The sequence below is a fragment of the Cellulomonas sp. P5_C5 genome (assembly GCF_054049655.1).
Window position 1 is genome coordinate 1 of record NZ_JBFULY010000026.1, and the last position, 57,671, is coordinate 57,671.

Here is a 57,671-nt window from a genome sequence, read left to right on the forward strand (position 1 = left end):
CCTCGAACGCCTCCGGCATCATCGTGTTCGCGAGCATCGTCAGGATCGCGCCGGCCGCGAACGTGAGGACGAACGCGAGCACAGCGGGGGGCGCGTCCTGGAAGAGGCCGTAGCCGGYCGCGGAGGCAGCGCCCGAGACGACCGCGATCGCCACCCACATCCACAAGATCCGGGCACGGGTCCAGCCGGCGGTCGCCAGGCCGGTGGTCGAGCCGATCGCCTCCGGCAGGTTCGAGATGAAGACCGCGACGAGGTAGGCGACGCCGACCTCACCGCCCTGGAAGATCGTCAGCCCGATCACCATCGACTCGGGGATGCCGTCGAGCACCGTCCCGAGGACGATCGCCAGCGCCGACCCGCTCTGCTGCCCGCCGCTCACGTCCTTGCGATCGCCACCGCCCCACCGACCGATGAGCAGGTCCCCGCCGAAGAACACCAGGCACCCGGCGAACAGACCACCGATCAGCGCGCCGCTCCCGGTGGACAGGTCCGACGCGACCTCGACCAGGTCGAACGCGACGGCGCTGATCAGGACCCCGGCGCCGAACGCCATGATCAGCCCGATGGTCCGCGTCCGGATGCGCAGGAACAGCGCCACGAGCGCGCCCACCACCAGAGAGCTGGCCGCGAGCAGCCCCCAGCCGAACGCATCGACCATTACTGCGCTCCTCCCGATGCGTCAGCCCGGCAGCCGTGTCCGGACGGCCGACGTTACGGGGTGCAGCTCAGGGTGTCTCGCCTTCCTCGGTCGTCGCGTCGACACTCTCAACCGCCGAACACACCCTCGACGTCGGGCAGGCGCTCGAACCGCGAGAACGTCMCCCGCTCCGCGATCTCCGTCGCGGCCGACAGGACCCCGTCCCACGCGGTACGCGCGAGCGTGCCCCCCACGCTGATGCGGCGGACCCCGAGCTGCGCGGCCTCGGCAACTGTGGTGAACGGGGAGTTGATCAGGAGGTTCACCGGTTTGGGTGCCACCGCGGCCACGATGGCGGACACGTGCTCCAGGTTCTCGATCCGCGGGGCGTAGAGACAGTCGGCGCCGGCGTCCGCGTACGCACGGAGCCGTCTGATCGTCTCGTCGATGTCCGGACGGCCGCAGACGAACCCCTCCGAGCGACCCGTCAGGACGATGCCTGTGCCGCTCTCGTCGATCGCCTGGCGTGCCGCAGCCACCCGCGCCACGGCCAGCTCGAGGTCGAACAACGGGTGGGCCTCGTCTCCTGACGAGTCCTCGATCGAGAGTCCGGCGATCCCCGTCTCCGCGGCCAGCCTCACGTTCGCCGCGACGCCGGCGGGATCCACGGCGTAGCCGTCCTTGAAGTCGGCGTTGACCGGCACCGATACCGCGCCGACGATCCGACGGAGATGCTCGAGCGTCTGGTCGCGGGTGACCTGTGCGTCCGGGAGTCCGAGCGACCAGGCCAAGCCGGCGCTCGTCGTGGCCAGCGCCGGGAATCCCAGACCTTCCAGGAGCCGTGCGCTCCCGACGTCCCACGGGTTCGGCATCACGAAGCACCCCGCTCGATGCAACCGATGGAACTCGGCGACCCGATCMTCGACCATGTCCGCACCCCACACCTCGTCAACGAGCCAGGGCTTCGCACTCTATTCCGGTCCGGTCGAAGCCCTTCCCTGGCTCACCTCGGTGAGCAGCCCCGTCGCGACGTCGAACACGAACCCCCGGATCGCGTCCTTGTGCGGCACGAACGCGCTGGCCTTGATGCGCGCGATCGACTGCCGGACGTCCACGTCGAGATCGGTGAACGACTCGGCGGCCCACTCCGGCTTGATCCCCGTCTCGTCCTGGATCGACTGCTTGAACGCGTCGTCGGTGAACGTGAGCATGCCGCAGTCGGTGTGGTGGATGAGCACGATCTCCCGGGTACCCAGCAGCCGCTGGCTGATGGCCAGCGACCGGATCTCGTCGTCGGTCACCACACCGCCGGCGTTGCGGATGACGTGGGCCTCCCCCGCGCCGAGGCCGAGGATCCCGTACACGTCCAGCCGCGCATCCATGCACGCGACGACCGCGAGGTGTCGCGACGGCGGCATCGGGAGCGGGCCGGTGAACGTCTTCGCGTAGGTGCGGTTGTTCTCGAGGTACTCGTCCGTGACCGTCATCGGAACCTCCGTCAGGATGTGTCGTGGTCGGAGCGTAATCCCGCCCGAACCAGTCCGCATTCAACCGCAGCGGCGCGCGTTCGACAGGCCCGATGCACTGGATCCCGCTCCCAGTCCACGGAGACGCGCTGCCCGGACTACGGCGCCGATCGGAAGTACCGACCGGGCTCCAAGTCGACGGGCCTCTGGAGCATCTCGGCTGGTTTGGCAAGAAGCTCGACGACGAGGAGCGCGTGCACCCCCGAGCGCGGCGTTCAGGCGAGGGCGTCGACGCGGTCGAGGTCGGCCGGGCGGCGGCCCTCGAGCGCACACACCGCTGCGAGGCGGTTGGTGACCCCGAGCTTCCGGTACGCGTTCTCGAGGTGCTTGCGGACGGTGGCCAGTGCCACGAAGAGCCGCTCAGCGATCTCGGCGTTGGAGAGACCTGCCGCCACCATCCGTAGGACGCGCCTCTCCTGCGCGGTGAGGGAGAGCGGCGCTGCCGGCGTCGGACGCTCGCGCAGCAGTCGCTCCAGCGCCGGGGCGACGAGGCYGAGCAGGGCTCGGTCCCGAGCCGAGAACCGACTCCTCCGGCGAACCAGCCACAGCCGGACGACGTGGCCCGTGCCGTCTCGAACTCCGACCGTCAGCAGGTGGGGGGTCCAGCCTACGGACGAGCTGTCGCGCGGAGGTTCCCCCAAGAGCTCGTCTTCGCCGAGCGGGACCGGACCGGCGCCGGCACGCAGGGCATATCCCTTCGTCCAGTCGTGGATCATGCCCACCCCGCCGACGATCGGACCCGTCCCGTCGAGCAGCGTGATGCCGAGCGCGTCGCAGTCCACCAGCCGGGCGAGGTGGGGCAGGACGCACTCTCCCGGGAGGGCCGCGCCGGGCGCCGGCTCGGAGGCGAGCAGCGCGCGCACGACGGTCTGCTCCCTCTCGCGCAGCAGCAGGTCGGCCATGACTCGCTCTCCGTGCCCGCCGGCCCCGACGGGCACGTCCCGAGTCTCGTCCCCATGCCCCCCGGCGTCCAGCGCCGGTGGAGCACCGCGAAGATTCGCGGAAATGCGCATGGCGGTCACGCCGCCGCCGGTTCGAGACTGGGACGAAACTTCGAGGAAAGGTGCGCCTCATGCACCCCCGTCGTCGCATCGTTGCGGTTGCCGCTGCGGTCCTGCTCGCCCCCCTGATCACGGTGCCGGTCGTCGGATCGGCGGCGAGCGCCAAGCYGCTCGGATCATCGATCGCCGTCGACTGGMAGCGGACGGCGGACCATCTACACCGAGGCTGGCAGTGCGCCGCCGCTCGGCGCGCTCTACCTCGCCTTCACGTCGCTCGCCGTCCACGACGCTGCGAAGAAGGCGCAGCGGCACGGCATGCATGCAGCGGCGGCCGCGGTAGCGACGGCCGCGCACGACGTGCTCGTCGAGTACTTCCCGGCATCCGCGGCCGCGCTCGACACCGACCTCGTCAATAGCCTGGCGAGGGTCCGCGACGGCGCGAAGCAGGACGCCGGTGTGGCCATCGGTGCCGCCGCCGCGGACAGGATGATTGCCTCCCGCGTCGACGACGGCCGCTTCGACCCCACGTACGTCTACAGCAAGCCACCCGCTCCTGGGGTCTGGCAGCCTGCACCGGGGGGCGCGATGGCCCTGCCCTGGCTGGGCTACGTCGACCCGGTCGTGCGCATCCGCCCCGTCGTCCTCGACGGGCCGGACCCCATCACCAGTGCCGCCTACGCGCGGGACTACGACGAGGTCCGCGTGGTCGGCAACGTCGGCTCGACGACCCGCACCGGCGACCAGACGACGATCGCGCAGTTCTTCGCGAACAACCCGATGTTCATGTACCGCACGGCAGTGTGCGACCTGCTCGCCGCCGAGCCGCCGGGTCTGCTGCCGACGACCCGCCTCTTCGCCCGGATCGACGCAGCCGTCGTGACCTCGTTCATCGCGACCTGGCGGCTCAAGTACGAGATCGGGTACTGGCGGCCCGTCCAGGCCATTGCTGGCGCGGACACGGACGACAACCCTGCGACCACGCCTCAGGACAACTGGGTGCCCTTGGTGGCCAACCCGGCGTACGCCGACTACACGAGCGGGCACGCCGGCGCGACGTCGCCGTTCGCGCAGGTACTGCGCCGGACGCTCGGTGACGACACCGCGCTGGTCCTCACGGCCGGGCCCATCACGCGCAGCTATGCCACGTTGACCGCGCTGGAGCACGACGCCCTCAACGCCCGGGTCTGGGGCGGCCTCCACTTCCGAGACGCAATGGACGACGGCTACTACCTCGGCCACACGACGGCCGACCGCGTGATGGCGGCCGTCCACTGACGGCCGGGGTCGCGGCTGACTGCGGTCGGCGCGCACCGACTCGATGCCGCCGTCCCTCCCGCTCATCGGCGAGCGCGTGCCGACGCCCGGAAAGCGAGTCGATCGATCTCGACGACGTCAACGCATCGGCCAGGGACGCCCTCGCCGGCGTCGGTTGGTCGGCGTACGGGGCAATCCATTGAGACTTAGGGTCCCGAAGGCTCCTAGATAGAGGTCAGCGGCTCTTCGGATCGTTCCCGAAAAGCCGCTGACCTGGACATTCACTGTCGGGCTGACAGGATTTGAACCTGCGACCCCTTGACCCCCAGTCAAGTGCGCTACCAAGCTGCGCCACAGCCCGATGGCTCCCGCAGAAGCCTCGGAAACTCTACCCCACGGGCGAGGTGGTCCGGTCATCGGCGATCACGTCGAGCTCGGCGGCGACGACGCCGAGGATCACCAGGTCGACCAGCAGCCCGAGGGTCGCGTCCCAGGGTGAGAGCCGGAACAGGAAGATCTGGGTGATCAGGAGGGCGACGAGGACGGCTCGACGGAACCAGCGGTAGCCGGCCTCGCGGTCGCGGCGGACCCGGACGAGCCCGACGACGGCGAACGCGGTGGACGCGAGTCCGCTGAGCAGGAGACCGGCGACCAACCAGACGGGCTGGTCGGCGGAAGCGGTCCATCCGTAGATGCCGCGGGCGAGCGTCACGACGGACGTGGCGACGAGGACGGCGACGGTCACCCACGGGACCCATCGGGCGCGCACGAGCCAGCGGGAGGCGGCGACRACCCACCGCGAGGTGGCGCCGACGGGGTCGGGGACCTCAGCGGCGTCGTGCTCCACGGCGTCGAGCAGGGCGCGTACCTCGGCAGCACCCGGGACGTCCMCGGCGCGGGACAGGTACCAGCGGGCGCGGGTGCGTTCGCGGGTGCTGAAGCCTCCGGCGAGGCCGGAGACGGCCTGGTCCGCCGCGGCGGCGAGGTACTCCGCGGGGTCGCGCGGGTGGCGTCGCTGCAGGACGTCGGCGAACAGTCCGAGCCCGATGACCACGAGGTAGATGAGCGCGGCCGTCGGCTCCCAGAAGTAGTCGTAGTCGGAGGTGACGAACTTCCCGACCTCGTCGATGAACAAGCCGAAGCCCACCCCGGCGAGCAGCACGGCGGCGCGACGCGCCACGGGACCGATGAACGTCATGAGGCCGACGAACGCGAGGGCCATGAGCAGGCCGCCCCAGAGCACGTGGGAGATGTGCACTCCCCCGCCGCCGAGCTGCGGGAACCCGGTGAGGTCCAGCAGCAGGCGCGTCACGATCACGGTCGCCAGGGTCGTCACCAGGAACCCGGTGATGTGGCTGCTCGACGCGGGGTCGCGGGGCAGGCCGAGCCTCAGGAGAGGGCGTCGGTGCTGCACGGACCCCTCCGGCGTCACCGCTTGCGCTTCTCCCGCACCCGTACCGAAATCGAGATGGGGGTGCCCTCGAACCCGAACGTCTCGCGCAGGCGACGCTCGATGTAGCGGCGGTAGCCGGGGTCGAGGAAGCCGGTCGCGAAGATGACGAAGCGGGGCGGGCGCGTGGACGCCTGCGTCGCGAAGAGGATGCGGGGCTGCTTGCCGCCGCGCAGCGGGTGCGGGTGGGCCGCGACGAGCTCCCCGAGGAACGCGTTGAGGCGCCCGGTCGAGATGCGGGTGTCCCACGAGTCCAGCGCCCGCTCGAGCGCGGGGACCATGCGGTCGGTGTGCCAGCCGGTCTTGGCGGAGATGTTCACGCGGGGCGCCCACTGCACCTGCACGAGGTCCTGCTCGATCTCGCGCTCGAGGAACGGGCGGCGGTCCTCGTCCATGAGGTCCCACTTGTTGTACGCGATCACGAGGGCACGACCGGCCTCGATGACCTGCGTGATCACGCGGGTGTCCTGCTCGGTCAGCTTGACGGAGGCGTCCACGAGGACGACGGCCACCTCGGCCTTCTCGATCGCGGCCTGGGTGCGCAGCGAGGCGTAGAAGTCGGCGCCGGACGTCTGGTGCACGCGGCGCCGGATGCCGGCGGTGTCGACGAACACCCACGGCTTGCCCTTGAGCGCGACGAGCTCGTCGACCGGGTCCCGCGTGGTGCCGGCGACGGAGTCGACGACGACGCGCTCGGCGCCCAGCACCTTGTTCAGCAGCGAGGACTTGCCGACGTTCGGGCGACCGACCAGCGCGACGCGACGGGGACCGTCGGGGATCGGGGTGCCGTGCGCGGAGACCTCGGGCAGCGCGTCGATGGCGGCGTCGAGCAGGTCGCCGGTGCCGCGGCCGTGCAGGGCCGAGACGGGGAACGGCTCGCCGAGCCCGAGCGACCAGAGGTTGGCCGCGTCGGCCTCCCCGGCAGGGCCGTMGACCTTGTTGGCGCACAGCACGACCGGCTTGCCGGCCTTGCGGAGCAGCCGGACCACCTGGGTGTCGGTCTCGGTGACGCCGACGGTGGCGTCGACGACGAAGATGACGGCGTCGGCCAGGGCGATGGCGACCTCCGCCTGCTGGGCGACGCGCGCCTCGATGCCGGCGACGTCGACCTCCCACCCGCCGGTGTCGACGAGCGTGAACCGCGTGCCCGACCAGTCGGCGGGGTAGCTCACGCGGTCGCGCGTGACCCCGGGCTTGTCCTCGACGACGGCCTCGCGGCGACCGAGGATCCGGTTGACGAGGGTCGACTTGCCGACGTTCGGTCGGCCGACGACCGCGAGCACCGGGAAGACGACGACCGGCTCCTCGCCGATCTCACCGACGTCGCCCGCGTGCAGGAGGGCAAGGTCCTCATCCTCGAGCTCGTACTCGGTGAGCCCTGCGCGCAGCGCCCGCTCACGGTCGGCGTCGCCGGTCTCGTCGGGCAGCGCAAAGGTCGGCTCGGGCTCAGTCATGCACCCATTGTCCCCTGTGCACGGACCCGGGGACGACTCCCGGCGCGAGAGTCCCGTCACGGACGCCAGATGACGACCTCGACGTCACGCGCACGCTCCGCGAAGGTGCCGCTCGGGGACGCCTGTCGCAGGACCCGGCGCAGGTCGTCGTCGAACTCCGACAGGCGTGGCCCGAACAGGTGCGGGGCGGCGCTGGACAGCGAGAACACCGCGGACACGACCTCGTCCGTCGAGCGCTCCACGACATCGCCGCGCACCACCGCGAGCCGCTCCGGTCCCTGGAAGCCGGCGTCGCGCATGACGTCCTCCTCGCCGCTGCGCGTCCCGAAGGGCAGCGCACCCTGGCCCGCCCGGCGGACCGGCCCGAGGTAGGCGGCGACGAGCTCGTCGACCTGGTCCCACGGCGGTCGGGGGTGCGGGAGCGCGTCGTCGCCCTCCACCCCACGGTGCGTCGTCGCGAAGACGTGCACCCACGCCCCGCCGGGCTCGAGCATCGGACGGACCGCGCGGGCGACCTGCGGCTGGTCCATCCAGTGGAACGACTGCGCGAACGTCACCAGCCGGAACGTCCCCAGGTCCGCGGGCAGCGCCTCGGCACGCAGCTGTCGCCACTCGGTCCCTGCTGCGCCCGAACGCCGAGCCTCGGCGATCATCCCGGGGTCTGCGTCGACACCCACGGCCGACGCGACCAGTGGGGCGAGCAGCAGCGTCAGGGACCCGGGTCCGCAGCCGACGTCGAGCAGACGCCCGGTGCCGTCGAGACCGAGCGCGTCGCGCAACGCGTCGGCGAGCTCCGCCGGGTAGGCCATCCGACCCACGGCGTAGTGCCGGGCGCTGCCCTCGTAGAGGCTCGGGTCCCAGGCCCAGTCCATCAGAGCGCGCGTTCCCTGTTCGGGTCGTCGGTCGGCAGGACCAGGCCGGTCCGTGCGCAGGCCCGGTCGACCAGCTCGGCGAGCGCCACCCGGATCGACTCGTTCGCGCCCTCGAGGGCGGCCCGGCCCGACATGCCCGGTGAGCGTTCGAGGACCAGCGGCTCCCCGAACTCGATCGCCAGCCGACGCCGCAGGCCGGGCACGTGCCCGACGGACTCCCCCGTCCGGCGCGTGCCGAGCACGGCGACCGGGACCACCGGGGCGTGGCCGTTCAGCGCGAGCCACGCGATCCCGGCGCGCGCGCTCGCCGCATCACCCTTGCCGCGGTTCCCCTCGGGGAAGACCCCCACGACGCCACCGCGCCGGAGCACGACCAGCGCACTGTTCAGCGCGGACCGCCCGCCGTCGTGCTCGACGGGGATCTGACCGGCCGCGCGCAGCACCGAGCCGACCGGGCCCCAGAACATCTCCGACTTCACCAGCATGTGCGAGGGCCGCGGCGAGACACCGAGCAGGATCGGTCCGTCGACGATGCCCGTGTGGTTCGCGGCGAACAGGACCGGCCCGTCGGTGGGCACCAGGTGCGCGGCGGTCACGTCCGTGTCCCACACCCCGCGCGCGAGGAACCGGCCGATCCAGCGCGCCCAGCGCGGACCGCGCTCCGTCGGTCCGGCGGGCGTGCTCACGGGCGAGGGCCGACGACCGACTCGACGACGTCGAGCACGGCCTGCACGGTCTGCTCGAGGTCCAGGTACGACGAGTCCACCGTCACGACCCCCTCGGCGGCGACGTGGAACTGCACGACGGTCGAGTCGTCGGCGTCGCGACGCAGCACCTGGTCGCGGGTCGCCTCGACCGCGGCGGCGTCGGCGGTGCCGTGCACGTCGCGGGCCCGTCGGGCGAGGCGCGCCTCCTCGCTCKCGGTCAGCAGCACCCGGACGTCCGCGTCGGGCGCGACGACCGTGGTGATGTCACGCCCCTCGGCGACGATGCCGCGCCCGCGCACGCGCGCCGACTCGATCTCCGCACGCTGGAGCCTCCCGAGCTCGGCGCGTACCTCGAGGTTGGTCGCGACCGCGCTGACGGCCGCCGAGATCTCCGTGGTCCGGATCGCCTCGCCGACGTCGATCCCGTCGACGTGGACGGTCGGATTCAGCGGATCGACACCCATGACCAGCGGCAGGGTGCGCACCTGACCGGCGACCGCATCGACATCGGTGAGCGGCACCCCTTGGTGGAGGCACCACCATGTCGCTGCCCGGTACATCGCGCCCGTGTCGAGGAAGGCGAGTCCCAGGGCGCTCGCCACCCCGCGCGAGACGCTCGACTTGCCGGACCCCGAAGGTCCGTCGATCGCGACGACCACTGCCTTGCTCAACTCACCAGTCTCCATCCGCGGGCAGTCAGCTCCGCCTCGAGGTGCTCCACCCGACCGGGCAGCACCGAGATCTCCGCCATGCCGACCGGTCGACCGGCCGCGTGCTCCAGGTGCAGGTCCTCGAGGTTGACCCCCGCCTCCCCCACCTCGGTCAGCAGCCGCGCGAGCTCGCCCGGCGCGTCGGGCACGAGGACCGTGACGACGCCGTAGACCCGCTGCGCGCCGCCGTGCTTGCCGGGGATGCGGGAGACGCCGGCGTTCCCGTCGGCGATCGCCTGCGCCAGGGTGGCCAGCGCGCCCAGCTCGATCGTCTCGGGTCCGTCGGCGGCGGCCGCCTGCCCGAGCGCGTCGATGACGGTGTCGAGGTCGGAGCGCAGGTCCCGCAGGACGTCACGCACGGCGCTCGCGTTCGCCGCCAGGATCGAGGTCCACAGCGCGGGGTCGGACGCGGCCAGCCGGGTCACGTCGCGCAGCCCTTGACCCGCCAGTCCGAGTGCGGCGTCGTCGGCCCCCCGCAGCCTCGCGGCGACGAGGCTCGCGGCGACCTGCGGGACGTGCGAGACGGCGGCGACGGCCGCGTCGTGCGCGTCGGCGTCCATGGCCACGGGCACCGCACCGAGGTCGACGGCCAGCGAGCGGACCGCCAGGACCGCGTCCGGGTGCGACGAGCCCGAGTCGGCGATCACCCAGGGCCGGCCGAGGAACAGGTCGGGGACGGCGGCCGACGGGCCGGACCGCTCACGGCCCGCCATCGGGTGCGACCCGACGTAGCGCGTGAGGTCCGCACCCGCGGCCCTCAGCTCGGCCAGCACGTACCCCTTCACGCTCGCCACGTCGGTCACCACGGCGTCCGGGTACGCCTCCAGCTCCGCGCGGACCACGTCGGCGGTCACGTCGGGCGGGGCGGCGACGACGATCAGGGTCGGTGCTGCGTCGTCGGGACGGGCGGGCCGACCGGCGCCGACGTCCCGCGCCAGCGCCAGGGCGGTGCGGGACGGGTCGTGCAGGACCACGTCGACACCGTGGGTGCTCAACGCGAGACCCACGGACGTGCCGAGCAGGCCGGTGCCGACGATGCGCACCGGCCCTCGCGTCGCCAGCGTCACATGCCCACCCGTGTCATCAGGGAGCCCACCTCGGTCTTCGACAGCACGCGCGTACGGCCCGGCTTCAGGTCGCCCAGGCGGATGGGGCCGATCTGGGTTCGGACCAGCTGGGTGACCGGGTAGCCGACCTCGTCGAAGATCCGCCGCACGATCCGGTTGCGACCCTCGTGCAGCTCGATCTCCACCAGGCTCGCCTGCGGGGTCGTCTGCACGATCTGGAACTTGTCGACCTTGGCCAGCCCGTCCTCCAGCTCCACGCCCTTGATCAGCCGGGTGCCCAGCGAGGGCGTCACGCGGCCCTCGAGCTGCACCAGGTACACCTTGGTGACGCCGTGCGACGGGTGCGACAGCCGGTTGGCCAGGTCGCCGTCGTTGGTCAGCAGGATGAGGCCCTCGGTCTCGGCATCGAGCCGGCCGACGTGGAACAGCCGCTCCTCGCGGTCAGACACGAACTGCCCGATCGAGGGGCGGCCCTCGGGGTCGTGCATGGTCGAGACCACGCCCTTGGGCTTGTTCAGCGCGATCGTGATGATCGACGAGTCCAGCTGCACCCGCATGCCGTCCACGTGGATGACCGCCGTGAGCGGGTCCACGCGGACGCCCAGCTCGAGCACCTTGTTGCCGTCGACCGTGACACGCCCGGCCGAGATGAGGTCCTCGCACGCGCGCCGCGAGCCGAGCCCTGCCGCCGCGAGCACCTTCTGCAGGCGCACGCCGTCGGGGTCGTGCACGTCGATCGTCACCTCGGGCGTGCGGCTCGGTTTCTTCGGCCGGCTCGACGCCCCGTCGGTGCGAGGGCGTCCGGTGCCACCGCTGCGCGGGTAGCCGCTCCCGCTCTTCGGACGAGGCGCGCCGCTGCGCGCCCCGGCACCCGGTCCGCCACGCGACGCTCCGCCGGTCGCACCTCGCGTGCCGCCACCGGTGCTCGAGCCGCCGCGGTACCCGCCGCTGTCGCGCGAGTCGCCACCGCTGCTCGAACCGCCGCGGTACCCGCCGCTGTCACGAGAGCCACCGCCGCTGCTCGAACCACCTCGGTACCCGCCGCTGTCACGAGAGCCACCGCCGCTGCCCGAACCACCTCGGTACCCGCCGCCGTCTCGAGAACCGCCGCTGCCGCCTCCGCGCGTGTCGCCGCCGGTGCTGCTCCCGCGGTAGCCGCCGCCACCGCTGCTGCGGTACCCGTCTCCGCCACCGGTGCTGCCGCGGTAGCCCTCGCCGCCGCCGGCCCCGCGGTACCCGCCGCCGCTGCCGCCGCGGGACTCACCMGAGCCGCCGCTGCCGCCGCGGTACCCGCCCGCGCTGCCGCCCCGGCTGGCGCCGGATCCGCTGCTGCCCCGAGGCGCGCCGCCCCTKCCGCCGGACTGACMACCGGACTGGCCGGCGCCCCCTGACCGTCGTTCCTGCGGGCTCATCTGTTGTCTCCGATCGCCTGGTCGACGCCATCGAAGGCGTCGATGTCCGGCAGGTAGGGCGCGAGCGGGGGCATCTCGTCCAGGCTGGACAGCCCCATCCGCTCCAGGAAGTATCCCGTGGTCTGGTAGAGCACCGCACCGCTGGAGGGATCCGTCCCCACCTCGGCGACAAGTCCACGGGTGGTGAGCGTGCGGACGACGCCGTCGACGTTGACGCCACGGACCGCCGAGACCTGACCGCGCGTCACGGGCTGCCGGTAGGCGATGACGGCGAGCGTCTCGAGCGCCGCCTGCGTGAGCCGGGCGGTCTGCCCGTCGAGCACGAACCGTCCGACGACGTCCGCGTAGACGGGTGCGGAGTAGATCCGCCAGCCCTCCCCCACACGTCGCACCTCGAAGCCGCGCGGCCGGCCACCGTTCTCTCCGCGGTACTCGGTGGCGAGCTCCTCGAGCAGCGCCTCCACCCGGGCGGTCGGCAGCGCGAGCACCGTGGCCAGCCGGACGGCCGCGATGGGCTCGTCGGCCACCATGAGCACCGCCTCGAGCGCGGCCAGGGCGCCGCCGGGCAGGTCGTCGACGTCGAAGGCGAGCTCGTCGGCTGTCGCCGTCTCCTCGACCACCGTGTCGTCAGCCGTCGGCTCGGTCATGCGTCCTCCTCGGCGGACCCGTCACGGGCCAGCTCAGCGTCCAGTGTGGTGTCGAGGGTGTCGAAGTCGTCGGACACCTCGATCTCGCCCTCCTCGGATCCCGTCCAGCGCACGGTCAGCTCGCCCAGCGGCGTGACCTGGTCGAACGCGACCGCCCCCTCCCGGAACAGCTCCAGCAGGGCGAGGAACCGGGCCACGACGACCACCGTCGCGCCGGCGTCGGCCGTGAGCGCCCGGAACGACATCGCCCCGCCGTGCCGCAGACGGTCCACCAGCACGGCGGCCTGCTCGCGGACGCTGACGGCCGGGGCGTGCAGGTGGCTGATGTCGACACCGGGCGGAGCCGCCTTCGGCTGCTCGGCCTTCGCCGCCAGGGCGGCCAGCTGCTCGGGGCCGATCTGCCAGACCAGCTCGGGCAGCAGCGCCGCCAGGTGCGGCTCGAGCGTGACCAGCCGCGGGAAACGCCGGCCCTCGGTCGCGAACCGTTCCGCCAGGTCCGCGGCGACCAGCTTGTACGCGCGGTACTGCAGCAGCCGCGCGAAGAGCAGGTCACGCGCCTCGAGCAGCTCCAGGTCCTCGGCGTCCTCGACGTCCGCCGACGGCAGCAGCCGGGCCGCCTTGAGGTCGAGCAGGGTGGCGGCGATGACCAGGAACTCGCTGGCCTGCCCGAGGTCCCACTGCTTCTCGGCACCGCGGATGTGCGCGATGAACTCGTCGGTGACCTGCGCGAGCGCGACCTCGGTGATGTCGAGCTTGTGCTTGGCGATCAGCCCGAGCAGGAGGTCGAACGGGCCGCTGAAGTTGGTCAGATGGACCTCGAACGCCTGGGTGCCCACGGGCGCGGCCGACATCGACCCACCGGTGGTGGGCTGCTCGGGCGGGACCGCGCGCTCGTCAGGCGGCGTCGCCACGGGCGACGAGCTCACGTGCCAGCTGACGGTAGGCCGCAGCACCCGAGTGCGTCGGGGCGTAGGTGGTGATCGGCTCTGCGGCGACGGTGGCGTCGGGGAACTTCACGGTGCGGCTGATCACGGTGTGCAGCAGGGTGTCGCCGAACGCCTCGCTGACGCGCGCGACGACCTCTCGCGCGTGCAGCGTGCGCGGGTCGTACATGGTGGCCAGGATGCCGTCGACCTCGAGGCGCGGGTTCAAGCGGTCGCGCACCTTCTCGATGGTCTCCACGAGCAGCGCGACCCCGCGCAGCGCGAAGAACTCGCACTCCAGCGGGATGAGCACGCCGTGCGCGGCGGTCAGCGCGTTGACCGTGAGCAGGCCGAGCGACGGCTGGCAGTCGATCATCACGACGTCGTAGTCGTCGAGGACCGGGCGCAGCGTCCGCGCCAGCACGGACTCCCGTGCCACCTCGCCCACCAGCTGCACCTCGGCCGCGGACAGGTCGATGTTGGCGGGCAGCAGGTCGAGACCCGGTGTCGCCGTGTGCTGGATGAGCGAGTGGATGTCGGCGTCCCGCTCCATGAGCAGGTTGTAGACCGTGCGGTCCAGCTCGTGCGGGCTGATGCCCAGGCCCACGGACGCAGCGCCCTGCGGGTCGAAGTCGACGATGAGCACCTTGCGGCCGTACTCCGCCAGGGCGGCGGCCAGGTTGATGGTCGTCGTCGTCTTGCCGACGCCACCCTTCTGGTTGCACAGCGCGATCACGCGGGCCGGGCCGTGCGACGCCAGGGGCGGGGGCTCGGGGAACGCGGGCATGGGCCGCCCGACGGCATCGAGCTGCGGGTCGGTCGTCTGCTGGCTCACCACGCGGGACAACCTACCGGAGCACGGCACCGGATGGCCGCGCGACAGTCCGACGGGCGGCCGATGCTCACCGCGCCCGGGGGTGCGAGGCCGCGACGACATCGCGCAGGGTGTCCGAGGTCACCCTCGTGTAGATCTGCGTCGTGCTCACCGAGGCGTGCCCGAGCAGCTCCTGGACCACCCGGACGTCGGCTCCCCCGGCGAGCAGGTGCGTGGCGAACGAGTGCCGCAGCGTGTGCGGCGAGATGTGCTCGGCACCCGCGAGTCCGGCGCGCTCCGCGGCGACCCGCAGGACCGCCCACGCACTCTGCCGGCTGAGCCGTGCGCCACGCGTGTTGAGGAACACCCCGGCGGAACCCTCCGTGCTCCCGGCCACCAGCGTGGGACGCGCCCGCACGAGGTAGGTGTTCACGGCCTCGAGCGCGAACGAGCCCAGCGGGACGACGCGCTCCTTGCTCCCCTGGCCCACCCGGATCGTCGCGCGCCCCGGGGTGCGGTCCACGTCGTCGATGTCGAGACCGACAGCCTCGGAGATGCGCGCACCCGTGCCGTAGACGAGCTCGAGCAGGGCCCGGTCGCGCAGCGGTACCGGGCCGTCACCCACACCGGCCGCGTCCAGCAGCCGCTCGACGTCGGCGACCGAGATCGCCATCGGCAGCCGCTTCGGCTGAGCGGGAGGCTTCACGGCGCGGGCGGGGTCGAGACCGGTGACCCCGTCCAGGAGCAGGAACTTGTGCCACCCCCGGACTGCGACGACGATGCGGGCCGCCGACGACGCCGACAGCGGCGTGCGACCGTCGGAGCCCGTGCGGACGGCGAGGAGGAAGGCCTCGACGTCCGGCGCGACCACGTCCGCCGGCTCGTGGCGACCGCGGGCCTGGAGGAACGCCGTGTACCGGGTCAGGTCGCGGCGGTACGCGAGGAGGGTGTTCGCCGACAGGCCGCGCTCGACCGTCAGATGGACGAGGTAGAGCTCGACCGCGGTGTCGAGCGCCGACGTGGCCACGCTCAGAAGGGCAGGAACACGTCCACCGCGATCGCGACGGACAGCAGCGTGAGGTACGTGATCGACGCGTGGAACACGCTCATCGCGCGCAGCTTGCCCGCTTCCGGGTGCTCGGCGCGGCGCAGCAGACCGATGCACGCCCAGAGGAACCACAGCCCGAGGCCGAGGGCGACGACGCCGTACACCCAGGTCATGCCCTGCACCGGGACCAGCAGCAGTGAGCAGGCGATCATCGCCACCGTGTACGCGATCATCTCGCGGGCGACCTTGGTGTCCTTGGCCACGACCGGCAGCATCGGGACGCCCGCGGCGGCGTAGTCCCGGCGGAACTTCATCGAGAGCGGCCAGTAGTGCGGCGGCGTCCAGAAGAAGATGACCCCGAACAGCAGCACCGCGGTCCAGGAGAGGCCACCGGTGACCGCGGACCAGCCGATGAGCACCGGCATGCACCCGGCAGCGCCGCCCCAGACGATGTTCTGCGGGGTGCGGCGCTTGAGGATCATCGTGTAGCCGACGACGTAGATGAGGATCGCCGCGGCCGTCAGCCACGCCGACGCGGGGTTCACCATGACGGCGAGCCACGCGAGCGACAGGATGCCCAGGACCAGGCCGAAGACCAGAGCGGCGCGCGGGCTGACCTCGCCGGTGACGATCGGTCGCCGCTTGGTGCGGTTCATGATCTTGTCGATGTCGCGGTCGAGGTAGCAGTTCAGGACGTTCGCCGACCCGGCCGCCGCAGCGCCACCGACGAGCGTGGCGAGCACCAGGCCGAAGCTGGGGAAGCCGCCCTGCGCCAGGATCATCGTCGGCAGCGTGGTGACGAGCAGGAGCTCGATCACGCGCGGCTTGGTCAGCGCGACGTACGGGCCGACCGTCCGGCGCAGCCGGGACAGGGGGCCGGACGGCGCGACGGTGACCGTCTTCTCAGGAGCACCCGGGGTCGACGCGGAGGACGCTCCGGCGTCATCGACTGACAGGGGGCTGCTGAGGCGCACTCTCTGCGGTTCCGTTCGTGTTCCGGCGGGGGTGGTTCGCGCAGCCATGCTACGGCCTGCACCTGCGCCGGGGCGCGACGCGGGTGCCGGAATCGCCCGGCATGCCGTGTGAGATCGGTCGCTCGGCCGGGTGATGGTCACGCCCGGCGTCCCTGCCCGGGTGCGCTATAAGGTCGGTTGGCACGGTCCGACGACCGCCGTGACGGCGTGACGTCCCACCTGCCCGGCATCCGACGCGGATGTCGATTCATGTCGAAAATCATGTCGAAAATCACGTCGAAGATTCTCGTCCGACACGACACCCGGACCCCTGCCCGGGTGGAAATGAGGTTCGGTGAACGCGAAGGCTCCCCTGGCTGAGACGGTCGGTTGGACTGACCTCGACCTGCGGGCGGTGGACACCGTGCGTGTCCTGGCCGCCGACGCGGTCGAGAAGGTGGGCAACGGCCACCCGGGGACGGCGATCAGCCTCGCCCCCGCGGCGTACCTGCTCTACCAGAACGTGCTCCGGCACGACCCGGCGGACCCGCACTGGCTGGGCCGCGACCGGTTCATCCTGTCCGCGGGCCACTCCAGCCTGACGCAGTACATCCAGCTCTACCTCGCCGGCTTCGGCCTGGAGATCGAGGACCTGGAGGCGCTGCGCACCTGGGGCTCGAAGACCCCGGGCCACCCGGAGTTCCGGCACACGACCGGCGTGGAGATCACCACCGGACCGCTCGGCCAGGGCCTCGCCTCGGCGGTCGGCTTCGCGATGGCGGCGCGGCGCGAGCGGGGCCTGTTCGACCCCGAGGCCGCTCCCGGCACCAGCCCGTTCGACCACCACGTGTACGTCATCGCCTCCGACGGTGACCTGCAGGAGGGCGTGACCAGCGAGGCGTCGTCCATCGCCGGCACCCAGGAGCTCGGCAACCTCATCGTGCTGTGGGACGACAACCACATCTCGATCGAGGGCGACACCGAGATCGCGTTCACCGAGGACGTCGTCGCGCGCTACGAGGCGTACGGCTGGCACGTGCAGTTCGTCGACTGGACCGGCGGCCCGGACGGGTACCGCGAGGACGTCGACGCGCTGCACGCCGCGATCGAGGCGGCCAAGGCCGTCACCGACCGCCCGTCGTTCATCGGCCTGCGCACGCTCATCGCGTGGCCCACGCCGAGCAAGACCAACGACCACTCCTCGCACGGCTCGAAGCTGGGCGGCGACGCCATCCGTGGCCTGAAGGAGCTGCTCGGGTTCGACCCCGAGAAGACGTTCGAGGTGGCCCCCGAGGTCCTGGCGCACACGCGCGGCCTCTCGGCGCGCACCGCCGCCGCGAAGGCGGAGTGGCAGGGCGCGTTCGACGCGTGGCACGCCGCGAACCCGGAGAACGCCGCGCTCCTCGACCGGCTCGTCGCCGGCGAGCTGCCCGACGGCTGGACCGGGTCGCTGCCCGTGTTCCCCGCCGGCAAGTCGGTCGCGACGCGTGCGGCCTCGGGCGAGGTGCTCAGCGCGCTGGCCCCGGTGCTGCCCGAGCTGTGGGGCGGCTCGGCCGACCTCGCCGGCTCGAACAACACGACGATGAAGGGCGAGCCGTCCTTCATCCCCGCCAAGCGCTCGACGCACGAGTTCGCGGGCGACCAGTACGGGCGCACGCTGCACTTCGGCATCCGCGAGCACGCCATGGGCGCGATCCTGTCGGGCATCCGTCTGCACGGCCTGACCCGGCCCTACGGCGGGACGTTCTTCACGTTCAGCGACTACATGCGCGGCTCGGTCCGCCTCGCGTCGCTCATGGGCGTGCCGGCCGTCTACGTGTGGACGCACGACTCCATCGGCCTGGGTGAGGACGGCCCGACGCACCAGCCGATCGAGCACCTCGCCGCGGTCCGCGCGATCCCGGGCCTGACCATCGTGCGCCCGGCAGACGCCAACGAGACCGCCGCGGCGTGGGGCGCGATCCTCGAGCACACGGACGGTCCGGTCGGTCTCATCCTCACGCGGCAGAACGTCCCGACGTTCCCGCGCGGCGAGGACGGGTTCGCGACCACCGACGGCGTGGCGAAGGGCGCGTACGTCCTGCTCGAGGCGAGCAGCGGCACGCCCGACGTGATCCTCGTCGGCACCGGCTCGGAGGTCCAGATCGCCGTCGCGGCCCGCGAGACGCTCGAGGCCGCCGGCGTCGCCACCCGCGTGGTCTCGGCTCCCTCGCTCGAGTGGTTCGCGGAGCAGGACGAGGAGTACCGCGAGTCGGTGCTGCCGTCGTCCGTGCGTGCCCGCGTGTCCGTCGAGGCGGGCATCGCCCTGTCGTGGCACAAGCTCGTCGGCGACGCGGGCCGGTCGGTCTCGATCGAGCACTACGGGGCGTCGGCCGACGCCGAGACGCTGTTCCGCGAGTTCGGTTTCACGCCCGAGGCCGTGGTCGCAGCAGCGCACGAGTCGATCGCTGCGGCCCGCGGCGGCGCGGCTCCCGCCAACACGCCCGCCGTGCCCACCGAGAGCGGGACGGGCGACCAGCAGGTCTGAGTCTGAACGGGCGCGTCGGCCCCGGTCACCCCGGGGCCGACGCGCAGGAGAAGGGGATCGATCGACATGGCACCGAGCAGCACCCCTCTGGCACGGCTGGCTGACGCCGGCGTCGCGATCTGGCTCGACGACCTCTCGCGCGAACGGCTGCGCACGGGGAACCTCGCCGAGCTCGTCGGGACGTCCGGCGTCGTCGGCGTGACCACGAACCCGTCCATCTTCGCCAGCGCGCTGGCGAAGGGCGACGCCTACGACGAGCAGCTGCGCGAGCTCGCCGCGGACGGGGCCGACGTGGACGCCGCGGTCTTCCGCATCACCACGGACGACGTCCGGCAGGCGGCCGACGTCCTGCGGCCCGTCTACGACGCCACGGACGGCGTGGACGGCCGGGTCTCGATCGAGGTCGATCCCCGCCTGGCCAAGGACACCGACGGCACGATCGCCTCGGCGAAGTCGCTGTGGTCCACCGTCGACAGGCCGAACGTCTTCATCAAGATCCCGGCCACCCGCGAGGGTCTGCCGGCGATCACCGCCGTCCTCGCCGAGGGGATCAGCGTCAACGTCACGCTGATCTTCTCGCTCGAGCGGTACGGCGAGGTCCTCGACGCGTTCCAGAGCGGTCTGGAGCAGGCGAAGGCCAACGGGCACGACCTGGCGCCCATCGCGTCGGTCGCCTCGTTCTTCGTCTCCCGGGTGGACACGGCGATCGACCCCCGCCTCGACGCGCTCGGCACGCCCGAGGCGGCGGCCCTGCGCGGCAAGGCCGCGATCGCCAACGCCCGCCTCGCGTACGGGCTCTACCAGGACGTCGTCGGCGACGAGCGCTGGAAGGCGCTCTCCGCGGCCGGTGCGCACCCGCAGCGCCCGCTGTGGGCGTCCACGGGCGTGAAGGACAAGGCGTACCCGGACACGCTGTACGTCGACGAGCTCGTCGTGGCCGGCGTCGTCAACACGATGCCCGAAGCCACGCTCAAGGCGGTCGCCGACCACGGCGGCGACGGCAGCGACACGGTCACCGGGACGCGGCAGGAGGCGGAGGCCGTCATCGCCGGCCTGCGGGACGTGGGCATCGACATCGATCAGGTCACCGAGCAGCTGGAGGTCGAGGGCGTGGACAAGTTCACGGCGAGCTGGGGAGACCTCCTCGGCACCGTCTCGGACGGGCTGACGGGCGCCGCCGAGCAGAACAGCTCGGCCGGGGGCGCCAGGTGAGCCCGAGCAAGGTGTCCGCCGGGAACAACCCGCTGCGCGACCCCCGCGACCGTCGCCTCCCGCGGATCGCGGGCCCCTGCGGGCTGGTCATCTTCGGCGTCACGGGCGACCTCGCACGCAAGAAGCTCATGCCCGCGGTCTACGACCTCACCAACCGCGGCCTGCTCCCGCCCGGGTTCGCACTCACCGGGTTCGCCCGGCGCGACTGGGCGACGCAGGACTTCGCGCAGATCGTGCACGACTCGGTCAAGGAGCACGCGCGGACCCCCTTCCGCGAGGCCACGTGGCGCCAGCTCTCCGAGGGCATCCGGTTCGTGCAGGGGACCTTCGACGACGACTCCGCCTTCGACCGGCTCCGGGACACCGTCGAGGAGCTCGACGCGTCCCGCGGGACGGGTGGCAACCACGCGTTCTACCTCTCGGTCCCGCCGAGCGCGTTCCCCGTGGTCTGCAAGCAGCTGGCCCGGTCGGGTCTGTCCCAGCCCGAGGACGGCACGTGGCGCCGGGTCGTCATCGAGAAGCCGTTCGGCCACGACCTGGCCAGCGCGCGGGAGCTGAACGACATCGTCTCGAGCGTCTTCCGGCCGGACGACATCTTCCGGATCGACCACTACCTGGGCAAGGAGACGGTCCAGAACCTGCTCGCGCTGCGCTTCGCCAACCAGCTCTACGAGCCCATCTGGAACGCCCACTACGTCGACCACGTGCAGATCACGATGGCCGAGGACATCGGGATCGGCGGTCGTGCCGGGTACTACGACGGCATCGGCGCGGCCCGGGACGTCATCCAGAACCACCTGCTCCAGCTCCTCGCCCTCACGGCCATGGAGGAGCCGGCGTCGTTCGAGGCGGCCAGCCTGACCGCCGAGAAGATCAAGGTGCTGTCGGCCGTGCGCCTGCCGCGCGAGATCGGCAAGCACACCGCCCGCGGCCAGTACGCGGCGGGGTGGCAGGGCGGCGAGAAGGTCGTCGGCTACCTCGAGGAGGAGGGCTTCAACCCGGAGTCCACCACCGAGACCTTCGCCGCGATCCGCGTCGACATCGACAACCGCCGCTGGGCGGGCGTGCCGTTCTACCTGCGCACGGGCAAGCGCCTGGGTCGTCGCGTCACCGAGATCGCCGTGGTGTTCAAGCGCGCGCCGCATCTCCCGTTCGAGTCGACCGCCACGGAGGAGCTGGGCAAGAACGCCCTGGTCATCCGCGTGCAGCCCGACGAGGGCGTGACGCTGCGGTTCGGCGCGAAGGTGCCGGGCACGGCCATGGAGGTCCGGGACGTCACGATGGACTTCGGCTACGGCCACGCGTTCACCGAGTCGTCGCCCGAGGCGTACGAGCGCCTCATCCTCGACGTGCTGCTGGGCGACCCGCCACTGTTCCCCCGGCACGAGGAGGTCGAGCTGTCCTGGCAGGTGCTCGACCCGATCACCGAGTACTGGGCGGGCAAGGGCAAGCCCGAGGAGTACCGCTCCGGCACGTGGGGTCCGGAGTCGGCGGAGAAGATGATGGCCCGCGACGGGCGAGTCTGGAGACGGCCATGATCATCGAGATGCCCGACACGACGACGCGGGACATCAACAAGCGGCTGCTCAAGGAGCGTGACGAGGGCGGCGCGATCGCCCTCGGGCGCGTCCTCACCCTCATCATCTCGGTGGGCGACCGCGACCCCGACGAGGCGATCGACGCCGCGAACGACGCCAGCCGCGAGCACCCGTGCCGCGTCATCGTCATCGCGAACGACACCAAGGACCGGGCGTCGAACCTCGACGCGCAGATCCGGCTCGGCGGCGACGCCGGCGCCAGCGAGGTGCTGGTGCTGCGGCCGTCGGGACAGCTCGAACGGCACCTCGACACCCTGGTCATCCCCCTGCTCCTGCCCGACGCGCCCATCGTCACGTGGTGGCCGTACGAGATCCCGGAGAACCCCGCGGAGCACCCCCTGGGACGGATGGCCACGCGCCGGATCACCGACACCACGCAGTGCGCGAACCCGAACACCGCGCTCCGCGCCCTCGCGGCGGCGCACACCGACGGCGACACCGACCTGGCGTGGACGCGCGCGACCCTGTGGCGCGGGCTGATCGCGGCGACGCTCGACCAGCCGCCGTACGAGCAGGTGCACAAGGCCGTCGTCGTCGGCGAGAGCACGCACCCGTCCGTCGACCTCATGGCCGCGTGGCTCGCGTACGCCCTGCGCTGCCCGGTCGAGATCGAGCGCATCAAGGACGCACCCGCGATCACGCAGGTGCGGCTCGAGCGGGCGTCGGGTGACATCGTGCTCGACCGACCCGACGGCAAGACGGCGGCCCTGAGGCAGCCTGACCAGCCCGAGCACCGGATCGCCCTGCCGATCCGCCAGCTGCGCGAGTGCCTGGCGGAGGAGCTCCGGCGCCTGGACGCCGACGAGGTCTACGGCGAGGTGCTKGCGAAGGGTCTGCCGAGGATCGACGCATGAGCCGCGACGTCGTCGTCCACCCGGACGCCCGGGTGCTGGCCGAGTCGGTGGCGGCGCGGCTGCTGACGCACCTGGTCGACGTCCAGTCGCACCGCTCCCCCGTCCACGTCGTCCTCACCGGCGGCACGGTCGGCATCGCCGCGCTCGAGGCTGTCGCGGCGAGCCCGGTGCGGGACGCGGTGGACTGGTCCGGGGTGCACCTGTGGTGGGGCGACGAACGCTTCCTGCCCGACGGGGACGCGGACCGCAACGAGACGCAGGCGCGCCACGCCCTCATCGACGCGCTCGGTGACGCGCTGCCGGCCGAGAACGTGCACCCGATGCCCGCGCGGTCGGACGACATGGACACGCCCGAGGCGTCCGCCGAGGCCTACGCGAGCGCGCTGGCCGAGGCCGGCTCCCCCGCGTTCGACGTCCTCCTGCTCGGCATGGGCCCCGACGGTCACGTCGCGTCCCTGTTCCCGGACCACGACGCGCTCGGTGTCGAGGGACAGCCGACGGTCGGTGTGCACGGCTCGCCCAAGCCGCCGCCGGAGCGGGTCTCGCTGACCTACGACGCGATCCGCGGCGCACGGGAGGTCTGGGTCGTCGCAGCCGGCTCGGAGAAGGCGCAGGCGGTCGCCTCCGCGCTGCGGGGCGCCCCGGTGACCACGACCCCCGCGGCCGGTGCGATCGGCACGGAGCGGACGCTGTGGCTCGTCGACGTCGCCGCGACGGAGGGGCTGGGGACGCCTGCTGCCCTGTCCACGACGGCCGCGGCGTTCCCCACCCCTGTGGACACCGCTGCGGAGCGCTGGACGGAGGTCGACGAGTACTTCTCGGTCCTGGTGCCCGAGGACGTCGCGCTCGTCGAGACCCGGCACGCGGCCACGGCCGGCGGCCTGCCGGACATCGCCGTCGCCGCCAACCAGGGCAAGCTCCTGCACCTGCTCGCGCAGTCCGTCGGCGCGCGGCGGATCCTCGAGGTCGGCACGCTCGGCGGGTACAGCACCCTGTGGCTCGCCCGTGCCCTGCCGTCCGACGGCCGCCTGACCACCCTCGAGATCGACCCGGTGCACGCCCGCGTCGCGACGGACTCCCTCACCCAGGCCGGGGTCGACGGGCTCGTGGACGTCCTCGTGGGTCCGGCAGCGGACACCCTCGACCGACTCGTCGAGGACGGCACGGCGCCCTACGACCTCGTGTTCATCGACGCCGACAAGCAGTCGATCCCCCGCTACCTCGAGCAGACCCTCGAGCTGACGCGTCCGGGATCGGTCGTCATCGTCGACAACGTCGTCCGCGGCGGGGCCGTCGTCGAGGCGGACCACCCGGACGACCGGGTGCAGGGCGTGCGGTCGATGGTCGAGCTGCTCACGGACCACCCGCGGTACGACGCCACGGTCGTCCAGACGGTGGGCACCAAGGGGTACGACGGCTTCGCACTCCTGCGCGTCCGCGACTGACCCGGAAGACGCCGAAGGCCCCCGCACCGGTGCGGGGGCCTTCGTTGTCTGTCTGTGGGGTCAGCCGCCGCGCTTGGCGCGCAGTGCGGCGAGCGCCTCGTCGAGGATCGCGGCGCCGTCCTCGTCGGACCGCCGCTCCTTCACGTAGGCGAGGTGCGTCTTGTACGGCTCGTTCTTGGACGGCGACGGAGGGTTCTCCTGGTCCTGCCCGGCGGGGAACCCGCAGCGCGGGCAGTCCCAGGTCACCGGGGCCTCGAGCGCGGCCTCCTCGGCGAAGCTGGGGCGCGTCTCGTGGCCGTTGGCGCACCAGTACGACACCCAGATCCGCGGGGCCGTGTCGCCGCGCTCGGCCTCGCCCATCGGGCCTGCGCCGACTCGCGACCCCCTGATCGCGCTCCCGCTCGCCATCGCCTACCGCCTCAGACCGTGCGCTCGATGAGACCGAGCAGGACGATGATCGTCGTCCAGACCAGTGCGGTGCCGATCGTGATGCGGTTCAGGTTCCGCTCCGCGACTCCGGAGCTCCCCGCGCTGCTCGTGATGCCGCCGCCGAACATGTCCGACAGACCACCGCCCTTGCCCTTGTGCAGCAGGACGAGCGGGACGAGCAGGAGGCTGGTCAGCACCAGCAGCACCTGGAGGGTGATACGAAGGCCAGTCACGTCGGTGTAGTTCCTCACTGGGCGGGCACGTCGACGGCGGTAGAGCCAGCGACGTTGCGGTGGACCGCGGTACAGGGTAGGCGACGAGTGGGGCGATAAGCCACCACCGCGCCCGGGCAGGTTCCGGAGCGACCGCCGGAACCCGCCCGGCACAGCGGTGTCAGGTCAGAGACCGACAGCGTGCGACTTGTACCGCGCGATCGCGGCGAACTCCTCGGGGTCCAGGCTGGCACCGCCGACGAGCGCGCCGTCGACGTCGGGCTTGGCCATGATCGAGGCGACGTTCGACGACTTGACGGAGCCGCCGTAGAGCACGCGCACCGCGTCCGCGGTCTCGGCGTCGTACAGCTCGGCGATCCGGGCACGGATGGCCGCAGCCAGCTCCTGCGCGTCTTCCGGGGTGGCCGTCTCGCCGGTGCCGATGGCCCAGACGGGCTCGTAGGCGACGACGATCGTGGCGACCTGCGCGGCCGTCAGACCGGCCAGGGCCCCGTCCAGCTGCGCCAGCGTGTGCGGGACGTGCTCACCGGCCTTGCGGACGTCGAGCACCTCCCCCACGCACAGGATCGGGGTGATCCCCGCGCCGAGCGCCGACTTCACCTTGGCGTTGACCAGCTCGTCGGACTCGTCGTGGTACTCGCGACGCTCCGAGTGACCGATCGCGACGTACGTGACGCCGAGCTTGGCCAGGAACAGCGGCGAGATCTCGCCCGTGTACGCGCCCGACGCGTGCGCCGAGACGTCCTGCGCGCCGTAGACCAGCTCGAGCTTGTCGGCGTCGACCAGCGTCTGCACGCTGCGCAGGTCCGTGAACGGGGGCAGCACGCAGACCTCGACGGCCGCGAAGTCGTGCCGCGCGTCCTTGAGCGTCCACGCGAGCTTCTGCACCGTGTGGGTGGCCTGGTGGTGGTCCAGGTTCATCTTCCAGTTGCCCGCCATCAGCGGGGTGCGAGTGGTCAACGCTCAGTCCTCCAGAACCGCGATGCCGGGGAGCGTCTTGCCCTCGAGGAACTCGAGGCTCGCGCCACCACCGGTCGAGATGTGTCCGAACCCGGCCTCGTCGAAGCCGAGCGTGCGCACGGCCGCGGCGGAGTCGCCACCGCCGACGATCGTGAAGCCACCGTTGGTGCCCGCGTCGACGAGCGCCTGCGCGACGGCACGGGTGCCGCCGGAGAACGCCTCGAACTCGAACACACCGGCCGGGCCGTTCCAGACGACCGTCTTGGCGTCGACGATCTTGGACGCGAACAGAGCGCTCGAGTCGGGGCCGATGTCGAGCCCGATCTTGCCGTCCGGGATCGCGTCCGCGGCGACGACCTGCGCCGGGGAGTCGGCCTTGAACTCGTCGGCGACGACGATGTCCGTCGGCAGCACGATCTCGACGCCGGCCTCCTCGGCCTGCGCCAGGTAGCCCTTGACGGTCTCGATCTGGTCCTCCTCGAGGAGCGAGTTGCCCACCGAGTAGCCCTTCGCCGCGAGGAACGTGAACAGCATGCCGCMACCGATGAGCAGGCGGTCGGCCTTGGTCAGCAGGTTGGCGATGACGCCGAGCTTGTCCGACACCTTGGAGCCGCCGAGGACGACCACGTACGGGCGCGCCGGGTCGTCGGTCGCCTTGCGCAGCGACGCGACCTCCTTGAGGACGAGCTGGCCGACCGCGTGCGGGAGCACCAGCGCGACGTCGTACACGGACGCCTGCTTGCGGTGCACGACGCCGAAGCCGTCGGAGACGAAGACGTCGGCGAGGCCGGCCAGCTCCCCCGCCAGCTCGGCGCGCTCGGCGTCGACCTTGGACGTCTCGCGCGCGTCGAACCGGATGTTCTCCAGCAGCGCGATCTCGCCGTCCTGCAGCGCCGCGACGGTCGCCTTGGCGGAGTCGCCGACGACGTCCGTCGCCAGCGCGACGGGCTGACCGAGGAGCTCGGAGAGCCGGTCCGCCACGGGCTTGAGCGAGTACTTGTCCTCCGGGGCGCCCTTGGGGCGTCCGAGGTGGGCCGTCACGACCACGCGCGCACCGGCAGCGAGCAGCGCCTGGAGCGTCGGGAGGGCCGCGCGCACGCGGCCGTCGTCCGTGATGGTGGTGCCGTCGAGCGGCACGTTGAAGTCGGAGCGGACGAGCACGCGCTTGCCGCGCAGGTCGCCGAGGTCCTCGATGGTCTTCATGCGTCTTCTTCCCGTGACTCGAGCAGGGGCTGACACGGCAGCGTCCGCGTGCGCCCGGGCCACAGGGGCCGGGGCGCACGCGGACGCATGACCGTCACTACAGGTGCAACGAGACCGTCAGAGACGCTCGCCGACGTACGAGGTGAGGGCGACGAGGCTGTTCGAGTAGCCCCACTCGTTGTCGTACCAGGCGATGATCTTGACCAGGTCGCCGCTCACCTTGGTGAGCTTCGAGTCGAAGATGCTCTGGTGCGGGTTCGTGACGATGTCGCTCGACACGATCTCGTCCTCGACGTACTCGAGGATGCCCTTGAGCGGGCCCTCCGCGGCGGCCTTGACCGCAGCGTTGACCTCCTCGACGGTGACCTCGCGCGAGGCCGTGAACGTCAGGTCCGTGGCCGAGCCGGTGATCGTCGGCACGCGGAGCGCGAAGCCGTCGAGCTTGCCCTTGAGCTCCGGGAGCACGAGCGCCACGGCCTTGGCCGCACCGGTCGAGGTGGGGACGATGTTCTGCGCGGCGGCACGGGCACGACGGAGGTCCTTGTGGGGGCCGTCCTGCAGGTTCTGGTCACCCGTGTAGGCGTGGATCGTGGTCATCAGACCACGCTCGATGCCGATCGAGTCGTTGAGCGCCTTGGCCACGGGGGCCAGGCAGTTCGTGGTGCACGACGCGTTCGAGATGATGTGGTGCACCGCGGCGTCGTAGTCCGTGTGGTTCACGCCGACGACGAACGTCGCGTCCTCGTTGGACGCGGGCGCGGAGATGATGACCTTCTTGGCGCCGGCGGTGATGTGCGCCTTCGCCTTCTCGGCGTTGGTGAAGAAGCCGGTCGACTCGATGACGATGTCGGCGCCGAGCTCGGCCCACGGCAGGTTCGCCGGGTCGCGCTCCTCGAGCGCACGGATCTTCTTGCCGTCGACGATGATGTTCTCGTCGTCGAAGCTGACGCTCAGCGGGAACCGGCCCAGCACGGTGTCGTACTTGAGCAGGTGCGCGAGCGTCTTGTTGTCCGTGAGGTCGTTCACACCGACGATCTCGATGTCGGCGCCGGACGCGATGATCGCCCGGTAGAAATTACGCCCGATACGGCCGAAGCCGTTGATACCGACGCGGATGGTCACTTGCCCTCCTCGGCAGCGCCGACGGGGGGCCGGCGCACACATTTTGGTGATGGGGTCACGCACGCCGCTGTGCGTTCCGACCGTCCCACCGGGCTCCCGTGCACAGCACGGACGCACGTCGGGCGGTCGGATGACCCGAGCCTATACCCGTGACGGGGGTCACGCGGACAGCGTCCACAGAGTCAGGACGAAGGTCCCGGCGCGGCTCAGAGGTCGAGCAGGTCAGGGCTCAGGCCGGCCTCGGTGTCGGGGATCCCCAGCTCGACGGCCCGCTTGTCCGCGGTGGCCAGCAGCCGACGGATGCGTCCCGCCACGGCGTCCTTGGTCAGCGTGGGCACCGCGAGCTTGCCCAGCTCCTCCAGCGACGCCTCCTTGTGCGCCAGGCGCAGCTCCCCCGCCTCCCGCAGGTGCTCGGGCAGCTCGTCGCCGAGGATCTCGAACGCACGCTCGACCCGGGCGCCGGCCGCGACCGCCGCGCGGGCGGACCGGCGCAGGTTGGCGTCGTCGAAGTTCGCGAGCCGGTTGGCCGTGCCGCGGACCTCGCGCCGCACGCGGCGCTCCTCCCAGACGAGCATCGTCTCGTGGGCGCCGAGGCGGGCGAGCATCGCGCTGATCGCGTCACCGTCGCGGATGACGACGCGGTCGATGCCACGCACCTCCCGCGCCTTCGCAGCGATCCCCAGCCGCCGCGCGGCGCCGACCAGCGCGAGGGCCGCCTCAGGACCGGGGCACGTGACCTCGAGGGCCGAGGAGCGGCCGGGCTCGGTGAGCGAGCCGTGCGCGAGGAAGGCACCACGCCACGCGGACTCCGCCTCCGCCACGCCCGCGGACACGACCTGCGGCGGCAGACCGCGCACCGGGCGTCCGCGGTTGTCCAGCAGACCCGTCTGGCGCGCGAGCGACTCGCCGTCCTTCACGACCCGGACGACGTACCGGCTGCCGCGGCGCAGACCGCCCCCGGACACGACGATGATCTCGCTCTCGTGCCCGTAGACCTCGGCGATCGCCTGCCGGAGCCGGCGGGCTGCGATGCCCGTGTCCAGCTCTGCCTCGATGACGATCCGACCCGAGATGATGTGCAGCCCCCCGGCGAACCTCAGGGTGGCCGAGACCTCGGCCTTCCGTGAGGACGTCTTGTCCACCTTCAGACGGGCGAGCTCGTCCTTCACCTGTGCCGTCAACGCCATGGGGTGCATCCTGCCATTGCGGGACACGTGTCCGGGACCGGACCGGTCACCTACTCGGGTGGCTTCTCACGCGTGCCGACGTCCCCGAGAAACCCGTCGAGCACGTCCGAGTAGGCCCCGGCGAGCCGCAACGGGTCGTGCCGCGGCGTGCCGTCGCCGCGGCTGACCTGGCGCAGCAGGAGACGGGCCCCCAGGTCCGCGCACCGCGCGGCGAGCGCGGCGACGTCCTCGACGGCCGACGGGTCCGCGACGACCGCGTCGACCCGGAGCTCCGGTGCGTGCGTGTGCAGGACCTCGAGGTACTGGTCCGCGCGCATGCCCGCCGTCTCACCCGATTCACCCGACGCGAGGTTCAGCGTCAGGATCGTCCGCGCGCTCGTGCGGCGCAGCGCGTCCCGCAGCCCGGGGACGAGCAGGTGCGGCAGCACGGACGTGTACCAGGAGCCCGGTCCGAGCACGATCCAGTCGGCGGCCTCGATCGCCGCCACGGCCTCCGGGCAGGCCGGCGGGTCCGACGGCTCCAGCCGGACCTGGGAGATCGTCCCGGTGGTCACGGCGACGGCGCTCTGCCCGACGACCCGGGAGGTCGTCCCCGCCTGGTCGACGACGTCCGCCTCGATGAGCAGCGGGACCGCCGCCATCGGCAGCACCCGTCCCCGCGCRCCCAGGAGCCTGCCCACCCAGTCGAGACCCTCGACCGTGTCGCCGAGCAGCTCCCAGAGGGCGACGATCAGCAGGTTCCCGACGGCGTGCTGGTCCAGGTCCCCCGAGGAGCTGAACCTGTGCTGGAGCACGTCCCGCCACGTCCGGCCCCAGTCGGAGTCGTCGCAGAGGGCCGAGAGCGCCATGCGCAGGTCCCCGGGCGGCAGCACGCCGAGCTCGTCACGGAGCCGGCCCGAGGACCCGCCGTCGTCGGCGACCGTGACCACCGCGGTGATCCGGTCGGTCATCAGGCGTAGTGCCGACAGCGACGCCGACAGGCCGTGGCCGCCACCGAGCGCGACGACCGCCGGCGAGGCGGCCCTCATTCCTTGCCGAGGTCGCGGGCGGACACAGCGACGAGGTGTCCCCGCTCCCGCAGCCTCGCCGCGATCGCCTCGCTGACGGCGACCGAGCGGTGCTTGCCGCCGGTGCAGCCGACGGCGATCGTCACGTACCGCTTCTCCTCGTTGAGGTAACCCGCCAGCACCGGCTCGAGCGTGTCGACGTAGCGGTCGATGAACGTGACCGCGCCCGGCAGGCCCAGCACGTAGTCCCGCACCGGGGCGTCCCGGCCGGTCAGGTGCCGCAGCTCGGTGATCCAGTAGGGGTTGGACAGGAACCGCATGTCGACCACGTGGTCGGCGTCGAGCGGGATCCCGTACTTGAACCCGAACGAGACGATCGAGATCCGCAGCGCGTCCTCGGCGCCGCTGGCGACCACGGCCCGGACCTCGCGTGCGAGGTCGTGCACGTTGAGCTCGGAGGTGTCGATGAGCGTGTCGGCCCGCTCCCGCAGGTCGGCCAGGATCGCGCGCTCCTCCGCGATGCCGTCGAGGATCCGGCCCGGGCCCTGCAGCGGGTGCGGCCGACGGACCTGCTCGAACCGGCGGACCAGCACCTCGTCAGACGCGTCGAGGAACAGGATGCGGTACTCCACCCCCGACTCCCGCAGCCCCGCCAGCACCGGCGCGAGGTCCCGGAAGAACTCCCGTCCGCGGACGTCGATCACGGCGGCGAGCCGCTGTGCGCGGGCGCCCGCGGGTCCGCTGGTCAGCATGCCGACCAGGTGCGTGAGCATCTGCGCCGGCAGGTTGTCGATCACGTACCAGTCGAGGTCCTCGAGGACCGCGGCTGCCCGTGTCCGCCCCGCCCCGGACATGCCCGTGATGATCAGGACCTGCGGCTGGCTCAGGTGGGGCGCCTCGGTGGCCGCTTCGAGGGCGGGGATCCCGGCGGGCACCGTGATCGGCGAAGGCTCGTCGCTCATGCGTCCAGCATGCCAGCCGACTCCGGCACCGGGTCCGACGCCACTCCCGGCGAGGCGAGTGCCGCGACGACGGCGGCGGCGGTCCGGTCCCCCATGCCCTGCACCGAGGCGATCTCTTCCACCGACGCGGCGCGCAGCCGCTTGACCGACCCGAAGTGCCGCAGCAACGCTGCCTGACGCGCCGGCCCGAGCCCGGGGACGCCGTCCAGCACGGACGTCGTCATGCCCTTGCTCCGGCGCTTGCGGTGCGCGGTGATCGCGAAGCGGTGCGCCTCGTCCCGCAGGCGCTGGAGCAGGTAGAGCCCTTCGGAGCTGCGCTGCAGGATCACCGGGTACTCCTCCCCCGGCAGCCACACCTCCTCCAGCCGCTTGGCCAGCCCGACCAGCGCGACGTCGTCGATGCCGAGCTCCGACATCGCCGCCTTCGCCGCGGCGACCTGCGGCGGGCCGCCGTCGACGACCACGAGGTTCGGCGGGTACGCGAACCGCACGGGCTTGCCCGTCACCTCGTCGATGGGCCCCGACCGCAGCGGCTGCCCGTCGTCGTCCTCCCCGATGCCCAGCTCGACGTCGCGGGCGTCGGACCGCTCCGCGAGGTAGCGCCGGAACCGGCGGGTGATGACCTCGTGCATCGCCGCGGTGTCGTCGCGGGCACCCTGTCCCTCGGGTCCGCGGATGGTGAACAGCCGGTACTCGCTCTTGCGGGACAGCCCGTCCTCGAACACCACCATCGACGCCGACTGGTACGTCCCCTGGTTGTGCGAGACGTCGTAGCACTCGATCCGCAGCGGAGCCGACGGCAGGTCCAGCGCCTCCTGGATCTCCTGGAGCGCCTGGCTCCGGGTGGTCAGGTCCCCCGCGCGGCGCGTCCGGTGCAGCACCAGCGCGTGCTCGGCATTGCGGTGCACGGTCGCCGCCAGCTCGCGCTTGTCCCCCCGCTGCGGGATCCGCACCGAGACCCTGCTGCCCCGCAGCCCGGTCAGCCACGCCTGCACCTGCTCGACGTCGGGCGGCAGCACCGGGACCAGGACTTCCCGAGGCACCGCCGACGAGCCAGCGCCACCGTCACCCGCAGCGGCCTCCGACCCGTAGATCTGCTGGAGCAGGTGCTCGACCAGCTCCGCGTCGGTCACGTCCTCGACCTTCTCCACGACCCACCCGCGCTGCCCGCGGATGCGTCCGTCGCGCACGTGGAACACCTGCACCGCAGCCTCGAGCTCGTCGCCGGAGAGAGCGAAGATGTCCGCGTCCGTCCCGTCGGCGAGCACGACGGCGTTCTTCTCGGTGGCCCGCTCGAGCGTCGCGATGTCGTCCCGCAGCCGTGCCGCACGCTCGTAGTCCAGCTCCGCGGCCGCTTCCTTCATGCGCGCGGTGAGGCGGCGCGTGAACTTCGCCGTGTCGCCCGCCATGAAGTCGCAGAAGTCCTGGGCGAGCTGCTGGTGGTCGTCCGGCGAGATCCGTCCGACGCACGGGGCCGAGCACTTGTCGATGTACCCGAGCAGGCATGGCCGGCCCTGCTGGTGCGCGCGCTTGAACACCCCCGCCGAGCAGGTGCGGACCGGGAACACGCGCAGCAGCAGGTCGACGGTCTCCCGGATCGCCCACGCGTGCGCGTACGGGCCGAAGTAGCGCGTGCCCTTGCGCTTGGCCCCGCGCATCACCTGGATGCGCGGGAACTCGTCGGCGAGCGTCACCGCGAGGTACGGGTACGACTTGTCGTCGCGGTACTTCACGTTGAACCGCGGGTCGAACTCCTTGATCCAGGAGTACTCGAGCGCCAGCGCCTCGACCTCGGTGCCGACGACCGTCCACTGCACGGACGCCGCGGTGGTGACCATCTGCTGGGTCCGCTGGTGCAGACCCGACAGGTCCTGGAAGTAGCTGGACAGGCGCGAGCGCAGGCTCTTCGCCTTGCCGACGTAGATGACGCGGCCGTGCTCGTCGCGGAAGCGGTACACCCCGGGCGAGTCAGGGATCTCCCCCGGTGCGGGCCGGTACGTGGCGGGATCAGCCATGTGATCGAGCGTAGTTCGCACCGCCGACGCCACCGACCGCACCGCGCCCGCCGGACGCCGCTACCGTGGGCAGATGGGCCCCCTCCACACGTACTCCGTCGACGTCACCTGGACCGGCGCTGGCCGGACCGGAACCTCCAGCTACACCGCGTACAGCCGCGACCACGAGGTCAGGATCGGCTCGAAGCCACCCTTGCTGGGCTCGTCGGACCCGGCGTTCCGCGGCGACCCGACGCGGTACAACCCCGAGGAGCTGCTGGTCAGCGCGCTGGCGCAGTGCCACATGCTCTGGTTCCTGCACCTCGCCTCCGCGGCCGGCATCGTCGTGGTGGCCTACGAGGACCAGGCGGTGGGCACCATGCGGATCGAGGCCGCCGGGCAGGGGCAGTTCCGCGAGGTCGTGCTGCGCCCCCGCGTGACCGTGGCGGCGGGCGCCCACCTCCCGACCGGCGCCGCGATCACCGACGGCGTGCTCGCCGGCATCCACCACCAGGCGCACGAGCACTGCTTCATCTCGCGGTCGGTCAACTTCCCCGTCCGCCACGAGCCTGTCCCGGTGCGCACGGCGCAGTCCGTCTCGCACTGACCTGCTCACGGCCGGCGCAGGGTCAGCCAGCGGGGTTCGAGCACGTACCCGAGCCCGAGGTTCGCTCGGACCGAGGCGGTGTTCCGGGAGGCGCCCCCGGTCCCGAACAGGTGGTGCCCGCGCTCGACGTGGTCGAGGATCCCGTACGCCTTCACGGCGGAGGCCAGTCCCTGCCGGCGTCGGGACGCGCGGGTCACGGTGAACTCGGTCTCGATGCGGTCGGCGTCCGGCCGCATGACGGTCACGGCGTCCAGCGCGCCTGCGCCGGAGAGCGCTCCGTAGGCGGACCAGGCACCCGCCAGGTCGCGCGCCAGGGAGCGCTCGTCCGGAACCTCGTGCAGGGTCGCCCGGCCGTCGTCGGGGTAGTCGTCCAGGCACTCCCGGTCGAGGGCGACGATCCGTGACGCGTCCTGCGGCAGCAGGTGCACCACCGACCAGCCCGTCGCCTCGACCGCGTGGACCGCGGCCGTCAGCACGTCGACGGCAGCCGGGTCGGCGACGGTGAGCCGGGCGCCCCACGACTCGACCTCGACCCGCCACCCGTCCGCCAGGAGCGCGACCGCCGACGGGTCGTCCTCACGGAGGACGGCGACCCCGTCGGACTCGGCCAGGTCCTCGACCGTCACGCGGGGATGGGCTGCTTGACGGTGCGCTTGCGCTTCACGGGCTGCGGCTCGGGCTCGAGCACCTCGGCGAGGAACCGGCCGGTGTGGCTGGCCTCGACCGAGGCGATGTGCTCCGGCGTCCCCTCCGCGATGACGAGCCCGCCGCCGCTGCCGCCCTCAGGTCCCATGTCGATGACCCAGTCGGCGTTCTTGATGACGTCGAGGTTGTGCTCGATCACGATGACGGAGTTGCCCTTGTCGACCAGCGACTGGAGCACCCCGAGCAGCTTGCGGATGTCCTCGAAGTGCAGGCCGGTCGTCGGCTCGTCGAGGACGTAGATGGTCCGGCCGGTCGAGCGGCGCTGCAGCTCCGCGGCCAGCTTCACGCGCTGCGCCTCGCCGCCCGAGAGCGTCGGGGCAGGCTGACCCAGGCGGACGTAGCCGAGACCGACGTCGACCAGCGTGCGCAGGTGCCGCGAGATCGCGGGGACGGCCGCGAAGAACTCCGCGGCCTCCTCGATCGGCATGTTCAGCACGTCGGCGACGGTCTTGCCCTTGAAATGCACCTCGAGCGTCTCGCGGTTGTACCGCGCCCCGTGGCAGACCTCGCACGGGACGTAGACGTCCGGGAGGAAGTTCATCTCGATCTTCAGCGTGCCGTCACCGGAGCACGCCTCGCAGCGGCCGCCCTTGACGTTGAAGGAGAACCGTCCGGGCGTGTAGCCGCGGACCTTCGCCTCGGTGGTCTCCGCGAACAGCCGGCGGACGTGGTCCCACACCCCGGTGTACGTGGCCGGGTTCGAGCGCGGGGTGCGGCCGATGGGTCCCTGGTCGACGTGCACGACCTTGTCCAGGTGCTCCAGGCCGGTCACCCGCTTGTGCCGCCCGGCCACCTGACGCGCACCGTTGAGCTCGTTGGCGAGCACGGTGTAGAGGATCGCGTTGACCAGGGTCGACTTCCCGGACCCGGACACGCCGGTGACGGCCGTGAGCACGCCCAGCGGGAACGTGACGTCGATGCCCTGGAGGTTGTGCTCGCGCGCGCCCACGACCGTGAGCTGGCGGCTCGTGTCGATCGGCCGACGGAGCTGCGGCATCGGGATCGAGCGGCGGCCGGACAGGTACGCGCCCGTCACCGACTCGGCGGACGACAGCAGTCCCGCCAGGTCTCCCGAGTGGACGACGCGCCCGCCGTGCTCGCCGGCGCCGGGGCCGATGTCGACGATCCAGTCCGCCGTGYGGATGGTGTCCTCGTCGTGCTCGACGACGATGAGCGTGTTGCCCAGGTCCCGCAGGCGCGTGAGCGTGTCGATCAGGCGTCGGTTGTCCCGCTGGTGCAGGCCGATGCTCGGCTCGTCGAGGACGTACAGCACGCCCACCAGCCCGGAACCGATCTGCGTCGCGAGCCGGATGCGCTGCGCCTCGCCGCCGGACAGCGTCGCCGCCGGTCGCGTCAGGGACAGGTAGTCGAGGCCGACGTCGAGCAGGAAGCCCAGCCGCGCCTGGATCTCCTTGAGCACCTGCGCGGCGATCGCGCGCTCGCGCTCGCCCAGCTCCAGGCCGTCGAGGAACGCCCGCGCCTCGCGGATGGGCAGCGAGCAGACCTCGGCGATCGACTTGCCACCGACCCGCACCGCGAGCACCTCGGGCTTGAGCCGGGCGCCCTCGCACACCGGGCACGGGACCTCACGCATGAAGGCCTCGTACTTCTCCTTGCTCCAGTCCGAGTCCGTCTCCGTGTGCCGGCGCTCGAGGAACGTGATGACACCCTCGAAGCCCGTCGAGTACTGCCGCTCGCGACCCCAGCGGTTCTTGTACCGGACCTTCACCTCGTGGTTCTGGCCGTGCAGCACCGCGTCCCGGGCCCGCTGCGGCAGCGCCCGCCACGGCACCGACGTCGAGAAGCCCATGTCCGAGGCCAGCGCGCTGAGCACGCGGGCGAAGTACTCGCTGGAGATCTGCGACCACGGGGCGATCGCGCCCTCGTCGAGCGAGAGGTCCTCGTCGGGGACCACCAGGTCCGGGTCCACCTCGAGGCGCGACCCGATTCCGGTGCACTCCGGGCACGCGCCGTACGGCGCGTTGAACGAGAACGTGCGGGGCTCGATCTCGTCGAGCGTGAGCACGTGGTCGTTCGGGCACGCGCGGTGCTCGGAGAACCGTCGCTCGCGGTTGAGGTCGTCGATGTCGGCGTCCACGAGCTCGACGACGAGCAGGCCRCCGGCAAGCCCGAGGGCGGTCTCCACGGAGTCGGTCAGACGGCGCTTCACGCCCTCCCGGGAGACCAGACGGTCGATGACGACCTCGATGTCGTGCTTGAGCTTCTTCTCGAGCGTGGGCGGCTCGGTGAGCTGCACGACCTCGCCGTCGACCCGGGCGCGCGCGAAGCCCTTGCTCTGCAGCTCCTTGAACAGGTCGGCATACTCGCCCTTGCGGCCGCGGACGACCGGCGCGAGCACCTGGTACCGGGTGCCCTCCGGCAGCTCGAGCAGCCGGTCCACGATCTGCTGGGGCGTCTGCGCGGTGACGCGCTCGCCGCAGATCGGGCAGTACTGCGTGCCCGCCCGCGCGTACAGGAGGCGGAGGTAGTCGTAGACCTCGGTGATGGTGCCGACCGTCGACCGCGGGTTGCGGTTGGTGGACTTCTGGTCGATCGACACCGCGGGCGACAGTCCCTCGATGAAGTCGACGTCGGGCTTGTCCATCTGCCCGAGGAACTGCCGCGCGTACGCGGACAGCGACTCGACGTAGCGCCGCTGACCCTCCGCGAAGATGGTGTCGAACGCGAGCGAGGACTTCCCGGACCCGGACAGACCGGTGAACACGATGAGCTTGTCACGCGGGAGATCGAGGTCGACGTTGCGGAGGTTGTGCTCGCGGGCGCCCTGCACCACCAGTCGTTCGTTCACGGCGGGGAGTCTACGTGCCCCCACTGACAATCGCACATCTGTTCGACGTGAGTGAGCGCACATCGCGTCGACGTGCCGCTCCCCCGCTGCCGGGTCATGCTCACCTCGTGGAGAGACCTGACGCCGTCGTCGACCCCCCGCTGGTGCCCGTCGAGGACTACGCCGTCCTCGGCGACGGGAAGACGGCCGCGCTGGTCTCCCTGCGCGGCTCGATCGACTGGCTGTGCCTTCCCACGTTCGACTCGTCGGCCAGCTTCGCCCGCCTGCTCGGCACCGCGGACAACGGGCGCTGGCTCCTCACGGTCCGGGACGCGACGAGCGTCACCCGCCGGTACGTCGACGCCTCGTTCGTGCTGGAGACGACGTACGAGACGCCCACCGGCACCGCCGTCGCGCAGGAGACCATGCCGCTCAACGACGGGCGCGCCGACCTGGTGCGCCGGCTCGTCTGCACCCGTGGCAGCGTCGAGGTCGAGCACGAGTGGGTGGTCCGGTTCGGGTACGGAGCCGTCCTGCCGTGGGTGCGGCACATCACCGACGACGACGGGAACGACGCGATCCAGGCGATCGCCGGTCCCGACTCGCTGCTGCTGCGTGGCGACCGGCTGCCCAAGCCGGACGACCACCGGCACGCCGACCGGTTCACGCTGCACGAGGGCGAGTCGGTCGAGCTGGCGCTGACGTGGACGCGGTCCTGGGACGCCGCGCCACCCCGGCTGACCATCGCGGACCGGATCGACTCCACCCGGATCTCCTGGGGCCTGTGGGCCGCCAGCTGCGAGTACCACGGCTCGTACCGGGAGGCCGTCGTGCGCTCGCTGCTGGTCCTGCGCCTGCTCACCGACTCGGAGACCGGCGGGATCGTCGCGGCCGCCACGACGTCCCTGCCCGAGGACTTCGGCGGCGAGCGCAACTGGGACTACCGGTACTGCTGGCTGCGCGACGCCGCGATGACGCTGGAGGCCCTGCTCGAGCACGGGTACCGCGAGGAGGCGACCGAGTGGCGGGACTGGCTGCTGCGCGCCGTGGCCGGCCGCTCGTCGGACCTGCAGATCATGTACCGGGTCGACGGCGGTCGGGACCTCCCGGAGCGACAGCTCGACCACCTGGCGGGCTATGCCGGCTCGCGCCCTGTCCGCGTCGGGAACGCCGCGGTCGGCCAGGTGCAGAACGACGTGCTCGGCGAGGTGATGTGCGCCCTCGAGCTCGCGCGTGAGGCCGGCCTGCGGGAGACGGACGACACCTGGTCGCTCCAGCGGCACCTGGTCGACGACCTCCTCGAGCGGTGGCGCCACCCGGACCGCGGCATCTGGGAGGTCCGGGGCGAGCCGCGGCACTTCACGCACTCGAAGGTGATGTCGTGGGCCGCCGTCGACCGCGCCGTCCGGGCGGCMGAGAAGCACGGGCTCGCCGCGCCGGTGGATCGCTGGCGCGCGGAGCGGGACGCGATCCACGCCGACGTGCTGGCGCACGGCTGGAACGCGGAGCGGCAGACGTTCGTGCAGTCGTACGGAGCCGAGCACACGGACGCGTCCCTGCTCCAGCTGGCCCAGGTCGGCTTCCTGCCGGCGCACGACCCGCGCCTCCTGTCCACCCTCGCGGCGATCCGCGCCGAGCTCGAGATCGCACCGGGGCTGCTGCGTCGCTACCCCACCGAGCGCACCGACGACGGGGTCGCCGGGGACGAGCACGCGTTCCTCGCCTGCTCCTTCTGGCTCGCCGACGCCCTCGCCCGCACCGACGACGTCGAGGGCTCGACCAAGGTCCTCGACATCCTCGTCGGCCTGGCCAACGACGTCGGCCTGCTGGCGGAGCAGTACGACCCGGCCGGTGGCCGGATGGCGGGCAACGTGCCGCAGGCGCTGTCCCACCTGGCGCTGGTCCGCGCGGTGCACAGCCACGACCTGGCGCTCGCGCGGCGGTCCCGATGACGTACACCGGCGACGTGCAGGCGGGCGGTCCCACGCAGGTCCGGGTGCTCGACGAGCTCGAGATCCGCAAGGCCGCGGTCGGGCCGATGCAGAACAACGCCTACCTGCTCACGTGCCGGGCCGTCGGCGCCCAGCTCCTGGTCGACGCCGCCGACGACCCCGACCGCCTCCTCGCGCTCCTGCAGGAGGGGACGACCCAGCTCGACCTCGTGGTGACCACGCACCGGCACCCGGACCACCTCCGTGCCCTGGCGTCCGTCGTCGCCGTGACCGGAGCGGCCGTCGCGGCCGGCGCCGACGACGCCGACGCCATCACCGAGGCCACGGACATCGCGGTGACCCAGCGGCTCGACGACGGCGACACCGTGCGGGTCGGGGACGTGGCCCTCACGGTCGTGGCACTGCGGGGGCACACGCCGGGTTCGGTCGCTCTGGCGTACCGCGAGCCGGACGGTCGCGTGCACCTGTTCACCGGCGACTCGCTCTTCCCCGGCGGGGTCGGTGCCACGCAGGGACCCGAGGCGTTCCAGCAGCTCTACACCGACGTCGTGGAACGGGTCTTCGACCGGTTCGGCGACGACACCTGGGTCTACCCCGGCCACGGCCGTGACACGACTCTCGGGGCGGAGCGCGCGCACCTGCCGGAGTGGCGCGCCCGCGGCTGGTGAGYCGTCAGCCCGCGAGCACCGACTCCCGGACCACGCGGCGCAGGACCTTGCCCACCTGCGACCGCGGCAGCTCGTCGAGCACCACGAGCCTGCGCGGCAGCGCGTAGCGCGCGAGGTGCCGCTCGCCCCACGCACGGACGGCGTCGAGGTCGACCCGGTCGGCGCCCGGCTCGAGCACCACCGCGGCGACGACCGTCTCCCCCAGGTCGCCGCCGGGGATCCCGACCACCGCGACGTCCGCCACCCCGGGCATGGTCCGCAGGTGCTCCTCGACCTGCGACGGGTAGACCTTGAACCCGCCGGTGACGATGACCTCCTTGATGCGGTCGACGAGGACCACCCACCCGGTCTCGTCGACGGTGACGATGTCCCCGGTCCGCAGCCAGCCGTCGTCGAGCAGCTGCTCCGCGGTCTCGTCGGGCCGCTCCCAGTAGCCGGCGAACACCTGCGGGCCTCGGATCAGCAGCTCACCGCGCTCACCGGGCTCGACCTCGCGCGTGACGTCCGCCGGGTCGACGATCCGGATGCTGGTGCTCGGGAACGGCAKACCGAGCGTGCCCGGTCGGCGCGCGTCGGTCAGCGGGTTGCCCAGCGCGACGGGCGAGGTCTCGGTCATGCCGTACCCCTCGATCACGAGGCCACCGGTCACCCGCTCCCACTTCTGCGCGGTGGACTCCGGCAGCGCCATCGCGCCGGAGATGGCGTACCGGAAGGACGTGAGGTCCGCACCCGACGACTCGGCAGCGGCCGCGAGGCGGTCGAGCATGGGCGGCACGGCCGGCAGGAAGGTTCCCGGCCGGCGCTTCTGGGTCGCCAGGACGCGCTCGGGGTCGAACGACGGGAACGCCACGAGCGTCGCGCCGACGCGGATCGCGTAGCTGAGGCACAACGTCAGGCCGAAGGCGTGGAAGAAGGGCAGGACGCCGTAGACGACCTCGGTCCCGGGCTGGGCGCCGGTCCACGCGTGACCCTGCACCGCGTTCGCGACGAGGTTGCGGTGCGTGAGCATCGCACCCTTCGGTGTGCCGGTGGTGCCGCCGGTGTACTGCAGGAGCGCGACGTCGGATGCCGACGGCACCGGGTGCGCCGGGTCGAGGGGTGCCGCCTTGGCGACGAGCCTGTGCCACATCGGGAAGGCGGGCGGCACCTTGCCGCACATCGCGTCCCGGACGCGACGGGCGCTCGGCAGCGGGAGGCGCAGCGCGAGCCGCTTGCCGCGCGACAGGTCCGCGGCGAGGTCGACGGCGACGACGGCCTTGAGGGACGTCCGGGGCAGCGACTCGAGCACCCTCGGGACGGCCTTCTCCCAGACCAGCGCCACGACCGCACCGGAGTCGGCGAGCTGGTGCGCGAGCTCGCCGGTCGTGTAGGTCGGGTTGTGCTCCACGACGACCGCGCCGATGCGCAGGGCGGCGTAGAAGGCGATGACGTGCCCCGTGCAGTTCGGCATCACGAGCGCGACCCGGTCACCCGGCTTGACGCCGAGGTCGAGCAGCACCTGCGCCCCGCGCGCCACGGCGTCGGCGAGGTCGCGGTAGGTGGTCGTCGCGCCGAGGAAGTCCACGGCCGCCCGCTCGGGCCACCGCTGGGCGGCCCGGTCCAGCGCCGCAGTCAGCGCCTCGTCGGGGATCGCCACCTCCAGCGGGGTGCCGGACGAGGGGGCGGACTGTCGGCCTGGTCCCACGGTGGTCATCTCCCGATCGTAACCTACGGTCGCGTAAGTTACTGATCAGTAGGTTGCGAGCCCGGCGCGCACGACCACCGGATCACCGACACGCCGTCGGGCTCCACCTCGAGGGGACCGCGGCGGAACGACGCCCGCTCGAGGACGCGTTCGCTCGCCGTGTTCCCGACCATCGTCCGGGCGATCACCACGTCCGCGCCGTGCTCCAGAGCCCAGCGCGTCAGGGCACGGACCGCCTCGGTGGCCAGCCCGAGACCGCGGCCCGCCGGGAGGAACGCGTAGTAGAGGTGCGGGCCCTCGGCGCGCAGTCCCAGCCCGATGGTGCCGAGCGCCTCGCCCGACCGCTCGACGACGAACCGCCCACCCCGGCCCTCGGCGCGCTGGGTCAGGTTCCGCCCCACCCGCTCGCGCGCCTCCTGCTCGTCGACGTCCGCGGGGTCGTACGTCCACCGCGGCACGTCCCCGACGCGGGACAGCGCGTGGTCGAGCAGCCAGTCATCCTCCCGCAGCGCGCGCAGCCGTGCCCCGGGCAGGACCAGCTCGTCGGGCAGCTCCACGTCAGGCCTCGGGGGGACCCAGCACCGACGTCGCGAGCGTCGCGTGCGCCGACTCGTCGTCGGACGGGTGGAAGATCCCCGCGAGCACGTCCCGGTACAGCCGACCGAGCTCGCTCCCGGAGAAGTACGACCCCCCGCCGGAGACGCGGATCGCGTTGTCGACGACCACCCGGGCCGACTCCGTCGCACGTACCTTGAGCCCGACCAGCTGGGCGAACCAGCGCGCGCCGTGGTCCACCTCCTCGTCGACGTCGCGCGCGAGCGCGAACACCTGCAGCTCCGCACCGTCCTGCGCCAGCACCGCGTCGGCGATCCGCCAGCGGATGTCGGGGTCCTGTGCGTACGCACGACCGTCGAACTTCATCGACGTCCGGCGCCGGGCAGCCTCGACCCCGAGCTCGATCGCCCGTCGGCCGATGCCGGTGTACACCGCGCCGAGCAGGACCTCGAAGACCGCGAAGAGCGCGAACACGAACGGGTCGGCGCTGGGGCCCGGCGGCAGCGACCGGTAGACCCGGTCCGCCGGCGCGCGGGCGCCGTCGAGCACCGTTGTCGCCGACTGCGTGGCACGCATCCCGAGCGTGTCCCAGTCGTCGCGCGCCTCGACACCCCCGTCAGCGCGGGAGACCACCCCGTGCACCAGGCGCGGGTCGTCGGGGTCGGCGTCGTCGAGCCCGAAGGTGGCCAGGCGGCTCCACACCGGCGACAACGACGTGAAGATCTTCGTGCCCGTGTACCGGTACGCGCCGTCGGGCTGCCGCTCCGCGCGGGTGCGCGAGCCGAACATGACCAGGTCGTTGCCGGGCTCGGAGTTGCCGAACGCGAAGATCTCTCCGGCAGCGGCATCCCGCAGCACGAACTCGACGGAGTCGTCGCCGCGACCCACCAGGAGCGCGGCGAGCCCGGTGACCACCAGGTGCATGTTCACCGCCAGCGCGGTCGCCGGCGCCGCCGCGGCGAGCCGCACCTGCTCCCGCGCGACCTCCTCGAGCGTGAGCCCCGCACCGCCCAGGCGCTCCGGCACGAACGCGGTCAGGAACCCGACAGCGACCAGGTCCGCGAGGTCGTCGTGCGGGAACGTGTTGTCCCGGTCGTGCACCGGCGCGCGCTCGTGGATGCGGGCCAGGACGTCGTCGGTGAGCAGCGTGCGCAGGATCCGAGCCATGTCAGCACTCTGCCACCGGCTCGGGCAGGATGACGTCATGCCTACCTACGCCGTCCGCTACACCTACGACGAGCGCACCGACGTGCGTGACCACTTCCGCGCCGAGCACCGGTCGTACCTGGCCGCGCTGGCCGAGCACGGCACGCTGCTCGGGTCCGGCCCGTTCACCGACGGCGACCCGGGCGCGCTCCTGGTCTTCCGCGCCGCCTCGCCCGAGGTCGTCGGCGCGATCCTCGCGGACGACCCGTTCGTCCGCGAGGGCCTGGTCGCGCAGAGCGACGTCCGCGCGTGGGACGTCGTCCTCGGGCCCTGGAGCGCCTGAGGCTCAGTCGGTCGGTTCGCCCGCCGCGACGGCCGCACGCTCGTCGCGCCGCACCTTGAGCACGCTCGCGAGGGCGGTCACGCCGAGGATCACGACGATCGCACCGAGCGACACCCCGATCGGGATCTCGGGCGCCCACGGGACCGGCTCGCCGCCGTTGATGAACGGCACCTCGTTCTCGTGCAGCGCGTGCAGCACCAGCTTGACGCCGATGAACCCGAGCAGCACCGCGAGCCCGACGTTCAGGTACACCAGGCGCTTGAGCAGGTCGCCCAGCAGGAAGTAGAGCTGGCGCAGCCCCATGAGCGCGAACAGGTTCGCCATGAGGACCAGGTACGGCTCGCTGGTGAGCCCGAAGATCGCCGGGATCGAGTCGAACGCGAAGAGCAGGTCGGTGGCGCCCAGGGCGACCAGGACCACGAACATCGGGGTGATCAGCCTGCGCCCGCCCTCCACKACCGTGAGCTTGACGCCGTGGTACTCCTGCGTGGCGGGCAACCAGCGCTGCACCAGGCGCAGGATCAGCGGCGGGTGGAACTCGTCGTCCTCGCCCGCCTCGCCCTCGCGCCCGACCTTCCACGCCGTGTACACGAGGAACGCGCCGAACAGGTAGAACACMCAGCTGAACGCGTCGATGACCGCCGCACCCGCCCAGATGAACAACCCGCGGAACACGAGCGCCAGGATGATCCCGATGAGCAGGGCCGTCTGCTGGTACGCCTTGGGCACCGCGAACTTGCTCATGATCAGCAGGAACACGAAGAGGTTGTCGACCGACAGCGAGTACTCCGTCAGCCAGCCGGCGTAGAACTGGCCGGCGTACTCGGCGCCGTTCGTGAGCCAGATGCCGATCCCGAAGAGCACGGCCAGGCCGATGTAGAACGCCAGGTAGCGCACGCACTCGGCGGTCGACGGCACGTGCGGCCGGCGGGCGACGACGGCGACGTCGACGAGCAGCAGCGCACCGGCCAGACCGAGCGAGACGGCCCAGACAAGGGGGTCGATGTCCAACGGGGGGTCCTCAGCTCTCGGTCGACGACGCGATGTTCGCGTCGCTTCGGGTCTTCAGCAGGCTCAGCACCGTGGCCACGACGAGCGTGCCGAGGATGACGGTGAGKGACAGCCAGATGGGGATCTCGGGAGCCCACTCGACGGGCTCGCCGTTGTTGATGAACGGCAGCTCGTTCACGTGCAGGGCGTGGAGCACCAGCTTGACGCCGATGAACCCGAGGATGATCGCGAGGCCCTGCGACAGGTAGATGAGCCGCTCGAGCAGGCCGCCAATGAGGAAGTAGAGCTGGCGCAGACCCAGCAGCGCGAAGGCGTTGGCCGTGAAGACGATGTACGGCTCCTCGGTCAGGCCGTAGATCGCGGGGATCGAGTCCAGCGCGAAGAGCACGTCGGTCGACCCGATGGCCACCATCACCACGAGCATCGGCGTCAGGAACCGCTTGCCGTCGATCTTCACCGACAGGCGGTCGCCGTGGTACTCGTCCGTCGTCGGCACCACGCGCTTGAGCATCCGCACCGCTATCCCGTCGCGCTGCTCGCGGGGGTCCGGGTGGTCGGGGTCGTGGTGCTCGCGCGCCAGCTTGATGGCGGTGTAGACCAGGAAGCCACCGAAGATGTAGAAGACCCAGGAGAACTGCGCGATCGCCGCGGCGCCCGCCAGGATGAACACGGTCCGCAGGATCAGCGCGATCACCACGCCGACCAGCAGGACCTTCTGCTGGTACTCCCGCGGTACGGCGAACTTGGTCATGATGATGAGGAAGACGAACAGGTTGTCGACCGAGAGGCTCTTCTCGGTGATGTACCCCGCGAAGTACTCGGTGCCCGGTCCCCAACCCCAGACGAACCCCATCACCACGCCGAACACCAGCGCGAGGACGATGTAGAAGATCGACCAGCGCGCGGACTCCTGGAAGGTCGGAGCGTGCGGCGTGCGCACGTGCGCGAAGAAGTCGAAGAAGATCAGTCCGACGACGAAGACCGCCGTCGCTGCCCAGACCCAGCCGGACACGTCCATGCAGAAACCTCCGGTACGAGATGTGCTTCGGTACCGAAGGTCTCCCCCGCCCGCACGGTGAACCGCTGCGGACCGATCCCACCGGGCCCCGCGCTAGCAGGTCCGTGATGACGACAGGATCGTGACTGGGGTACTCCCCTTCAACGCGCGCAAGCATAAGCCACGCACGTGTCGGGCACGTGTCGTGTCCGCCCCGGCAGGCTCAGGCCGTGGCGGCCTGCATCTGCCGGAGCTCCTTCTTCATGCCCGAGATCTCGTCGCGCAGGCGTGCGGCCAGCTCGAACTGCAGCTCGCCGGCAGCCGCGTGCATCTGGTCCGAGAGCTGCTGGATGAGGTCCGCGAGCTCGCCCGCTGCCGCACCCGTGAGCCGCGTCCGCTCGTCGCGCGGCGCCCCCTTCGACCCGAACCCGGGCACCGGCGCCTTCCCGCGGCTGGCCTGCCGTCCCGCACCGCCGAGCAGCTCCGCGGTGTCGGCGTCCTCGCGGGCCAGCAGGTCGGTGATGTCGCCGATCTTCTTGCGCAGCGGGGTGGGGTCGATGCCGTTCTCGAGGTTGTAGGCCACCTGCTTCGCGCGGCGACGCGACGTCTCGTCGATGGCCTGCGCCATCCCGTCGGTGATCCGGTCCGCGTACATGTGCACCTGGCCGGAGACGTTGCGGGCAGCACGGCCGATCGTCTGGATCAGCGACCGGCCCGAGCGCAGGAAGCCTTCCTTGTCCGCGTCGAGGATGGCGACCAGCGACACCTCGGGCAGGTCGAGACCCTCGCGCAGCAGGTTGATGCCGACCAGGACGTCGTACTCGCCCATCCGCAGCTCGCGCAGGAGCTCCACGCGCCGCAGCGTGTCCACCTCGGAGTGCAGGTAGCGGACGCGGACGCCCTTCTCCAGGAAGTAGTCCGTCAGGTCCTCGGCCATCTTCTTGGTGAGCGTGGTGACGAGGACGCGCTCGTCCTTCTCCACCCGGTCGTGGATCTCCCCGAGCAGGTCGTCGATCTGCCCCGTGGTCGGCTTCACGACGACCTCGGGGTCCACCAGACCGGTCGGCCGGATGATCTGCTCGACCACCCCGTCCGAGATGGACAGCTCGTAGTTGCCGGGCGTCGCCGACAGGTAGACGGTCTGGCCGATCCGCTCGACGAACTCCTCCCACCGCAGCGGGCGGTTGTCGGTCGCGCTGGGCAGGCGGAACCCGTGGTCCACCAGCGCCCGCTTGCGCGACATGTCCCCCTCGAACATCGCCCCGATCTGCGGGACGGTCACGTGCGACTCGTCGATGACGAGCAGGAAGTCCTCGGGGAAGTAGTCGATGAGCGTGTTCGGCGCGGAGCCGGGGCTGCGCCCGTCGATGTGCCGCGAGTAGTTCTCGATCCCGGAGCACGAGCCGATCTGGCGCATCATCTCGATGTCGTACGTCGTGCGCATGCGCAGGCGCTGGGCCTCGAGCAGCTTGTTCTGCCGCTCCAGCTCCGCCAGCCGGTCCTCGAGCTCCAGCTCGATCCCGGTGATCGCCCGCTCCATGCGCTCCGGGCCCGCGACGTAGTGGGTGGCCGGGAAGATGTGCATCTGCTGCTCGGAGTGGACGACGTCACCCGTCAGCGGGTGCAGGGTGGMGATCGCCTCGATCTCATCGCCGAAGAACTCGATCCGGATGGCCAGCTCCTCGTACACCGGGATGATCTCGACGGTGTCCCCGCGGACGCGGAACGTGCCGCGCGTGAAGGCCATGTCGTTGCGGGTGTACTGCATGGTGACGAACTTGCGCAGCAGCTGGTCGCGGTCCACCTGGTCCCCGACGGACAGCGTCACCATCCGGTCGACGTACTCCTGCGGCGTGCCCAGGCCGTAGATGCAGCTCACCGAGGCCACGACGATGACGTCCCGACGGGTGAGCAGCGAGCTGGTGGCGGAGTGCCGCAGCCGCTCGACCTCGTCGTTGATCGACGAGTCCTTCTCGATGTAGGTGTCCGTCTGCGCGATGTACGCCTCGGGCTGGTAGTAGTCGTAGTACGAGACGAAGTACTCGACGGCGTTGTTGGGCAGCAGCTCCCGGAACTCCGTGGCCAGCTGCGCGGCGAGCGTCTTGTTGGGCGCCATGACGAGCGTCGGCCGCTGCACCTGCTCGATGAGCCAGGCCGTCGTCGCCGACTTGCCCGTGCCGGTGGCGCCGAGCAGGACGACGTCCTTCTCCCCCGCCTGGATCCGCGCCGTCAGCTCCTTGATCGCCTTCGGCTGGTCACCCGACGGCGTGTACTCGGAGATCACCTCGAAGGGCGCGACGGTCCGCTGGAGGTCGGTGACAGGACGCATGCCACAACCGTACGTGGCACCACTGACACCCGTGTCGTCAGGCGAGGGTCCCGGCCGACTCCCTCACGTCCGTCGTGGTCGACAGCGCGGCGCGCACTATCCCCTGCAGGGCCGCCGCGGCGTCGTCGACGGACATCGCCGGCGCGCCGAGCTCCACCTGTACCGGTGTCCGCGGCACGTGCACGAACCCGCTGCGCACCTCGGGCCGGGCGGCGAGCAGGTGCTGCAGCGCGTAGAACGTGGCGTTGCAGACGTACAGGCCCGCGGTGTTGGACACCTCGACCGGCACGCCCGCGTCCCGCACCGCCGCGGCGCACGCCTTGACGGGGAGCGTGGAGAAGAACGCGGCGGGCGCCCCCGCGATCACCGGGACGTCGACCGGCGCGGACCCGTCGACGTCGGGGATGCGGGCGTCGATCACGTTGACGGCCACGCGCTCGACGCCGACCGCGGCGCGCCCGCCTGCCTCACCGACGCACACGACCAGGTCGGGCTCGAGCTCGGCGATCGCGACGCGCAGCTGGTGCCGGGCGCCGCGGAAGGACACCGGGAGCTCGCGCACGACGAGCTCCGCCGGACCGGTCCACCGCGAGGCGACCTCCTGCACGGCGAGCGACGACGCGTTGACGGCCTGACCGTCGAACGGACCGAAGCCCGTGAGCAGGACCCGCGTCACGGGGTCTCGGCGGCGAGCTCGTCGGCGCGCTCCACGGACAGCCGGTCCCAGAGCTCGTCCACCTGCGCGCGCAGGTCCTCGTCGCTGCCCGTCCCGTCGAGGACCACGTCCGCAACCGCGAGGCGCGCGTCGTCGGTCGCCTGCGCGGACACGCGTGCCTCCGCCTCGAGCCGGTCCATGCCGCGCAGCCGCACCAGCCGCTCGACGCGCAGCACCGCGGGGGTGTGCACGACGACGAGGACGTGGAACGCGTCCGCCTGGCCGGTCTCGACCAGCAACGGGATGTCGTGCACGACCACGGCGCCGTGGTCCGTCGTCGCGGACGCAGCCTCACGCTCGGCGGAGAGCCGACGGACGATCGGGTGCACGATGCCGTCGAGCCGAGCACGTGCCGCCTCGTCGGCGAACACGATCGAGGCGAGGGCCGCGCGGTCCAGGGATCCGTCCCCGGCGAGGACGCCCCGGCCGAACTCGTCGACCACGGCGTCCAGCCCCGCCGAGCCGGGCGCGACCGCCTCCCGTGCCAGGACGTCGGAGTCGATCACCACCGCCCCGAGCTCCGCCAGTCGCCGTGCCGCGACGGACTTGSCGGCCGCGATCCCGCCTGTCAGACCGATGCGTTGCATCTGCCCATCCTGCCCTGCTCCCACGTCAGGCACAGCCCGGGGACGCCGATGGCCGGCCACCTCGGAAGGTGACCGGCCATCGAGCGGGTGGGTTCAGTTACCCGTGAGCTTCTCGCGCAGAGCGGCGAGCGCCTCGTCGGACGCGAGCGTGCCCGCGGCCTCCTCGGTGGACGACGAGTACGACGACGGCACCGGGCCGGCCGACGAGCTCGACGACGAGGACGAAGCCGTCGCACCCTCGGCGGCGCCGCTGGCGGCCTCCGCGTCGGCCTTCGCGGCGTCGGCGACCTGCTTGCGGTGCGCCTCCCAGCGCTCGTGGGCCTGCGCGTACTGCGCCTCCCACACCTCGCGCTGAGCCTCGAAGCCCTCGAGCCACTCGTTCGTGGCCGGGTCGAAGCCCTCGGGGTACTTGTAGTTGCCGGCCTCGTCGTACTCCGCCGCCATGCCGTAGAGCGCGGGGTCGAAGTCCTCGCTGGCCGGGTCGAAGCCCTCGTTCGCCTGCTTGAGCGACAGCGAGATGCGGCGACGCTCCAGGTCGATGTCGATGACCTTGACGAAGACGTCGTCGCCGACCTGGACGACCTGCTCCGGGATCTCGACGTGGCGCACGGCCAGCTCCGAGATGTGCACCAGGCCCTCGATGCCGTCCTCGACGCGCACGAACGCACCGAACGGAACCAGCTTGGTGACCTTGCCGGGGACGACCTGGCCGATGGCGTGCGTGCGGGCGAAGGCCTGCCACGGGTCCTCCTGCGTCGCCTTCAGCGACAGGGAGACACGCTCGCGGTCGAAGTCGACGTCGAGAACCTCGACGGTGACCTCCTGGCCGACCTCGACGACCTCGGACGGGTGGTCGATGTGCTTCCAGGACAGCTCGGAGACGTGCACGAGCCCGTCCAYGCCACCCAGGTCCACGAACGCACCGAAGTTGACGATCGAGGACACGACACCGGGGCGGACCTGGCCCTTCTGCAGCGTCTGCAGGAAGGTGGAGCGCACCTCGGACTGCGTCTGCTCGAGCCAGGCACGGCGCGACAGGACCACGTTGTTGCGGTTCTTGTCGAGCTCGATGATCTTGGCCTCGATCTCCTTGCCGACGTACGGCTGGAGGTCGCGGACACGACGCATCTCCACCAGCGACGCGGGCAGGAAGCCGCGCAGCCCGATGTCGAGGATGAGGCCGCCCTTGACGACCTCGATGACGGTGCCGGTGACGACGCCGTCCTCTTCCTTGATCTTCTCGATCGTGCCCCAGGCGCGCTCGTACTGTGCGCGCTTCTTGGACAGGATCAGCCGGCCTTCCTTGTCCTCCTTCTGGAGAACGAGGGCCTCGACTGCGTCGCCGACCTTGACAACCTCACCGGGGTCCACGTCGTGCTTGATGGACAGCTCACGGGAGGGGATGACGCCCTCGGTCTTGTAACCGATGTCGAGCAGGACCTCGTCGCGGTCGACCTTGACGATGGTGCCCTCGACGATGTCGCCATCGTTGAAGTACTTGATGGTGGCGTCGATCGCGGCGAGGAAGTCCTCGGCCGAGCCGATGTCGTTGATCGCGACCTGCGGGGTGGCGGGCTTCGCGGGGGTGGTGATGCTCATGTAGGGATGGGCTCCGATGCGGACAGGGAAGTTGTGAGGACTGAACGTGTGTGCCGGCGGCACGTGACATGCATGGTGGTGACCACGATCCGTGGGGACGCCCCCGGTCGGCACGGAGGCCGACCACGTGCGAGCAGCACGCGTGGGTATCGCCGACGCAAGAAGGCGCGCGGCACCGCCGTCTACCCTATCGGGGTGACGATGGGCAGGTCAAAGCCGATCCCACTGATCAGGCGAGGGCCCGCGCCACCGCGAGCAGCTCGTCGGGCACGAACTTGACCTTGCCCGCCACCTCGCTGAGCGGCACCATCTCCACGCGTTCCCCGCGCAGCGCGGTCATGACGTTCGACTGCCCGCCGCTGGCGGCGTCGATCGCCGCGACGCCGAAGCGCGAGCCGAGGATCCGGTCGACGTGCGTCGGGATGCCCCCGCGCTGCACGTGCCCGAGGACGACCACACGCGTGTCGAACCCCGTGCGCCGCTCGATCTCGGCCTTGAGCCGCTCGCCGATGGCCCCGGCGACGATGTCGCCGAACTTCCCGACCGGCGTCTCGTAGTCCATCGACGTCCCCTCGGCGGGGATCGCACCCTCGGCGACGACGATGATCGAGAAGCTGGCGTGCGCGCGGTGGCGGTGCTTGAGGAACCGCTCGATCTTGTCGATGTCGAACGGCGCCTCGGGGACGAGGACGAGCTCCGCTCCCCCGGCGATGCCGGACGTCGCGGCGATCCAGCCCGCGTGCCGGCCCATGACCTCGACGATCATCACCCGGTTGTGGCTCTCCGCGGTGGTGTGGATCCGGTCGATGGCCTCCGTCGCGATCGCCACGGCGGTGTCGAAGCCGATGGACTGGTCCGTGCCCCAGACGTCGTTGTCGATCGTCTTGGGGATGGCCACGATCCGCACGCCCGCCTCGGCGACCTTGCTGGCCGCGTGCAGCGTGCCGTCACCGCCGATGCAGATGAGCGCCTCGATCCGCTCCGACTCCAGCGTGGACAGGACCGCGTCCAGCCCGCCGTCCGACGCGTGCGGGTGGTAGCGCGCGGTCCCGAGGAGCGTGCCGCCCACGGCGAGCTGGTTGCGGATGTGCTGGCGGGTGAGCGGGAGGCTGAACCCGTCGACGACGCCACGCCAGCCGTTCCGGAACCCGATGACCGTGTGCCCGTACTCACCCTCACCGCGCTTGACGACGGCGCGGATCGCGGCATTCAGGCCGGGGACGTCGCCGCCGCCCGTGAGCAGACCGACTCGCACGCTGGCACTCCTTGATCGCGGGGGCAGGGATCGGAGCGCATCGTCGGGCTGCCGTGGGCCCAGCGTATCGGCGCGCACGGGCCGTGGGAGGGGACACTGGTCCTGTGTCTGACGATCCCCTGGCCGAGGCCGGCTACCTCGACGTACCGGCATCGGCCGGCGGCGCGGCGGGCCGTCGCTGGTGGGACGCCAACGCGGACGAGTACCTCGACGAGCACGGCACGTTCCTCGGGCCGGCGGACTTCTGCTGGTGCCCCGAAGGGCTGCGGGAGAAGGACGCCCGCCTCCTCGGCGACCTGTCCGGCCGCCGCGTGCTGGAGGTCGGTGCCGGGGCGGCGCAGTGCGCGCGGTGGCTCGTCGGCGAGGGCGTCGACGTCGTCGCGACGGACGTGTCCGGCGGGATGCTCGAGGCGGGCGCGCGCTACGACGCCGCCCTCGGTCGTGCGACACCGCTGGTCCAGGCGGATGCCCGCGTGCTGCCGTTCGCCGACGGCTCGTTCGACGTCGCCTTCACCGCGTTCGGCGCGCTCCCGTTCGTCCCCGATGCCGACCGCGTGCACGCCGAGGTCGCCCGCGTCCTGCGTCCCGGCGGCCGGTGGGTGTTCGCCGTGACCCACCCCGTCCGCTGGGCGTTCCCCGACGACCCCGGCGAGGCCGGTCTCACCGCGACGCGCTCGTACTTCGACCGGACGCCCTACGCGGAGCTCGGGGAGTCGGGCGGCGTCCTGTACGCCGAGTACCACCGGACGCTCGGGGACCACGTCTCCGAGCTGGTCGCGGCCGGGTTCGTCCTCGACCGGCTCGTCGAGCCCGAGTGGCCCGCCGGGCACGACCGGACCTGGGGCGGGTGGGGGCCCGTCCGCGGGGCGCGGTTGCCCGGCACGGCGATATTCGTGACGCACCTCGGGCGGCCACCCGTCTGAGAGTGGCCGCCCGAGATCAGGTCGTCAGTGCGCGACCGTCGCCTTCTCGGAGCCGGCGCCGGTCAGGGACCGGACCTCCATCTCCGCGTACTTCTCGGGGCTGCTCCCGTCCTTGCTGAGGAACGTGCCGAGGATGCCGAGCAGGAACGCGAGCGGGATCGAGATCAGGCCCGGGTTCTCCAGCGGGATGATCGCGAAGTCGACGTCCGTGTTCTTGATCATCGACAGGCTCGCGCCCGTGACCGGGTCGACCTTGCCCGACACGACCGGCGAGAACGTGATGAGCACCAGGCAGGAGATCAGCCCGCCGTACATGCTCCACAACGCACCCGAGGTGTTGAACCTCTTCCAGAACAGCGAGTAGAGGATCGTCGGGAGGTTGGCGCTCGCGGCGACCGCGAAGGCCAGCGCGACGAGGAACGCCACGTTCTGACCGTTGGCGAAGATGCCGCCGATGATCGCCAGGATCCCGATGACCACCACCGTGATCCGCGCGACCCGCACCTCGCCGTCGGGCTTGACCTCGCCGTGCTTGATCACCGAGGCGTAGATGTCGTGCGCGAACGACGCCGCCGCCGTGATCGTCAGGCCGGCAACCACCGCGAGGATCGTGGCGAACGCGACCGCCGAGATGAGGCCGAGCAGGATCGTGCCGCCCAGCTCGAAGGCCAGCAGCGGGGCCGCGGAGTTCACGCCGCCCGGTGCCGCCTTGATCGCCTCCGGACCGACCAGCGCCGCGGCGCCGTAACCGAGCACGAGCGTGAACAGGTAGAAGATCCCGATCAGCCAGATCGCCCAGACCACCGAGCGGCGCGCCTCCTTGGCCGTCGGGACCGTGTAGAAACGCATGAGCACGTGCGGCAGACCGGCGGTGCCGAGCACCAGCGCGAGGGCGAGCGAGAGGAAGTTGAGCTGGCTCATCGTGCTGACGCCGTACTGCTTGCCGGGCTCGATGACCGCCTCGCCGCCCTCACCGGCCATGTCGATGGCGCCCTGCAGGAGGTCGGAGAAGTTGAAGCCGAACTGAGCCAGGACCCAGATCGTCATCACGGCCGCGCCGGCGATCAGCAGCACCGCCTTGATGATCTGCACCCAGGTGGTGCCCTTCATGCCGCCCACCAGGACGTACAGGATCATCAACGCGCCCACGACCGCGATCACGATCCCCTGGGCGAAGGCGCCGTCGACGCCGAGCAGGAGCGCCACCAGGCCGCCTGCGCCTGCCATCTGGGCGAGCAGGTAGAAGAAGACGACCGTCAGGGTCGCCAGCGCCGCGGCCATGCGGACCGGGCGCTGCTTGAGCCGGAAGGACAGGACGTCGGCCATGGTGAAGCGACCGGTGTTGCGCAGCAGCTCCGCGACGAGAAGGAGGGCGACGAGCCACGCGACCAGGAAGCCGATCGAGTACAGGAAGCCGTCGTACCCGTTGACCGCGATCGCGCCGCAGATACCGAGGAACGATGCTGCCGACAGGTAGTCGCCCGCGATCGCGGTGCCGTTCTGGGGGCCGGTGAACGAGCGGCCGGCCGCGTAGTAGTCCGCGGCCGTCTTGTTGTTCCGCGAGGCGCGGAACACGATCACGAGGGTGATGGCGACGAAGCCGCCGAAGATGGCGATGTTGACCCACGGGTTGCCGATGTCCTCGGTCTCCGCGGCGCGCAGCAGGCCGCTCAGCGAGGCGCTCATGCGCGACCACCGTCCAGCGGGTCACCGTTCTCGATGTGCAGACGGAGCTGTTCGGCCACCGGGTCCTGCCGGTTGTTGGCCCACCGCGCGTAGATCATCGTGATCGCGAACGTGCTGACGAACTGGCCCAGCCCGAGCAGCAGCCCGACGTTGACGTTGCCCCAGACCTTGGTGGACATGAAGTCGTGGGCGTAGTCGGCGAGCAGGACGTACAGGAAGTACCAGGACAGGAAGAACGCCGTCATGGGGAAGACGAAGCGACGGAACCGGCGCTTGAGCGCCTGGAACTCCTCGCTGTTCTGCACGCGTTGGTAATCGGTCTCAGGTTCTCCGACGGTGTCGGTCATCAGCGCCTCCCGGGTGGGGATGTCAGTGGCTCCGTCGCCACTGTGTGCCCGACACTGTGGCGTAGATCACCCCAAAGCGCACCCGAAACTTCCGACCAACTTGTCGATACCCAGGCAATTCCCGCGATCGGGCGACAGACTCAGTGCCCGGCGTCGTGCCAGGAGGCCCCTGCGCCGACCGTGACGTCGAGCGGCACGTCGAGCGGGCCGTCCGTGGCCGCGTCCCCGGCGGCGCCCATCTGCTCCCGCACGAGGGCCTCCAGCTCGACCCGCTCCCCCGGCGCCACCTCGAGAACGAGCTCGTCGTGCACCTGCAGGAGCACGCGCGACCCCAGCCCGCGGCGGGTCAGCTCGCGGTCGACGCCGAGCATGGCCACCTTGATCAGGTCCGCGGCGCTGCCCTGGATCGGCGCGTTGAGGGCCATCCGCTCCGCCATCTCGCGACGCTGCCGGTTGTCGCTCGTCAGGTCGGGCAGGTACCGCCGACGACCCAGGATCGTGGCCGTGTACCCGGTCTGCCGCGCGACGTCGACGACACCCGTGAGGTAGTCACGCACGCCGCCGAACCGCGAGAAGTAGTCCTGCATGAGCACGGCGGCCTCGGACACCTCGATCGAGAGCTGCTGCGAGAGCCCGAACGGCGACAACCCGTAGGCCAGGCCGTAGCTCATCGCCTTGATCTTGGACCGCATGGCCGGGGTGACCTCGTCCGTGGGCACGCCGAACACGCGCGAGCCGACGTAGCTGTGCAGGTCCTCGCCCGAGCGGAAGGCCTCGATCAGGCCCTCGTCGCCCGAGAGGTGCGCCATGATCCGCATCTCGATCTGCGAGTAGTCGGCGGTCAGCAGCGTCTCGTAGCCGTTGCCGACCACGAACGCGCGCCGGATCTGCCGGCCCGCCTCGGTGCGGATCGGGATGTTCTGCAGGTTCGGGTCCGCCGACGACAGCCGCCCGGTCGCCGCGATCGTCTGCTGGAACGTGGTGTGGATGCGACCGTCCGGGGCGACGGACCGCAGCAGACCCTCGACCGTCTGGCGCAGGCGGATGGCGTCGCGGTGCGCGAGCAGGTGCTCGAGGAACGGGTGCTGCGTCCGCGCGAACAGGTCCGTGAGCGCGGCCGCGTCCGTGGTGTAGCCCGTCTTGATCTTCTTGGTCTTCGGCATGCCGAGCTGGTCGAACAGCACCTCCTGGAGCTGCTTCGGGGAACCGAGGTTCACCTCGCGACCGATCACCGCGTACGCCTCGGCGGCCGCGTTCTGCACCTGGCCGTCGAACGACTTCTCCAGGCTCGACAGGTAGCCCGAGTCGATCGCGATGCCCGTGCGCTCCATGCGCGCCAGCACGTCGACCAACGGCAGCTCGAGGTTCTCCAGCAGACCGGTKGCGCCACGGTCGGACAGCTCACCGCTGAGCACCTCCGCGAGGTCCCGGACCGCCGCAGCCCGCACGGCGGCCCGTCGGCCCTCGTCGGTGCCGTCCAGCTCGAGGTCGAGGGCACCCTGCCCGCTGCTGGACACCTCGTCGGCACCCAGCTCGCGGTGCAGGTAGCCGATCGCGAGGTCGGTCAGGTCGTAGGCGCGCCGGTCGGGCTGGCAGAGGTACGCCGCGAGCTCGGTGTCCAGCACGACGCCCGCGATCGGCAGCCCACGCCCGGTCAGCGCGTGCCACGCCTCCTTGGACGCGTGCACGATCTTGGGGGCGGCCGGGTCAGCGAGCCACGCCGCCAGTGCGGCCTCGTCCGCCGGCTGGATCTCCTGCAKGTCGAAGGACGCCGCCTGGCCGTCGGGGTCCGCCAGCGCGATCCCCCACGCGTCACCGCTGGCGGGCGCTCCCGAGCCGCGCACGTCGACACCCAGCGCCCGTCCCGTCCGGGCGTCGAGCCACCCGGCGAGCTCGCCGGCGCCGAGCACCGTGTGGTCGATCTGGGCCGCCGCGACCGTCCCGGGTCCCTCGCCGTTCTCGTCGGGCAGCATCGCGAACAGGCGGTCACGGATGGCCCGGAACTCCAGCTCCTCCAGGATCGCGTGCAGGGCGGGCCGGTCCCACGGCCGCGCCGCGAGGTCCTCGGGGCCCAGCGGCAGCTCCAGGTCCGTGAGCAGCGCGTTCAGCTGGCGGTTGAGGCGCACCTGGTCGAGGTTGTCCCGCAGCGACTCCCCCGCCTTGCCCGGCACCTGGTCCGCGGAGTCGAGGATCCCCTGGAGCCCGTCGTACTGCCCGATCCACTTGGCGGCCGTCTTCGGGCCGACCCCGGGGATGCCCGGCAGGTTGTCGCTGGACTCCCCGACGAGCGCCGCGAGGTCCGGGTAGCGGTGCGGCGGCACGCCGTACTTCGCCTCGACGGCGGCCGGGGTCATGCGCGCGAGCTCGGAGACCCCCTTGACGGGGTACAGCACCGTCACGTCCTCGTTGACCAGCTGGAGCGCGTCGCGGTCGCCGGTGCAGATGAGGACCTGCATCCCCTGCGCCCGCGCCTGGACGGACAGCGTGGCCAGGATGTCGTCGGCCTCGAACTGCGGCTTGCTCAGCGACGGGATGTGCATGGTCTCCAGGACCCGCTCGATCACCG

The 57,671-nt window shown here is 71.7% G+C and carries 51 protein-coding genes, 1 tRNA gene and 1 pseudogene (1 of these 53 running past the window's edge); 12 read left to right on the forward strand and 41 right to left on the reverse strand.

Annotated features, from left to right (window positions below; all coding sequences use genetic code 11):
• The 3 genes from ACXJKF_RS17515 to ACXJKF_RS17525 form a co-directional block, all read right to left on the reverse strand.
• A partial coding sequence (locus ACXJKF_RS17515) for a ZIP family metal transporter (protein ID WP_456789000.1) occupies positions 1 to 658 on the reverse strand: 658 nt, incomplete at its 3' end.
• A gap of 107 nt (positions 659 to 765) precedes the next feature.
• On the reverse strand, positions 766 to 1,566 hold the full coding sequence (locus ACXJKF_RS17520) for an isocitrate lyase/PEP mutase family protein (protein WP_456789001.1): 801 nt from the start codon (positions 1,564 to 1,566) through the stop codon (positions 766 to 768).
• 42 nt (positions 1,567 to 1,608) lie between these two features.
• Positions 1,609 to 2,124: a beta-class carbonic anhydrase gene (locus ACXJKF_RS17525; RefSeq protein WP_456789002.1), complete on the reverse strand. Its 516-nt coding sequence runs from the start codon at positions 2,122 to 2,124 to the stop codon at positions 1,609 to 1,611.
• A gap of 92 nt (positions 2,125 to 2,216) precedes the next feature.
• Here ACXJKF_RS17525 and ACXJKF_RS17530 point away from each other — a divergent pair.
• Positions 2,217 to 2,360, forward strand: a pseudogene (locus tag ACXJKF_RS17530) (hypothetical protein); the annotation flags it as partial.
• Positions 2,361 to 2,378: 18 nt separating this feature from the next.
• Here the strand turns inward: ACXJKF_RS17530 and ACXJKF_RS17535 are convergent.
• A complete protein-coding gene (locus ACXJKF_RS17535; protein WP_456789003.1) occupies positions 2,379 to 3,065 on the reverse strand; it encodes a helix-turn-helix domain-containing protein in 687 nt (228 codons plus the stop codon).
• Positions 3,066 to 3,479: 414 nt separating this feature from the next.
• Here ACXJKF_RS17535 and ACXJKF_RS17540 point away from each other — a divergent pair, with 414 nt between their 5' ends.
• On the forward strand, positions 3,480 to 4,439 hold the full coding sequence (locus ACXJKF_RS17540; RefSeq protein WP_456789004.1) for a vanadium-dependent haloperoxidase: 960 nt from the start codon (positions 3,480 to 3,482) through the stop codon (positions 4,437 to 4,439).
• Between the two features lie 266 nt (positions 4,440 to 4,705).
• Here ACXJKF_RS17540 and ACXJKF_RS17545 read toward each other — a convergent pair.
• The 13 genes from ACXJKF_RS17545 to ACXJKF_RS17605 form a co-directional block, all read right to left on the reverse strand.
• Positions 4,706 to 4,779, reverse strand: a tRNA-Pro gene (locus tag ACXJKF_RS17545).
• Positions 4,780 to 4,806: 27 nt separating this feature from the next.
• Entirely contained in the window at positions 4,807 to 5,832 is a 1,026-nt protein-coding gene (locus ACXJKF_RS17550; RefSeq protein WP_456789005.1) for a hypothetical protein, read from the reverse strand.
• Positions 5,833 to 5,846: 14 nt separating this feature from the next.
• Positions 5,847 to 7,322, reverse strand: a complete 1,476-nt coding sequence (gene der, locus ACXJKF_RS17555) for a ribosome biogenesis GTPase Der (protein ID WP_456789006.1) — start codon at positions 7,320 to 7,322, stop codon at positions 5,847 to 5,849.
• Between the two features lie 56 nt (positions 7,323 to 7,378).
• On the reverse strand, positions 7,379 to 8,194 hold the full coding sequence (locus ACXJKF_RS17560) for a class I SAM-dependent methyltransferase (protein WP_456789007.1): 816 nt from the start codon (positions 8,192 to 8,194) through the stop codon (positions 7,379 to 7,381).
• Complete coding sequence (locus ACXJKF_RS17565; RefSeq protein WP_456789008.1) at positions 8,194 to 8,880, reverse strand: lysophospholipid acyltransferase family protein; 687 nt, start codon at positions 8,878 to 8,880, stop codon at positions 8,194 to 8,196. Before ACXJKF_RS17565 ends, ACXJKF_RS17560 begins: the two co-directional genes overlap by 1 nt.
• Positions 8,877 to 9,587, reverse strand: coding sequence for a (d)CMP kinase (gene cmk, locus ACXJKF_RS17570; RefSeq protein WP_456789009.1), 711 nt, complete (start codon positions 9,585 to 9,587; stop codon positions 8,877 to 8,879). The genes ACXJKF_RS17565 and cmk overlap by 4 nt, the downstream gene beginning before the upstream one ends.
• Complete coding sequence (locus ACXJKF_RS17575; protein ID WP_456789010.1) at positions 9,569 to 10,678, reverse strand: prephenate dehydrogenase; 1,110 nt, start codon at positions 10,676 to 10,678, stop codon at positions 9,569 to 9,571. The genes cmk and ACXJKF_RS17575 overlap by 19 nt, the downstream gene beginning before the upstream one ends.
• Positions 10,675 to 11,421: a pseudouridine synthase gene (locus ACXJKF_RS17580; protein WP_456789011.1), complete on the reverse strand. Its 747-nt coding sequence runs from the start codon at positions 11,419 to 11,421 to the stop codon at positions 10,675 to 10,677. The genes ACXJKF_RS17575 and ACXJKF_RS17580 overlap by 4 nt, the downstream gene beginning before the upstream one ends.
• 665 nt (positions 11,422 to 12,086) lie before the next feature.
• The gene (scpB, locus tag ACXJKF_RS17585) at positions 12,087 to 12,737 is read right to left on the reverse strand and encodes an SMC-Scp complex subunit ScpB (RefSeq protein WP_456789012.1); all 651 of its coding nucleotides are present in this window, start codon (positions 12,735 to 12,737) and stop codon (positions 12,087 to 12,089) included.
• Entirely contained in the window at positions 12,734 to 13,648 is a 915-nt protein-coding gene (locus ACXJKF_RS17590; protein WP_456789053.1) for a segregation and condensation protein A, read from the reverse strand. The genes scpB and ACXJKF_RS17590 overlap by 4 nt, the downstream gene beginning before the upstream one ends.
• Positions 13,632 to 14,447, reverse strand: a complete 816-nt coding sequence (locus ACXJKF_RS17595; protein ID WP_235523205.1) for a ParA family protein — start codon at positions 14,445 to 14,447, stop codon at positions 13,632 to 13,634. The genes ACXJKF_RS17590 and ACXJKF_RS17595 overlap by 17 nt, the downstream gene beginning before the upstream one ends.
• Before the next feature lie 115 nt (positions 14,448 to 14,562).
• Positions 14,563 to 15,501 (reverse strand): site-specific tyrosine recombinase XerD, encoded by a 939-nt coding sequence (locus ACXJKF_RS17600; RefSeq protein WP_456789013.1) that lies wholly within the window; start codon positions 15,499 to 15,501, stop codon positions 14,563 to 14,565.
• A 2-nt stretch (positions 15,502 to 15,503) separates the two neighbouring features.
• Complete coding sequence (locus tag ACXJKF_RS17605) at positions 15,504 to 16,496, reverse strand: heme o synthase (RefSeq protein ID WP_456789014.1); 993 nt, start codon at positions 16,494 to 16,496, stop codon at positions 15,504 to 15,506.
• A 334-nt stretch (positions 16,497 to 16,830) separates the two neighbouring features.
• On the opposite strand from ACXJKF_RS17605, the gene tkt reads away from it, so the two are divergent.
• From tkt to pgl, 5 genes are all read left to right on the forward strand, one after another.
• A complete protein-coding gene (gene tkt, locus ACXJKF_RS17610; RefSeq protein WP_456789015.1) occupies positions 16,831 to 19,002 on the forward strand; it encodes a transketolase in 2,172 nt (723 codons plus the stop codon).
• Positions 19,003 to 19,068: 66 nt separating this feature from the next.
• The gene (gene tal, locus ACXJKF_RS17615; RefSeq protein WP_456789016.1) at positions 19,069 to 20,214 is read left to right on the forward strand and encodes a transaldolase; all 1,146 of its coding nucleotides are present in this window, start codon (positions 19,069 to 19,071) and stop codon (positions 20,212 to 20,214) included.
• The gene (gene zwf, locus ACXJKF_RS17620) at positions 20,211 to 21,752 is read left to right on the forward strand and encodes a glucose-6-phosphate dehydrogenase (RefSeq protein ID WP_456789017.1); all 1,542 of its coding nucleotides are present in this window, start codon (positions 20,211 to 20,213) and stop codon (positions 21,750 to 21,752) included. Before tal ends, zwf begins: the two co-directional genes overlap by 4 nt.
• Positions 21,749 to 22,666, forward strand: coding sequence for a glucose-6-phosphate dehydrogenase assembly protein OpcA (locus ACXJKF_RS17625; RefSeq protein WP_456789018.1), 918 nt, complete (start codon positions 21,749 to 21,751; stop codon positions 22,664 to 22,666). Before zwf ends, ACXJKF_RS17625 begins: the two co-directional genes overlap by 4 nt.
• The gene (pgl, locus tag ACXJKF_RS17630) at positions 22,663 to 24,111 is read left to right on the forward strand and encodes a 6-phosphogluconolactonase (RefSeq protein ID WP_456789019.1); all 1,449 of its coding nucleotides are present in this window, start codon (positions 22,663 to 22,665) and stop codon (positions 24,109 to 24,111) included. The genes ACXJKF_RS17625 and pgl overlap by 4 nt, the downstream gene beginning before the upstream one ends.
• 60 nt (positions 24,112 to 24,171) lie before the next feature.
• On the opposite strand, the gene ACXJKF_RS17635 is transcribed toward pgl, so the two are convergent.
• The 9 genes from ACXJKF_RS17635 to uvrC all read right to left on the reverse strand — a co-directional run bounded on the left by ACXJKF_RS17635 (position 24,172) and on the right by uvrC (position 33,229).
• The gene (locus tag ACXJKF_RS17635; RefSeq protein WP_055914815.1) at positions 24,172 to 24,519 is read right to left on the reverse strand and encodes an RNA polymerase-binding protein RbpA; all 348 of its coding nucleotides are present in this window, start codon (positions 24,517 to 24,519) and stop codon (positions 24,172 to 24,174) included.
• Between the two features lie 11 nt (positions 24,520 to 24,530).
• On the reverse strand, positions 24,531 to 24,773 hold the full coding sequence (gene secG / locus ACXJKF_RS17640; RefSeq protein ID WP_456789020.1) for a preprotein translocase subunit SecG: 243 nt from the start codon (positions 24,771 to 24,773) through the stop codon (positions 24,531 to 24,533).
• 165 nt (positions 24,774 to 24,938) lie between these two features.
• Positions 24,939 to 25,733, reverse strand: coding sequence for a triose-phosphate isomerase (gene tpiA / locus ACXJKF_RS17645; RefSeq protein WP_456789021.1), 795 nt, complete (start codon positions 25,731 to 25,733; stop codon positions 24,939 to 24,941).
• A gap of 3 nt (positions 25,734 to 25,736) precedes the next feature.
• Positions 25,737 to 26,936, reverse strand: a complete 1,200-nt coding sequence (locus ACXJKF_RS17650; RefSeq protein ID WP_456789022.1) for a phosphoglycerate kinase — start codon at positions 26,934 to 26,936, stop codon at positions 25,737 to 25,739.
• Positions 26,937 to 27,053: 117 nt separating this feature from the next.
• Positions 27,054 to 28,058: a type I glyceraldehyde-3-phosphate dehydrogenase gene (gap, locus tag ACXJKF_RS17655; protein WP_456789023.1), complete on the reverse strand. Its 1,005-nt coding sequence runs from the start codon at positions 28,056 to 28,058 to the stop codon at positions 27,054 to 27,056.
• Between the two features lie 206 nt (positions 28,059 to 28,264).
• Positions 28,265 to 29,245, reverse strand: a complete 981-nt coding sequence (gene whiA, locus ACXJKF_RS17660; RefSeq protein WP_056027735.1) for a DNA-binding protein WhiA — start codon at positions 29,243 to 29,245, stop codon at positions 28,265 to 28,267.
• 50 nt (positions 29,246 to 29,295) lie between these two features.
• Positions 29,296 to 30,273, reverse strand: coding sequence for a gluconeogenesis factor YvcK family protein (locus tag ACXJKF_RS17665; protein ID WP_456789024.1), 978 nt, complete (start codon positions 30,271 to 30,273; stop codon positions 29,296 to 29,298).
• Positions 30,270 to 31,214: an RNase adapter RapZ gene (gene rapZ / locus ACXJKF_RS17670; RefSeq protein WP_456789025.1), complete on the reverse strand. Its 945-nt coding sequence runs from the start codon at positions 31,212 to 31,214 to the stop codon at positions 30,270 to 30,272. The genes ACXJKF_RS17665 and rapZ overlap by 4 nt, the downstream gene beginning before the upstream one ends.
• Positions 31,211 to 33,229, reverse strand: coding sequence for an excinuclease ABC subunit UvrC (gene uvrC / locus ACXJKF_RS17675; protein WP_456789026.1), 2,019 nt, complete (start codon positions 33,227 to 33,229; stop codon positions 31,211 to 31,213). Before uvrC ends, rapZ begins: the two co-directional genes overlap by 4 nt.
• A 73-nt stretch (positions 33,230 to 33,302) precedes the next feature.
• On the opposite strand from uvrC, the gene ACXJKF_RS17680 reads away from it, so the two are divergent.
• A complete protein-coding gene (locus ACXJKF_RS17680) occupies positions 33,303 to 33,815 on the forward strand; it encodes an OsmC family protein (protein ID WP_456789027.1) in 513 nt (170 codons plus the stop codon).
• A 5-nt stretch (positions 33,816 to 33,820) separates the two neighbouring features.
• Here ACXJKF_RS17680 and ACXJKF_RS17685 read toward each other — a convergent pair whose 3' ends face one another.
• Positions 33,821 to 34,441 carry an acetyltransferase gene (locus ACXJKF_RS17685; protein WP_456789028.1) on the reverse strand — a complete coding sequence of 207 codons (621 nt, stop codon included), beginning with the start codon at positions 34,439 to 34,441 and terminating at the stop codon, positions 33,821 to 33,823.
• Positions 34,438 to 37,329 (reverse strand): excinuclease ABC subunit UvrA, encoded by a 2,892-nt coding sequence (gene uvrA / locus ACXJKF_RS17690; RefSeq protein ID WP_456789029.1) that lies wholly within the window; start codon positions 37,327 to 37,329, stop codon positions 34,438 to 34,440. Before uvrA ends, ACXJKF_RS17685 begins: the two co-directional genes overlap by 4 nt.
• Positions 37,330 to 37,436: 107 nt before the next feature.
• Here uvrA and ACXJKF_RS17695 point away from each other — a divergent pair, with 107 nt between their 5' ends.
• Together ACXJKF_RS17695 and ACXJKF_RS17700 are read left to right on the forward strand one after the other, a co-directional pair.
• The gene (locus tag ACXJKF_RS17695; RefSeq protein WP_456789030.1) at positions 37,437 to 39,260 is read left to right on the forward strand and encodes a glycoside hydrolase family 15 protein; all 1,824 of its coding nucleotides are present in this window, start codon (positions 37,437 to 37,439) and stop codon (positions 39,258 to 39,260) included.
• Positions 39,257 to 39,928, forward strand: a complete 672-nt coding sequence (locus ACXJKF_RS17700; protein ID WP_456789031.1) for an MBL fold metallo-hydrolase — start codon at positions 39,257 to 39,259, stop codon at positions 39,926 to 39,928. Before ACXJKF_RS17695 ends, ACXJKF_RS17700 begins: the two co-directional genes overlap by 4 nt.
• Before the next feature lie 4 nt (positions 39,929 to 39,932).
• On the opposite strand, the gene ACXJKF_RS17705 is transcribed toward ACXJKF_RS17700, so the two are convergent.
• Genes ACXJKF_RS17705 through ACXJKF_RS17715 form a run of 3 tightly spaced genes read right to left on the reverse strand, consistent with a single transcriptional unit; the run spans position 39,933 to position 43,334 of the window.
• The gene (locus tag ACXJKF_RS17705; protein ID WP_456789032.1) at positions 39,933 to 41,621 is read right to left on the reverse strand and encodes an AMP-binding protein; all 1,689 of its coding nucleotides are present in this window, start codon (positions 41,619 to 41,621) and stop codon (positions 39,933 to 39,935) included.
• Between the two features lie 29 nt (positions 41,622 to 41,650).
• Positions 41,651 to 42,169 carry a GNAT family N-acetyltransferase gene (locus tag ACXJKF_RS17710; protein WP_456789033.1) on the reverse strand — a complete coding sequence of 173 codons (519 nt, stop codon included), beginning with the start codon at positions 42,167 to 42,169 and terminating at the stop codon, positions 41,651 to 41,653.
• A gap of 1 nt (position 42,170) precedes the next feature.
• Positions 42,171 to 43,334 carry an acyl-CoA dehydrogenase family protein gene (locus ACXJKF_RS17715; RefSeq protein WP_456789034.1) on the reverse strand — a complete coding sequence of 388 codons (1,164 nt, stop codon included), beginning with the start codon at positions 43,332 to 43,334 and terminating at the stop codon, positions 42,171 to 42,173.
• 37 nt (positions 43,335 to 43,371) lie between these two features.
• Here ACXJKF_RS17715 and ACXJKF_RS17720 point away from each other — a divergent pair, with 37 nt between their 5' ends.
• Complete coding sequence (locus ACXJKF_RS17720) at positions 43,372 to 43,656, forward strand: YciI family protein (protein ID WP_456789035.1); 285 nt, start codon at positions 43,372 to 43,374, stop codon at positions 43,654 to 43,656.
• A 3-nt stretch (positions 43,657 to 43,659) separates the two neighbouring features.
• On the opposite strand, the gene ACXJKF_RS17725 is transcribed toward ACXJKF_RS17720, so the two are convergent.
• The 7 genes from ACXJKF_RS17725 to ACXJKF_RS17755 all read right to left on the reverse strand — a co-directional run bounded on the left by ACXJKF_RS17725 (position 43,660) and on the right by ACXJKF_RS17755 (position 52,149).
• On the reverse strand, positions 43,660 to 44,667 hold the full coding sequence (locus ACXJKF_RS17725; protein ID WP_456789036.1) for a TerC family protein: 1,008 nt from the start codon (positions 44,665 to 44,667) through the stop codon (positions 43,660 to 43,662).
• Positions 44,668 to 44,677: 10 nt separating this feature from the next.
• Positions 44,678 to 45,685 (reverse strand): TerC family protein, encoded by a 1,008-nt coding sequence (locus ACXJKF_RS17730; RefSeq protein ID WP_456789037.1) that lies wholly within the window; start codon positions 45,683 to 45,685, stop codon positions 44,678 to 44,680.
• A 202-nt stretch (positions 45,686 to 45,887) separates the two neighbouring features.
• Positions 45,888 to 47,993 (reverse strand): excinuclease ABC subunit UvrB, encoded by a 2,106-nt coding sequence (gene uvrB / locus ACXJKF_RS17735; protein WP_456789038.1) that lies wholly within the window; start codon positions 47,991 to 47,993, stop codon positions 45,888 to 45,890.
• 37 nt (positions 47,994 to 48,030) lie between these two features.
• Positions 48,031 to 48,669: a pyroglutamyl-peptidase I gene (gene pcp, locus ACXJKF_RS17740; protein ID WP_456789039.1), complete on the reverse strand. Its 639-nt coding sequence runs from the start codon at positions 48,667 to 48,669 to the stop codon at positions 48,031 to 48,033.
• Positions 48,666 to 49,295: a dephospho-CoA kinase gene (coaE, locus tag ACXJKF_RS17745; RefSeq protein ID WP_456789040.1), complete on the reverse strand. Its 630-nt coding sequence runs from the start codon at positions 49,293 to 49,295 to the stop codon at positions 48,666 to 48,668. Before coaE ends, pcp begins: the two co-directional genes overlap by 4 nt.
• A 93-nt stretch (positions 49,296 to 49,388) precedes the next feature.
• Entirely contained in the window at positions 49,389 to 50,894 is a 1,506-nt protein-coding gene (gene rpsA / locus ACXJKF_RS17750) for a 30S ribosomal protein S1 (RefSeq protein WP_456789041.1), read from the reverse strand.
• A gap of 229 nt (positions 50,895 to 51,123) precedes the next feature.
• Positions 51,124 to 52,149 carry a 6-phosphofructokinase gene (locus ACXJKF_RS17755; protein WP_456789042.1) on the reverse strand — a complete coding sequence of 342 codons (1,026 nt, stop codon included), beginning with the start codon at positions 52,147 to 52,149 and terminating at the stop codon, positions 51,124 to 51,126.
• Positions 52,150 to 52,253: 104 nt separating this feature from the next.
• On the opposite strand from ACXJKF_RS17755, the gene ACXJKF_RS17760 reads away from it, so the two are divergent.
• The gene (locus ACXJKF_RS17760) at positions 52,254 to 53,072 is read left to right on the forward strand and encodes a class I SAM-dependent methyltransferase (RefSeq protein ID WP_456789043.1); all 819 of its coding nucleotides are present in this window, start codon (positions 52,254 to 52,256) and stop codon (positions 53,070 to 53,072) included.
• Between the two features lie 24 nt (positions 53,073 to 53,096).
• Here the strand turns inward: ACXJKF_RS17760 and ACXJKF_RS17765 are convergent, their stop codons facing one another.
• The 3 genes from ACXJKF_RS17765 to polA all read right to left on the reverse strand — a co-directional run.
• Positions 53,097 to 54,758, reverse strand: a complete 1,662-nt coding sequence (locus ACXJKF_RS17765; protein ID WP_456789044.1) for a solute symporter family protein — start codon at positions 54,756 to 54,758, stop codon at positions 53,097 to 53,099.
• Positions 54,755 to 55,105 (reverse strand): DUF485 domain-containing protein, encoded by a 351-nt coding sequence (locus ACXJKF_RS17770; RefSeq protein ID WP_456789045.1) that lies wholly within the window; start codon positions 55,103 to 55,105, stop codon positions 54,755 to 54,757. Before ACXJKF_RS17770 ends, ACXJKF_RS17765 begins: the two co-directional genes overlap by 4 nt.
• Positions 55,106 to 55,245: 140 nt before the next feature.
• Positions 55,246 to 57,671, reverse strand: partial view of a DNA polymerase I gene (gene polA / locus ACXJKF_RS17775; protein WP_456789046.1) — the 3' portion only. Its footprint extends 334 nt past the window's final position; the window shows 2,426 of its 2,760 coding nt (coding positions 335-2,760); the start codon falls outside the window, past its right edge — the gene reads right to left on this strand; the stop codon is at positions 55,246 to 55,248.

What these genes read in the sequence shown, in the direction of transcription:
- ACXJKF_RS17525 (WP_456789002.1), bottom strand. Translation starts at nt 2,124, where the DNA reads ATGACGGTCACGGACGAGTACCTCGAGAACAACCGCACCTACGCGAAG.
- ACXJKF_RS17540 (WP_456789004.1), top strand. Translation starts at nt 3,480, where the DNA reads ATGCATGCAGCGGCGGCCGCGGTAGCGACGGCCGCGCACGACGTGCTC.
- ACXJKF_RS17560 (WP_456789007.1), bottom strand. Translation starts at nt 8,194, where the DNA reads ATGGACTGGGCCTGGGACCCGAGCCTCTACGAGGGCAGCGCCCGGCAC.
- scpB (WP_456789012.1), bottom strand. Translation starts at nt 12,737, where the DNA reads ATGACCGAGCCGACGGCTGACGACACGGTGGTCGAGGAGACGGCGACA.
- ACXJKF_RS17595 (WP_235523205.1), bottom strand. Translation starts at nt 14,447, where the DNA reads ATGCCCGCGTTCCCCGAGCCCCCGCCCCTGGCGTCGCACGGCCCGGCC.
- tal (WP_456789016.1), top strand. Translation starts at nt 19,069, where the DNA reads ATGGCACCGAGCAGCACCCCTCTGGCACGGCTGGCTGACGCCGGCGTC.
- pgl (WP_456789019.1), top strand. Translation starts at nt 22,663, where the DNA reads ATGAGCCGCGACGTCGTCGTCCACCCGGACGCCCGGGTGCTGGCCGAG.
- ACXJKF_RS17635 (WP_055914815.1), bottom strand. Translation starts at nt 24,519, where the DNA reads ATGGCGAGCGGGAGCGCGATCAGGGGGTCGCGAGTCGGCGCAGGCCCG.
- whiA (WP_056027735.1), bottom strand. Translation starts at nt 29,245, where the DNA reads ATGGCGTTGACGGCACAGGTGAAGGACGAGCTCGCCCGTCTGAAGGTG.
- rapZ (WP_456789025.1), bottom strand. Translation starts at nt 31,214, where the DNA reads ATGAGCGACGAGCCTTCGCCGATCACGGTGCCCGCCGGGATCCCCGCC.
- uvrC (WP_456789026.1), bottom strand. Translation starts at nt 33,229, where the DNA reads ATGGCTGATCCCGCCACGTACCGGCCCGCACCGGGGGAGATCCCTGAC.
- ACXJKF_RS17680 (WP_456789027.1), top strand. Translation starts at nt 33,303, where the DNA reads ATGGGCCCCCTCCACACGTACTCCGTCGACGTCACCTGGACCGGCGCT.
- ACXJKF_RS17700 (WP_456789031.1), top strand. Translation starts at nt 39,257, where the DNA reads ATGACGTACACCGGCGACGTGCAGGCGGGCGGTCCCACGCAGGTCCGG.
- ACXJKF_RS17715 (WP_456789034.1), bottom strand. Translation starts at nt 43,334, where the DNA reads ATGGCTCGGATCCTGCGCACGCTGCTCACCGACGACGTCCTGGCCCGC.
- ACXJKF_RS17720 (WP_456789035.1), top strand. Translation starts at nt 43,372, where the DNA reads ATGCCTACCTACGCCGTCCGCTACACCTACGACGAGCGCACCGACGTG.
- ACXJKF_RS17765 (WP_456789044.1), bottom strand. Translation starts at nt 54,758, where the DNA reads ATGAGCGCCTCGCTGAGCGGCCTGCTGCGCGCCGCGGAGACCGAGGAC.
- ACXJKF_RS17770 (WP_456789045.1), bottom strand. Translation starts at nt 55,105, where the DNA reads ATGACCGACACCGTCGGAGAACCTGAGACCGATTACCAACGCGTGCAG.